This is a genomic window from Hyalangium gracile (assembly GCF_020103725.1).
Classification (GTDB): domain Bacteria; phylum Myxococcota; class Myxococcia; order Myxococcales; family Myxococcaceae; genus Hyalangium; species Hyalangium gracile.
The window spans coordinates 170,633-215,399 of sequence record NZ_JAHXBG010000020.1 but is presented as its reverse complement, the minus strand read 5'-3'; the positions used below and the strand labels follow the sequence as shown (position 1 = coordinate 215,399).

Annotated in this window: 32 protein-coding genes (1 of these 32 only partly in view); 16 read left to right on the top strand and 16 right to left on the bottom strand. The window is 69.2% G+C overall.

The window, feature by feature from the left end; translation table 11 throughout:
• Positions 1-38 precede the first annotated feature (38 nt).
• Positions 39-1,553, bottom strand: a complete 1,515-nt coding sequence (locus KY572_RS33515) for an IS1182 family transposase (protein WP_224247735.1) — start codon at positions 1,551-1,553, stop codon at positions 39-41.
• A gap of 254 nt (positions 1,554-1,807) precedes the next feature.
• On the opposite strand from KY572_RS33515, the gene KY572_RS33510 reads away from it, so the two are divergent.
• The 3 genes from KY572_RS33510 to KY572_RS33500 all read left to right on the top strand — a co-directional run bounded on the left by KY572_RS33510 (position 1,808) and on the right by KY572_RS33500 (position 9,405).
• On the top strand, positions 1,808-4,684 hold the full coding sequence (locus KY572_RS33510; RefSeq protein ID WP_224247739.1) for an Eco57I restriction-modification methylase domain-containing protein: 2,877 nt from the start codon (positions 1,808-1,810) through the stop codon (positions 4,682-4,684).
• A gap of 234 nt (positions 4,685-4,918) precedes the next feature.
• Positions 4,919-5,200, top strand: a complete 282-nt coding sequence (locus KY572_RS33505; protein ID WP_224247734.1) for a hypothetical protein — start codon at positions 4,919-4,921, stop codon at positions 5,198-5,200.
• A gap of 332 nt (positions 5,201-5,532) precedes the next feature.
• On the top strand, positions 5,533-9,405 hold the full coding sequence (locus KY572_RS33500; RefSeq protein ID WP_224247733.1) for a DEAD/DEAH box helicase: 3,873 nt from the start codon (positions 5,533-5,535) through the stop codon (positions 9,403-9,405).
• A 107-nt stretch (positions 9,406-9,512) separates the two neighbouring features.
• Here KY572_RS33500 and KY572_RS33495 read toward each other — a convergent pair whose 3' ends face one another.
• The 3 genes from KY572_RS33495 to KY572_RS33485 all read right to left on the bottom strand — a co-directional run bounded on the left by KY572_RS33495 (position 9,513) and on the right by KY572_RS33485 (position 12,850).
• Positions 9,513-10,031 carry a hypothetical protein gene (locus tag KY572_RS33495; protein WP_224247732.1) on the bottom strand — a complete coding sequence of 173 codons (519 nt, stop codon included), beginning with the start codon at positions 10,029-10,031 and terminating at the stop codon, positions 9,513-9,515.
• Positions 10,032-10,053: 22 nt separating this feature from the next.
• The gene (locus tag KY572_RS33490) at positions 10,054-11,217 is read right to left on the bottom strand and encodes a DUF1521 domain-containing protein (protein WP_224247731.1); all 1,164 of its coding nucleotides are present in this window, start codon (positions 11,215-11,217) and stop codon (positions 10,054-10,056) included.
• Between the two features lie 160 nt (positions 11,218-11,377).
• Entirely contained in the window at positions 11,378-12,850 is a 1,473-nt protein-coding gene (locus KY572_RS33485; protein ID WP_224247730.1) for a hypothetical protein, read from the bottom strand.
• A gap of 194 nt (positions 12,851-13,044) precedes the next feature.
• Between KY572_RS33485 and KY572_RS33480 the strand changes: the two genes are divergently transcribed.
• Positions 13,045-15,075 (top strand): protein kinase domain-containing protein, encoded by a 2,031-nt coding sequence (locus KY572_RS33480; protein ID WP_224247729.1) that lies wholly within the window; start codon positions 13,045-13,047, stop codon positions 15,073-15,075.
• Positions 15,076-15,090: 15 nt separating this feature from the next.
• On the opposite strand, the gene KY572_RS33475 is transcribed toward KY572_RS33480, so the two are convergent.
• The 4 genes from KY572_RS33475 to KY572_RS33460 are packed head-to-tail and all read right to left on the bottom strand — an operon-like array spanning position 15,091 to position 21,523.
• On the bottom strand, positions 15,091-16,269 hold the full coding sequence (locus tag KY572_RS33475; RefSeq protein ID WP_224247728.1) for an aromatic ring-hydroxylating dioxygenase subunit alpha: 1,179 nt from the start codon (positions 16,267-16,269) through the stop codon (positions 15,091-15,093).
• A complete protein-coding gene (locus KY572_RS33470; protein WP_224247727.1) occupies positions 16,266-17,936 on the bottom strand; it encodes a GH3 auxin-responsive promoter family protein in 1,671 nt (556 codons plus the stop codon). Before KY572_RS33470 ends, KY572_RS33475 begins: the two co-directional genes overlap by 4 nt.
• On the bottom strand, positions 17,933-18,706 hold the full coding sequence (locus KY572_RS33465) for a hypothetical protein (protein WP_224247726.1): 774 nt from the start codon (positions 18,704-18,706) through the stop codon (positions 17,933-17,935). Before KY572_RS33465 ends, KY572_RS33470 begins: the two co-directional genes overlap by 4 nt.
• A gap of 3 nt (positions 18,707-18,709) precedes the next feature.
• Complete coding sequence (locus KY572_RS33460) at positions 18,710-21,523, bottom strand: FG-GAP-like repeat-containing protein (protein ID WP_224247725.1); 2,814 nt, start codon at positions 21,521-21,523, stop codon at positions 18,710-18,712.
• Positions 21,524-21,618: 95 nt separating this feature from the next.
• On the opposite strand from KY572_RS33460, the gene KY572_RS33455 reads away from it, so the two are divergent.
• Both KY572_RS33455 and KY572_RS33450 read left to right on the top strand, forming a co-directional pair.
• Positions 21,619-22,557 (top strand): fatty acid desaturase family protein, encoded by a 939-nt coding sequence (locus KY572_RS33455; RefSeq protein ID WP_224247724.1) that lies wholly within the window; start codon positions 21,619-21,621, stop codon positions 22,555-22,557.
• The gene (locus KY572_RS33450; protein WP_224247723.1) at positions 22,558-23,190 is read left to right on the top strand and encodes a hypothetical protein; all 633 of its coding nucleotides are present in this window, start codon (positions 22,558-22,560) and stop codon (positions 23,188-23,190) included.
• Positions 23,191-23,220: 30 nt separating this feature from the next.
• Here KY572_RS33450 and KY572_RS33445 read toward each other — a convergent pair whose 3' ends face one another.
• From KY572_RS33445 to KY572_RS33435, 3 genes are all read right to left on the bottom strand, one after another.
• Positions 23,221-23,616, bottom strand: a complete 396-nt coding sequence (locus KY572_RS33445; protein ID WP_224247722.1) for an STAS/SEC14 domain-containing protein — start codon at positions 23,614-23,616, stop codon at positions 23,221-23,223.
• A 98-nt stretch (positions 23,617-23,714) separates the two neighbouring features.
• Positions 23,715-24,212, bottom strand: coding sequence for a CinA family protein (locus tag KY572_RS33440; protein WP_224247721.1), 498 nt, complete (start codon positions 24,210-24,212; stop codon positions 23,715-23,717).
• The gene (locus KY572_RS33435; RefSeq protein ID WP_224247720.1) at positions 24,209-25,309 is read right to left on the bottom strand and encodes a GRAS family protein; all 1,101 of its coding nucleotides are present in this window, start codon (positions 25,307-25,309) and stop codon (positions 24,209-24,211) included. Before KY572_RS33435 ends, KY572_RS33440 begins: the two co-directional genes overlap by 4 nt.
• Positions 25,310-25,624: 315 nt before the next feature.
• Between KY572_RS33435 and KY572_RS33430 the strand changes: the two genes are divergently transcribed.
• The 7 genes from KY572_RS33430 (at position 25,625) to KY572_RS33400 (ending at position 34,113) form a co-directional block, all read left to right on the top strand.
• Positions 25,625-26,086 carry an FKBP-type peptidyl-prolyl cis-trans isomerase gene (locus KY572_RS33430; protein WP_224247719.1) on the top strand — a complete coding sequence of 154 codons (462 nt, stop codon included), beginning with the start codon at positions 25,625-25,627 and terminating at the stop codon, positions 26,084-26,086.
• 164 nt (positions 26,087-26,250) lie between these two features.
• Positions 26,251-28,608, top strand: a complete 2,358-nt coding sequence (locus KY572_RS33425; RefSeq protein ID WP_224247718.1) for a GAF domain-containing protein — start codon at positions 26,251-26,253, stop codon at positions 28,606-28,608.
• 274 nt (positions 28,609-28,882) lie between these two features.
• Positions 28,883-29,392 carry a hypothetical protein gene (locus KY572_RS33420; protein WP_224247717.1) on the top strand — a complete coding sequence of 170 codons (510 nt, stop codon included), beginning with the start codon at positions 28,883-28,885 and terminating at the stop codon, positions 29,390-29,392.
• A gap of 64 nt (positions 29,393-29,456) precedes the next feature.
• A complete protein-coding gene (locus KY572_RS33415; RefSeq protein ID WP_224247738.1) occupies positions 29,457-30,107 on the top strand; it encodes a DUF2378 family protein in 651 nt (216 codons plus the stop codon).
• Positions 30,108-30,557: 450 nt separating this feature from the next.
• A complete protein-coding gene (locus KY572_RS33410) occupies positions 30,558-32,135 on the top strand; it encodes a class I adenylate-forming enzyme family protein (protein WP_224247716.1) in 1,578 nt (525 codons plus the stop codon).
• 86 nt (positions 32,136-32,221) lie between these two features.
• On the top strand, positions 32,222-33,745 hold the full coding sequence (locus KY572_RS33405) for an ATPase domain-containing protein (RefSeq protein WP_224247715.1): 1,524 nt from the start codon (positions 32,222-32,224) through the stop codon (positions 33,743-33,745).
• Positions 33,742-34,113 carry a response regulator gene (locus KY572_RS33400; RefSeq protein ID WP_224247714.1) on the top strand — a complete coding sequence of 124 codons (372 nt, stop codon included), beginning with the start codon at positions 33,742-33,744 and terminating at the stop codon, positions 34,111-34,113. Before KY572_RS33405 ends, KY572_RS33400 begins: the two co-directional genes overlap by 4 nt.
• 21 nt (positions 34,114-34,134) lie before the next feature.
• Here the strand turns inward: KY572_RS33400 and orn are convergent, their stop codons facing one another.
• Positions 34,135-34,683 carry an oligoribonuclease gene (gene orn, locus KY572_RS33395; protein WP_224247713.1) on the bottom strand — a complete coding sequence of 183 codons (549 nt, stop codon included), beginning with the start codon at positions 34,681-34,683 and terminating at the stop codon, positions 34,135-34,137.
• Between the two features lie 41 nt (positions 34,684-34,724).
• The gene (locus tag KY572_RS33390; RefSeq protein WP_407660043.1) at positions 34,725-35,336 is read right to left on the bottom strand and encodes a hypothetical protein; all 612 of its coding nucleotides are present in this window, start codon (positions 35,334-35,336) and stop codon (positions 34,725-34,727) included.
• 362 nt (positions 35,337-35,698) lie between these two features.
• On the opposite strand from KY572_RS33390, the gene KY572_RS33385 reads away from it, so the two are divergent.
• Both KY572_RS33385 and KY572_RS33380 read left to right on the top strand, forming a co-directional pair.
• A complete protein-coding gene (locus KY572_RS33385) occupies positions 35,699-36,979 on the top strand; it encodes a cupin domain-containing protein (protein ID WP_224247711.1) in 1,281 nt (426 codons plus the stop codon).
• A gap of 126 nt (positions 36,980-37,105) precedes the next feature.
• Positions 37,106-37,858 (top strand): enoyl-CoA hydratase, encoded by a 753-nt coding sequence (locus KY572_RS33380; protein WP_224247710.1) that lies wholly within the window; start codon positions 37,106-37,108, stop codon positions 37,856-37,858.
• A gap of 7 nt (positions 37,859-37,865) precedes the next feature.
• Here the strand turns inward: KY572_RS33380 and KY572_RS33375 are convergent, their stop codons facing one another.
• The 3 genes from KY572_RS33375 to KY572_RS33365 form a co-directional block, all read right to left on the bottom strand.
• Positions 37,866-40,175, bottom strand: coding sequence for an endonuclease (locus KY572_RS33375; RefSeq protein WP_224247709.1), 2,310 nt, complete (start codon positions 40,173-40,175; stop codon positions 37,866-37,868).
• A gap of 78 nt (positions 40,176-40,253) precedes the next feature.
• Positions 40,254-40,625, bottom strand: a complete 372-nt coding sequence (locus KY572_RS33370) for a hypothetical protein (RefSeq protein WP_224247708.1) — start codon at positions 40,623-40,625, stop codon at positions 40,254-40,256.
• A 145-nt stretch (positions 40,626-40,770) separates the two neighbouring features.
• The gene (locus KY572_RS33365; protein ID WP_224247707.1) at positions 40,771-43,521 is read right to left on the bottom strand and encodes a M1 family metallopeptidase; all 2,751 of its coding nucleotides are present in this window, start codon (positions 43,519-43,521) and stop codon (positions 40,771-40,773) included.
• 316 nt (positions 43,522-43,837) lie between these two features.
• Between KY572_RS33365 and KY572_RS33360 the strand changes: the two genes are divergently transcribed.
• Positions 43,838-44,767, top strand: partial view of a lysophospholipid acyltransferase family protein gene (locus tag KY572_RS33360; protein WP_224247706.1) — the 5' portion only. It continues 39 nt past the right edge of the window; only the first 930 of its 969 coding nucleotides appear in the window; its start codon is at positions 43,838-43,840; the stop codon falls past the right edge of the window.

Sequence of the window (44,767 nt, the reverse complement as noted above, 5' to 3'; positions counted from 1 at the left end):
AGCAACTGTAGGCTTGTCGATCCCGCTTCCATCACCACTCAGGGGGTATCACCCCCAGGGCACTCGTGCGACCTGGGAAGGACCGGTGGCTTACACAGCTTCTTGAGGTTGTGGACCGCGCACGCCAGGGAGAACTCCCCGCGCACCTTGAACAGCCCCCGCAGCGAGAAGCGCTTGAGCACTCCGTTCTTGACCTGGCCGATGACGGGCTCGGCCGTCACCTTGCGCCGCGCGTACGCTCGCTTTCCCTTCTTCGTCCGCAGCTTGCGCCCCATCCGCTCCTTGAAACTCAGGCCCTTGGGGATACGTCCTCGTGGTGCCGTCTCCGGCTCCTGGCCATGCTTGGCGCGCCCCACGGCCACGAAGGGCTCCACCCCCATCGCCTGCACCTTCTCGATGTCTTCGCGGCAGAAGTAGCCCGAGTCGGCGCTCAGTTGCTCCGGCACCAGCCCCGTGTTGGCCTGCACCTGCGACACCATCGGCTCCAACTGCCTCACGTCGTTGGGGCTCTGCCCCACCTCTTGCGCCAGGATGAACTGCGTGTCCGCATCCACCGCCACCTGCGCGTTGTAGGACTGCTGGAAGCTGCCGTCCCGAGGCATGATGCGTGACTCCGGGTCGGTGAAGTTGCGCTGAGCCTTCGGGTCCACCACCGCCTCCTCCGCCTTCTCCCCTTGGGCTTGAGCCTTCTGGCGTGCCTCTTCCTCCAACTCCTGCTGGGCCCTGCGGATCTTCTCGATGCGCTGCTCCTTCTCCACCGCCAGCGCCACCTTCTTGTCCGCCTCCAGCCGGTTGCGCGCCTGCTTCAGCTTCTCGGCTCGCGTCGCAGGGTCGGTGAGCTCCTCGGGCAGCTCATCGCCTCGGATCCCCTTCCCATAGCGAGCCTGCTCCTGCTCATCCAGCGCCGCGGCCTCCTCCAACAACCGCTTCACCTGCTCGTCCAGCTTCTGGATGGACTCCTGCATCCTCCCGTAGCTCATCGCCTTGTGCTTGCTGGCGTTGGCTTTCACCTTCGTGCCGTCCACCGACAGGTGCCCTACTTTCTTCAGTCCGGCCTCTTGCGCCACACGCAGCGTATCCACGAACAGCGCTCGGAACGCCTCCAGGTGCCTCACCCGGAAGGCACACAGCGTGTCGTGGTCCGGCCTCTCTCCGCCGCTCAGGTACCGGAACCCCAGGTCCGTCTCGCACCGCCGCTCTATCTCCCGGCTACTGCTCACCCCTCGCGAGTACGCGTACATCAGCAGCAGCGTCATCATCACCGGGTGGTAGGCCGGCTGCCCGCACTCCTTCGTGTACGCCTTCAGGATGGGGCTGAAGTCCAGCACCTCGGCCAAGTCCGCGAAGAAGCACGCCAGGTGCTTCTCTCCCAGCACCTGGCGCGTGTACTGCGGCAGCAACTGCCCCTGCTCCGGCTGCCACGGCCGGAACGGTCGCGGGGACACATAGCGCCCGCTCGCCTCCGTCGGCTGCTCCGGCCTCTCGGGCTTCTCAATGGCTTCCACCTCCAGCAGTGCCCCCTGTTCGGGCGCCTTCGTCGAGCCGGTGCTCATGCCCTCCTATCAACCACACTACGTCCTACGGGGGAAGCACTACCCGGTGGGTTCTCCGACAAGCTCCTAGTGGAGTGTCCGCGAAGTCTTTGGAGATAGTCATGAGGGGGCTGGCCTTCGCCCGTGGTCGGTGTTCAGGGCTCGCCTCGCCGAGATAGTACCCAAGCAGTTCACGATCTTGTCAGACACTCTACTAGCCGCCCAAGAAGATGTTCCGTCGACAGCGGCTGGACGTTTGGTGCTAGCTTGTGGTCATGCCTGCCCCTACAACCATTCTCGATCTCGTCGCCCGCTTTGGGGACCATGTCGAAGCCTACAAGACTGGATCCTACAACGAAACCCAGCTACGGCGTGATTTCCTTGACCCATTCTTCAAAGCCCTTGGTTGGGACATGGACAATGAGCAAGGCTACGCTGAGGCCTACCGCGATGTTGTTCATGAAGACCAAGTCAAGATCTCAGGAGCATTGAAAGCCCCCGATTACGGTTTCCGGATTGGCGGCACTCGCAAGTTCTTCGTGGAGGCCAAGAGGCCTTCCGTTCGAATCAAAGAGGACGTCTCGCCTGCTTACCAGCTTCGCCGCTATGCGTGGAGCGCAAAACTCCCACTCTCAATTCTTACGGACTTTGAAGAACTAGCCGTCTATGATTGCCGTATAAAGCCCTCTCAGGACGACCCAGCCAGCAAGGCCCGTATCTTCTACTGCCGCTTTGACGAGTATGCGGAGAAATGGGATTGGATCGAATCCATATTCTCGCGTGAGGCTATCCTAAAAGGCTCCTTCGACAAATTTGCCGACACCAATAAAACCAAGCGCGGCACTGCCGAGGTGGACGCCGACTTCTTGGGCACCATAGAAGGATGGCGTGCTGACCTCGCGAAGAACCTAGCACTGCGGAACCCGGGACTCACCCAGCGCGAACTGAACTTCGCTGTTCAGCGCATTTTGGACCGTATCGTTTTCCTCCGAATCTGCGAAGATCGCGGCATTGAAGACTACAAGCGCCTTCACAGCATTTCTGACCGTCCCGGCATCTACTCGCATCTTGTACATCTGTTTCAGCAAGCAGATGACCGATACAATTCTGGACTCTTCCACTTCAAGCCGGAAAAGGGACGCCACGAACCCCCTGACTCTCTCACCCTCAGACTCAACGTAGATGATCTTCTGCTTAAGCAGATCATTCGTGGCCTCTATTACCCAGAGAGCCCCTATGAGTTCCGTATGCTCAGCGCCGACATACTCGGCCAAGTATATGAGCAATTCCTAGGGAAGGTTATTCGCCTCACCGACAGCCACCGAGTTGTCGTGGAGGATAAGCCGGAAGTCAGGAAAGCAGGTGGCGTCTATTATACTCCCACCTATATTGTCACACACATTGTCCAGCAGACCGTCCGCAAGCTTATTGAGGGGAAATCGCCGAAACACATCGCCCACCTCCGTGTGCTTGACCCCGCTTGTGGATCAGGCTCCTTTCTCATTGGGGCCTATCAATTCCTGCTTGACTGGTATCAGCAATGGTATAGCATAAACGATCCTCAGAAGTGGTCCAAAGGAAAGGCTCCCGCCCTAATGGCTGCTCCCGGTGGTGGCTGGCATCTCACCACAACTGAGCGCAAGCGCATCCTGCTGGCCCACATCTACGGCGTTGACATCGACGCACAGGCTGTCGAGGTCACGAAACTCTCTTTGCTATTGAAGGTGCTTGAAGGAGAAACCGCACAAAGTCTTCAACGAGAACTCATCCACGAGCGCGTTCTGCCGGACCTCAGTGAAAACATCAAATGCGGCAACTCCCTTGTCTCCTCTGATTTCTACGCCCAAAGCAATATCCCTGAATTGGACTTGGATGCTCGCCTTCGCATAAACGCCTTTGACTGGGATGGCCCAGGCGGCTTTCCGCAAATTATGCGAGCCGGTGGTTTTAACGCAATAATTGGGAATCCACCATATGTCCAACTCTCAATGGAAGACTTCAGGGAAGACACGGTAAACTCCTACCTAAAACATCGATACACCCTCTCTGGCGGACGTCTAAATACTTTTGCCTTCTTTATTGAACAAGCGCGGAAACTGGTGTCACCCGAGGGCAAAATTTCCTTCATCGTCCCCAACACACTCCTAACCCAAGAAGGTTATGAGGAACTGCGCAAGCGACTCATCACCTCAACATCAATCGAATCTCTCATCCAATCACAGGGGCAAATTTTCGCTGGAGCTGTTGTCGAGACCGTCATCCTTGTCCTCGGCAGGCACTCTCAGCAGAAGAATGTCGTGCAGTTTGGATGGATCAGCAGCAATGGCTCGATCAGCAGACAATCATCGACACATCAAGCAAATCTATCGAAGAACTATAAGGCCGCTTTCATCGTTCCTGGAGACGTTAAGACCACCAAGATCAAAGAACGTATGGAAGCCAGCGCCCTTCGCATGGGGGACATGCTCAACTTCAATCAAGCCATCGCACTAAAACACGACCGCGCAGCCTGTTTAGACGCAGCCCCCAAGACATCCAAACACCGGATGGTTCTTGATGGAAGACACATCACGCGCTACGCTGCTAGCGATTCGCCGAACTACTTCAAGTTCGACCTGTCCAAGATCCACAGCTGCAAGCGCGAGGACATCTTCTTGCTGCCGGAAAAGATCTTCATGCGTCGGGTTGGGGACCGCATCATCGCCGCATTCGACGATCGCCAGCGATTTGCGCTCAACACCATCGTTGTCGTGAGCCCCAAGCCCGCATGCGACTGGAGTATCAAATATGTGCTTGGTATCTTGAACTCCAAGCTCGTAAATTTCTATTATGTATCCTTCCTGAAGTCGTCAAAAAAAGCTTTTTCCGAGATTCAGGCACGGCAAGTCGCACAGATACCTCTGCCAGCGCTTTCGTTGCAGCAGACAAAAGACCAAGGTGCTCACAATCGCATCGTCACTCTTGTCGAACACATGCTTAAGCTTCAACGCCAGCGAATCTCCGCGCAAACACCACACGAGCAGACAGCCATTGACCGTCAAATCACCTCAACAGACGCACAGATTGACCGTGAAGTTTATGCGCTTTACGGCATGACCAACGAGGAGATAGAGATGCTGGAGACTGCTGCAGAGAATTCCAAGAGTACCTAACAGTTTGAGGTTCTCGTGAGTGGGGCGCTGAGTTCGAGTTTCGCACTTAAACTCCGTCTCCTGCACCCGGAAGCCCTGCCACTTCACGAAGGCGCAAAGCAGGTCCACCGCGTCGGCGGACTCCAGCTCGCGTCGGAGCTCGGTACCAATGCGCGGCTGCGTCGGGCCGTTCACCAGGAGTGCGCTCGCGCTCAGCGGCACCTCGGGGCGTGCCGGAAGCCGAGGTGGCCCGGGATGAGAGGGACGCTCCAGCAGCGCGAGGAGCACTTCGTGGGCCTCAGCCACCGGCGCAGCCGTCTCCAGGCCCGCCTCCCGACCGAGCTGGGCAATGAGGCCATTGACGAGCGCGACTTGTCGGGCGAGGGCAACACGTCCCTCTTCGCTTCCCGTCACGGCGCGGAGGGCATGGCGCACCTGGTCGTGAACATGCCGGGCGAGCAAGACATCAGAGTCCTCGGCGTCGAGTTCCTCGCGCTGGACGAACTCGGAAGGCGTGCCCTGGAGCTGACGGGCTAGAGGAACCGTGACGAGCTGCTCGTACAGCCCAGGAACCAACTTGAGGGACATGACCGGAGTGTAGCCCGGCGCCTCATGCCATTGGCCCTCTGCCGACAGTCCGCTACCGATGCGGCCCGGAAGCGCGGAGGCGGGAGCGACACGGCGCGAACTGGTCTGCTTGTAGTACCAGTTCGGGGAGACCGCGACCGACAGGCCCCCTACTCCGGAATCCCAGAAGCTCGCGACCTCGCGGAGCCCCTGGGGCCTGGACGGCGCAGGCAGGCAGGCAGCCTCCCGGGCGTTCAGAACAGCCTGCCTGGCACCCGCGACGCGGCTAGAGTCTGCGCCCCATGTCGCTGTCCACGCTGCTCACCGCCGAGAACCTCCGCGCGACCGCCGGAAGTGCCTTCGCTCGCGGTGAAGCGTACTGGCGTGAGGGTCGTGTCCTCTCCTACGTCCTCGAGAACGGCGCACTCGATGGCCTCGTCGTCGGCACGGCGCAGTACCGCGTCCGCGTCATGGCTCCCAGCGGCACCCTCGTGGGCCACTGCACGTGTCCGGTCCGCGAAGCGGTCTGCAAGCACGCCGTCGCGCTCAGCCTCGCGTTCCTCGCTCGGAACGGCTCGGCGCTCGAGCCGACGAACGGCACCGCCACCAGCTCACGCGAAGGGCCGTTCGCCACGCGCAACGACATGGAGCGCTGGGCGGAAGCCCACCAGGTCCGGCACGCACTCGCGGTCTCCGCCGAAGTCCTCCTCTCGGACCTGCCCCTCAATGAGGCGCGGCGCCAGGGGCTGCGCCATGCACTCAATGGGCTGGCCCTCCGTGATGTCGGCTCCAGGGAAGGCGCGCTTCGCCACGGCGGCGCACGCGGGAGTGGCCTGGAGACGGCGCTCACCGAGGCGACGTGGGCCTACCTGCAGCAGGAGGCGAGCTCGGTGGAGCGGGCGCTCTCCGAGGAGGCTGCACGTCGGGAGTCCCTCCCGGATGCGGCGCTCGCTCCACTGTGGACCCGCCTGCTCGACGTCCGCCGCACGCTCCGTCCTCACGCGTCTCCGCTCTCACGCAAGCGGCGGGCCGCCGCGACCTGGAGCTTCGATGCGGTCACGTGCTCGCTCACGTGGAAGGACCGCGACCGCGTCGTCCGCGCAGGCCCGGACTACGGCACCGTCGGCGTCCTGGCCCGGCTGACGTTCCCCGGAGGCTTCGAGGGCCGGGTGGAGTGCAACTGCGGCACCCGGCAACGCGCCTGCGTCCACTCGCTCGCGCTCGTCGACACGACCCTCGATCTCCTCGACGACGCCTCCCGGGTCGCCGAGGCACGAAACGTCGCCGCGGAGCTGCTGAGCCCCAGCTGGGCCCGTGCGTTGAAGGAGCTCGAGCTGTTCGAGGTGGAGGTGACGAAGCCCCGCGCCTCCATCGAGGTGTGGTGGTGCATCGAGCACGAGCTCGGGACGCAGACCGTGTCGCCGCTCGTGAAGAAGCAGACCCGCCGAGGCACCTGGAGCCCCGGCGCGCGGATGACCGCCGCCCGCCTGCTCGAGGACCATCGCGAGCTGCTCTCCGAGACCGACCTCCAGGTCGCCGAGCACCTCGCCTCCTGGGCTCCCGCCTCACGCTCGGCCGGCACCTATCCCTCCCGGGCGTTCCTCGCGCTCGTCGGTCATCCACGCGTCGTGCTCGAGCTGCGCCCCGAGGAGCCGCTCGAGGTGAAGCGCGCCCCCCTCGGCTTCACCGCGCTCCCCGCCGACAACCACATCCGCCTCGAGCCCTCCATCGACGGAGAGCGCTTCAACCCGAAGCTCCTGGGCGCGATGCTGCGCTCGTTCTCTCCCGGAGAGCCGCTGCTGGCCGTCGACGAGCAGCGCCGCCGGTGCCTGCTCATCGACGTGAACGAGGACGCACGGCGGATCTGGAACGTGCTCGAGAAGCACGGCGACCAGTTCCCTCCCGAGAGCCACGAGCAGCTGCTCGAGCGCCTGTCCCGCCTCGAAGCGCGCCTGCCCCTCGTCGTCCCGCCCACGCTGAAGGGGCGCGAGCTCCAGACGGAGATGGTTACCGTCGTCCGCCTGCGCCTCCTGCCCGACGTGTCCCTCGAGCTCGAACTGCTCGTTCGGCCAGGCCCGGGCGCGCCGCTGTTCCATCCCGGCGTGGGCCCACGCGACGTGCTGCTCTCGCGCGACGGCGAGCGGGGCTACGTGCGCCGCCAGCTCCTGCGCGAGGAGGAGCGCGCCCGCGCGGCCATCTCCTCCCTCCCCCTGGGCGAGGCCGAGGAAGGTCCGACGTTCTGCTTCCGGATGGGGGACACGGAGTCGGCTCTGCAGCTCGTCGCCGCGCTGCGCAAGCCGCCCCAGGGGCTCGAGGTCGAGTGGGTCGATGAGAAGCCCTTCATCGTCTCATCCGTGGGTCCGGAGGCCCTGACGGTCAAGGTCGAGCGCAAGCGGGACTGGTTCGGCATCGAGGGCGAGCTGAAGGTCGAGGCGGGAAGGCTCGAGCTGGCCGTCCTCCTGGATGCGGCCCGGCGACAGAAGCGCTTCGTGCGCTTCGACAGCCATCGGTGGGTCGAGCTCAGCGACATCCTGCGACAGCGCCTGCTCGCGGTGGCCGACCACACCTTCCTCGGGAAGAACCGCGTGGAGCTCTCTCCCGGAGCAGTGCCCGCCATCACCGCCCTGCGCGACGCGGGAGCCGACGTCGAAGCCGCGCCAGCCTGGCGGCTGCTGACGGAGCGCCTCGCCGCGTCGCTCTCGCTCAAGCCGAAGCCCCCCGCCGCGCTGGGAACCACGCTGCGCGACTACCAGGTGGAGGGCCATGCGTGGCTCAGTCGCGTCGCGGCGTGGGGCGCCGGAGCGTGCCTCGCGGACGACATGGGGCTTGGCAAGACGGTGCAGGCGCTGGCCCTGCTGCTCGATCGGGCGCGGCTCGGCCCCGCCCTCGTCCTCGCGCCGACCTCGGTCGCCTTCAACTGGGTCCAGGAGATGCAGCGCTTCGCACCGAGCCTGCGCCCCGTGCTCTACGCGGAGCAGGCCGACCGCGTGAAGTGCCTCGCGAAGCTCAAGAAGAACGACGTGCTCATCGTGAGCTACGGCCTGCTCGTGCGAGACGCGGCGAGCCTCTCCGCCGTCTCGTTCGCGACGCTCATCGTCGATGAGGCGCAGGCGCTGAAGAACCCCACCACCCGCCGTGCCCGTGCCGCGCGGCAGCTCAACGCCGGCTTCCGCGCCGCGCTCTCGGGAACGCCGCTCGAGAACCACCTCGGCGAGCTGTGGAGCCTGTTCGCCGTCGTCTTCCCGGGCCTGCTCGGCAGCTGGGACCAGTTCCGCGAGCGCTTCGCCTCCCCCATCGAGCGCGGCAAGGATCCTGACGCGAGCGCCGCCCTCTCCCGGGTCATCCGCCCCTTCCTGCTGCGCCGCACGAAGCAGGAGGTCGCGCGGGAGCTGCCGGCGCGCACGGAGATCCAGGTCCCCGTGGCGCTCTCCGAGGAGGAGTGGGCGCTGTACGAGGACGCGCGGCTCGCGGCCGTCGCCGAGCTCAGCACCCAGGGCAAGGGCCTGCGCAACGAGCAGCAGCGCTTCCAGGTGCTCGCGGCGCTCACGCGGCTGCGCCTGCTCGCCTCCCATCCGCGCCTCTACGACGCGCAGTCGAGCATCTCCTCCTCCAAGATGCGCCGCCTTCTGGAGCTCCTGGAGGAGCTGCGCAGCGAGGGCCACCGGGCGCTGGTGTTCAGCCAGTTCACCTCGCACCTCGAGCTCGTCCAGGAGGAGCTCAAGCGCGCGGGCTTCACCTACCAGTACCTCGACGGAGCCACGCCCGCGGCGACACGCGCGAAGCGCATCCAGGCGTTCCAGGACGGCGAGGGCGACCTGTTCCTCATCTCGCTCAAGGCGGGCGGCACGGGCATCAACCTCACCGCCGCCGACTATGTCATCCACCTGGATCCGTGGTGGAACCCGGCGGTCGAGGATCAAGCGACGGACCGGGCCCACCGCATCGGGCAGACTCGGCCGGTGACCGTGTACCGCCTGATTGCCCGTGGGACGATCGAGGAGCAGATCCTCTCGCTCCATTCCGACAAGCGCGCGCTGGTGGCGGGAGTGCTCGAGGGAACGGATGTCGCGGCGCGGCTGACCACGAAGGACCTGCTCGACCTGCTGGCGGGGGGCGACACCCCTCGCGAGCGACTCGATGACGAGGAAGAGTCGCGCCCCCGCACGGTGCACTGAGCTCCGCGCAGGTCCGGAGGGTGACGTCTCGCGCCGCGTCACCCCGAGGATGGCCGGACACAGGCGGCCATCCCCGGGGCGTGAGCTGCGTGACCGGGCACCGCCGCTCAGGGCTTCTGGGTCTCGGCGGCCTCCGCCTCGTCCGCCATGGCCTTGAGCACCAGCAGGTTGGTGCGCGCACGCTGAGTCGAGTCACGCTCGGCCTTCGGGTCCAGCTGGAGCGCGGCGTGCATGTCGGTCAGGGCCTCGGCGACCTTGCCCTCGCGCAGGTACAGCTCGCTGCGCCCCACCAGCGCGTCCACGTTGGCGATGTTGAGCCGGAGCGCCAGCGTGTACTCCTCCATCGCCTCGGGGTAGCGCTCGGCCAGGACATACGCGGCGGCCAGGTGGCAGTGGAAGACGCTGTCGTAGGGCGACGCCGCCACCAGCCCCTTGAAGAGGGCCAGCGCCTGCTCCGCCCGCTCGTCCACCAGCATCCGGTGGCCGACCGTGGCGATCTCGTACAGCCGCTCCTGGGACAGGCCCAGGAACTGCGCCGGGGTGATGTCGCCGGTGATGAGCCGCTGGGCCAGCTCGGTCTGGCTTGGAGGCGCGGGCTCATTCGAAGTCTGCGAGGTCTCGGTCATGGGAGTGTCCGTACGTGCCGCATCAGACCATGAAGGGGAGGCGGAACGACTGGACGCTGCGGCTGAGCGAGTCCAGCTGGGAGAACGCGTTCAGCATCGTGCCGATGTCGCCGAAGCTGTTGCCCAGGTGCTGCTGGCGGCGATCCATCCAGTTGCCCTGGGTCCCCGGCGCGCAGAACGGATCGCAGCCGAAGTTGCGCTGAGGCATCAGGTCGCAGAACGACATCATGCCCTGGATCTGCTGGAACAGGCTCTGGAGGAGCGCGTTCAGCTGCTGGGCGAACGGGTTGGTCGGCGCGTTCGGGTGGGGCTCGCCCGGCAGGATGCCGTTCGGGCCACCCGGCGCGATGCCGCTCGGGCCACCCAGGGGCGAGCCCCCGTCGCTCTTCTGGAAGCCTCCGCGGTAGGCATGCCACGGCTTGTGGTGGGTCCTCCCGGCGGGCAGCTTGTCGCCGAGCTGGAACGACTCGCCGAGGTTGTAGCTGCCGATGACCTCCCTGCCCTGGAAGGACCAGTCGTCCGTCTCCCTGCCCATGACGAACACGTCGTTGTTGCCGAAGCTGTTGGCGTGCGCGTAGCCATCGCGCGTCACCGGTCCGGTCTTGCTCTTGGCCGTGTCGACGGCGGTGATCTTCACGCGGTCATTGCCGGAGATGATCTCCAGCCCCCCAGTCACAGTCGCGTTGGGCCCAGCGGGCTTGGTGGCGACGTTGATGCGCGTGCCGTCACCGAGCACGAAGGTGCTGTCGCGCTTGAAGTCCCACGTGCCGCCGTCACCCTCGGCCACGTGCGGGTCACCCCAGACACGCGTGTTCTTGCCGTCCGGGCCGGTGATCTTCCACTCGCACGGCCCGAGCACCTCGATCTTGTAGCCGCCAGGCGTGGTGACCGCACCCTCCGGGCTGGTCTTCAGGCTCCCGGGCGGGTGGCAGCAGTCCTGCCGCACCGGAGGCTTGGGGCAGCACATGCGGGGCTTGGGGCCGCACACGCCGCCGATCTGCCTCGGCGGGTGGAAGCCGTCGAGCCTCACGTTGATGTTCACGTTGATGTTCGCCTGCAGGATGGTGCGCAGCATGTTGATCTCCGCACCGCTCAGGCCACGGTTCGCCGTGGGCGCCGTGCCTGGCTGTCCCATGGTGTGGAAGCCGGAGCCCATGCCTGGGAAGTTGAATGGGATTGACGTCATGGAGCTGTCCTTTTCGTTGAGTGCCGGGTGATGTGCTGAGCGCACACAGAACCTGGAGCTCGCCGAGCACCAGGCTCTCTGCGTGAAGCCACAGTACGGACAGCCATGAGGGCGATCTGTACTACTGCCGAAGTAGCGCTCCGCGGCCGCGAGAAGCGGCTCACGACCGCTCCATCGTGAAGAACGCCTGGGCTCCCGAGGCCTGCGGCTGGATCAGGATGCTGACCCTCGCCGAGCCACGTCGTGCGCTGAGGAGCACCTCTTCGTCGAGCTGCTCGGAGCCCTGCTCGACACTCCATCCCCTCCTCTTGAACTCCTGTCGGAAGAGGTCCGCCAGCCCCTCGACCCGGGCGTGGGGCGCGCTCACGTGTCCCGTGAAGCGCGCGGGGCCCTCGTCCTGAAAGCTCATGACGAGGTGCTGCTGGACGGCCTTGGGCATGGGAAGCTCCGGGGGTAACGGACCTTGCAGGGCTCCCGTCACCGCGTCCGCGGATGCGTGGGAGACGAGGACGGTGGTCTCCGCGCCCTGGGCGAGCACCGAGACCAGATGCAGTGCCTGCGTCTCGGGATCTCGATAGCCCACATACCCCGCGCTCGGGTTGTGGTGATGGAAGAGCACCGGCAGCCCCGTCCTCCCCAGGCCCTCCCGATAGAAGCCCAGCACCTGCTCTGGCGTGTCGCGCGTCATGAACCAGCCCGCCGCGATGCTCGAGCCCTCTCCCAGGAAGTCCGCGGCCAGGGCCTGGAGCCGCTCTCCTTTATAGGAGGGCATCCCCTGCGTGGCGCGTCGCACCACCTCGAGCCTGACCTTCCCATGCTCCTTCTCGAAGAGCCCGGGCCCCAGCTCCAGGCCACCGGGCGTGCTCGTGGACCGAAACGGGCCCTCGGGGAGCGTGGCCCGCCAGGAGGAAGCGAACATGTTGGGAGGCTCTTGCGTCGTGTCTGGCGCCTGGTAGCCGACGTGCGCCATGAACAGCGAGCTCTTCTCCTCCTCGGCTCCCGCGAGGCGCCTGACCGGGAGGTAGCGGTACACGTGGTACTGGCTGCAGCCGTGTCCCGAGTCATGCTCGAACCGGAACTTGCTGAAGCAGCCTTCCCGGAGCGCACAGCCCGCCCTCTCCGTCTCGAGCCGACGCTCCGGCGCTCCACAGGGCATGCCTTCCATGGCCTCGGAGAACTCCGCGGCGTTGATCTCGCCCACCGTCCGCTCCATGTCACCGGCCTCGGTCAGCCGCACCTCGCCGAACGTCACCGCGAAGCGGGTGCACTGGGCGGAGCGAGCGGCATCCATCATCTGATCCAGCAGATCCACGGAGCGCTCGACGACGGGCACCGCTCCAGGCTCCTGAGTCCCGGGAGCGGCCAGCGTGGAAGCGTGCATGTGGTTCATGACCACGTAGGTGGCGGCGATCGTCCGATTGGTCGCGGCGAGCTCGTTGAGCGTGCGCGCCTCCAGCTCGGCGAGGGTCAAGGCTTGTGTCTCGCCATGCCGCTGTCGGCGAATGGTGGCCTGCAGCGAAAGGCCAATCCACACACAGACGAGCACCAGCGCCGTCACGAGCAACACCAGGGCGGCCGGGGCGACCCGCTGCCTCCAGGGCATCCGCTTCCATGACGTGAACAGAGGGAACATGAGCTCTCGTTCCGCGGCAGGCTCGCCGCAGTTGCGCGGTCAGCAATACGCAAGGCGGTGTTCGAGCGGCTGTACCCCTTCCGTCGTACGCATGGCGCCGTACGCCTCGAGTAGCAGTGGGCGGCGCCGGATCAGACAGGAGTGGCTGGGTACCATGGCTCACCCGCCCGCGCCCCTCACGTCTGGAGTTCCGAGTGCAGCTCAGCAAGTCCTATCAACTGATCAGGAAGCTCGCGTCGGGCGGCATGGCGGAGGTCTTCCTCGCTCGGACCGAGGGGCCTCGAGGGTTCTCCAAGACACTGGTCCTCAAGCGCATCCTTCCTCACCTGGCCGAGGACGAGCAGTTCGTGGAGATGTTCCTGGCGGAGGCTCGGCTCGTGGCCCAGCTCAACCACCCGAACGTGGTCCACATCTTCGACTTCGGCGAGTTCGAGGGCTCCTACTGCATCGCCATGGAGTACATCGACGGGCCGAACCTGCGCGTGCTGGCGCGTCAGGCGAGGAGCGCGGGCGTGAAGCTGGCTCCGGCGCTGTGCGCGAAGATCGTCTCCTACGCCTGCGAGGGGCTGGCCTACGCGCATGATCTCGTCGATCCCCAGACGGGAAGGCACCTGGGGCTCGTGCACCGGGACGTCAGCACCGACAACATCCTCGTCTCGCGGGTCGGCACGGTGAAGGTGGTGGACTTCGGGGTCGCCAAGGTCATCGGCCAGGGCCACGGCACGAGGGCGGGCATCATCAAGGGCAAGCTGCCCTACATGCCGCCCGAGCAGCTCCGGGGCCGACCGCTGGATCGGCGTGTCGATGTATATGCCCTGGGGGTGGTGCTCTACGAGCTGCTCACCAACAAGCGGCCGTTCGACGTCACGGGCGAGGCCGCGCTGATGAGCGCCATCCTCGACACTCCCGCGAAGCCCCTCCGAGAGCGCAGCCCAGGCATCCCCGCGGAGCTGGCACGCATCACCGAGCGGTGCCTGGCGAAGGAGCGGGAGGAGCGCTACGCCAGCTGCCGCCATCTCCGAGCGGATCTCGAGCGCTTCATCCTCGGCATGGGTGAGCCGGTGGGCACCGACGAGATCGCGAGCCTGATCGCGCGAGTCATGCCTCCCGACGGAGGAGCCGCGCCCGTGGGCTCGACGAGCGACATCCGGGCACCGCCGCCGCTGCTTCGTGCGGTGCCTCCTTCTCGCGCTGGACCGCGGCCGGCGAAGCCTCCCGTGCTCTTGCCCGTCATGACGCCCAGGAAGGTGGACACCGGAGAGGTGGAGCTCCCCGCTTCCCAGCTCGGGAGCGCCTTGGAGCGCAGCAGGCTCCAGGAGGAAGCCTCCGCGTCCGCGTCCCTGGAGCTCGGGGTGGCCGCCACGGTGCCACGAGAAGCACAGAAGTCTTCCCAGCGAAGAGCGGGCCTCGTGGCGATGTCACTGGGATTGCTCACGGTGCTCGTGGCGGTGAGCGCCTTCCTCATGCTCAGGCAGACGCCTTCCCTCCCCGCCAGTGCACAGCCACCAGCCCTCGCGGTGGCTCCTCCAGCACCCGAGCCCGCAGCGCCCCAGGCTCCTGTCGTCGCGCCTGAACCTCCGAGGGTGGAGGTGAAGGAGCCGCCGCGCCAGGAGGCGACGGTGGATGTCCCCTCCTCCGAGGTGACCGTCTCGGTGAGCGCCAGGGCGCCTCCCCCGACCGAGGCCACCGAGAGGAAGAAGCGATCCCCTCCCGTCGAGCGAGGCGCTGACCGTCTGGCCACGGCGGTGGAGACGGCCGCGAGCGCGCCGCCAGAGGTGCGGGAGCCGGTTGAGCAGAAGCCTCAGCTGGCGTCCGTGGTCTTCGAGAGCTCTCCACCCGCGCAGATCCGGGTCAACGGCGAGTTCAAGAAGCATGGGTCGGTGGCGATGAGCCAGCTCGCCCCCGGGCCCGTGCAGGTGGAGGTCTACGACTCCGTGAAGGGCTTCTCGAAGCGACAGTCGTTCGTGCTCGCGCCCGGGGACAATGGAGTGCTCCGGGTGTCGGTGGAGCAGGGCACGCTCGAGCTTCGGATCCGCCCCTCCGCCGCCGTGTATCTCGATGGGAGGTACAAGGGGCTGGCCTCGTCCGAACCCATCCCCGTCTACGAGGGCACGCACGAGCTGAAGCTGGAGAACAAGGACCTGGGCAAGGTGGTCATCCAGACCATCACCATCGAGCCAGGGAAGACGCTCCTGTTCGAGTACGACCTGGAGAAGGAGTCGTGAGCAGGCGCCGGAGCGTCAGATCCAGAAGACGATGTCGCGCTCCTCGTCGCCCGGTCCTGGCCCCTGGCCTCCTTCGCGGAGCCACCGGCGGTAGGCCTCGATGTCCGCGTGGAGCAGATCCGCCTCGGTGCTCTTGAAGACGCCCCCGCCCGGGCCGTTGAGCAGGCCCTCTCGCTGCACGCGCATGATCTCCACGTCCTGCAGGATGACCTGGGTCGTGTACCACTTGATGACCGGCGCCAGCGCCCGCCCCACCAGCCGCCCCGGCACCTCGAACGGCAGCCGGAAGCTGATGGCCGTGTAGACCAGACTGTCCGTCGGACCGATGGGCGTCACCTGCGAGTTGATGACGAAGCCATGCTCGCCCCACATGTAGTCCACGCGGGTGATGTTCGGGACGAAGTAATGGTCCGTGTGCACCAGCGGCAGCCCACGCGGGTTGAAGAGCCGCCCCAGGCCGCTGACGGCGTCCTGGTCCTGCTTGTAGGTGACCAGCACGCTCCCCCCCGAGCGCTTCACCGTCGCGGGCACCCGCTTGCGCACCCGGTTGCGGAACCACCCCGCGTGCACGAACACCGTGTGCGGCACGTCCATGAAGTTCTCGACGAGGTTCGTCACCCCGTTCGGGAAGCGCGTCACCATGAAGTAGACGGTCCAGTCCGGGTGTCCCCAGTACGGCACCCGGAAGGGCTCGGCCCGCGCGCTGGACGCCTCACCGCCCATGAAGACGTAGATGAGCCCGTCCTGCTCGCGCGTCTCGAAGCGCTGCAGGCGCCCCAGCTTGCACGGCTCCACCGTGAGGCCGGACTGCGCATGGCCGCGCTCGTCCAGCACCTCGCCTCGTTGTGAAGGCCCGAGCGATGGCACCTCCACCACGTTGCCGCCCGCGTCGTAGACCCAGCCGTGGTACGGGCACCCGAGCTTCCCCTCGAATGTGTCCCCCGCCGACAGCCGCGCGTTGCGGTGCAGGCAGCGGTCTCTCAGCGCCGCGGGCCGGCCCTGCTCGTCCCGGAAGAGGACGATGTTGAGGCCCAGGAGGGTCCTCGCGAGCGGCTTCTTCCCCGTGAGCTCGGGCGAGCGGCACGCCACGTACCAGTAGTCCTTGAGCGCGCCGCAACGGGCCAGGTCCGCCTCGGCCTCCAGGTCGACCGTCGGCGGCTGCGTGGGGGGCGCGAGGTGCAGCGGGTTCCTCACGAGGTGCCTCCAGAAGCGAAGTGCGCGGTCCAGCCCGGCTGGCGGTGCAGGTCCGTGGGCTTGATGTCTCCGGCGCGCTGGCCCAGGGCGATGCAGCGCGCCTCGTAGTGTCGGGCTCCGTGGGAGACGCGCACGGCTCGCACCGGCCCCAGCTGTCCCAGCTCCCGCGCGTAGCGGTAATGGAAGCCTTCGCGCAGCGCCTGCTCGATGGCCTCCGCGGCCCGGGCGAGCTGGTCGTCCGGTGCTTCCGTCTCCAGGAAGAGGCGATAGGCGGGCGGCGTCTCCCACTCCGGCGCGAGCATGACGAAGCGAGGCCGCGTGCCTCCGAACAGAGGAGGGAGCGCGGCATCCAGCACCGCGGTGACCCGGGTCGCGGCGAGCTTCTCTCCCACTAGATCGCTCACGGCATCGGCGCGACCCAGGAAGCGCAGACAGGGTGTCGCGCCCAGGAAGCCCTCCACTCGCACGAGGTCTCCCAGCCGGTAGCGCAGCAGTCCCCCGGACGTGGACAGGAGGACGACGTACTCGCGGCCCTGCTCGAGCTCATGGGCGAGCCGCGGGCGCGCCTCCGGACGCTCCGGGTCGGCGAACTCGTAGAAGTGGCTGCGCACGGCGAGCACGGGAGCCGGTGCGTCGAACATCGGCAGGGTGACGACACCCTCGGTGGCCAGCAGCCCCTTGCCTTGGACTTCCACTCCCTCGAACCGGCGGCGCGCGGGCCCCACGGCATGGGCGGCCTGGGCATCGGTCCACATGCTGAGCAGCGCGAGCCGTGGCCAGAGCGCCCTTCCGCTCAGCCCATCCTTCAGGGCCTGGTGCAGCACCCGGGCCCGCTCCGGCCGAGGCGTGAAGCGCATCCGAGAGAGGACGGCTCGGACCTCCGCCTCGGGCGCGCTGCTGGGAGGCCGGCACGTCCCTCGCTCCAGGTCCTCCGCCAGCCGCTCTCCATGCACCTCCAGCGCGTCCATGAGGAGCGTGAGGAAGCTCGGGTTCCACACGCTGATCAGCGCCAGGTCCTCGCAGGCCACGAGGAACCACAGCGTGACGTAGCGGCAGCTCTCCACCTCGGGCATCCGCGCCACGTCGCCCGGCACGGCGAACACCCGGGTGAGCAGCGGCTGGAGGAATCGCGGGAAGTACGCGCTGTCCTCCAGGCTCCCCACCGGCACTCCGCCCGGCGTCCGCCCTCGCTTCCTCCCGATGGGCGAGATGGACCAGTAGCTCGGGCCCTCACGGAGCGCCGGTCTGCGGTGGAGCAATTCGAAGAGCATGGGCGCCAGCGCGCGGTGGAACTCGTCCAGCAACGCGCGGGTGACAGGCACCCGCTTCGATGCCCCCGAAGAGCCTCCGGACGGCTCGAACCGGACCACCGGCGCCGCCGTCAGCACTCGCGGCTCGCCCGCCGCGATGCGCTCCACGTCCGCCACCACCGAGTCCGGCGTGGACACGGGCACTGCGTCCTGGAACTCTCCCGGCCGGGAGATCCGCTCGAAGCCCGGGATGCGCGCGGCCTGCTGACTGCCCGCCACGGCTCGCAGCACCCGCCCGAGACACTCCGCCTGCGCCGCCTCCGGCCGCCCCAGCGCGCGGAAGAAGCGCAGCGCCGATGGAGCCATGGCCGCTCGCAGCCCTCCGAGCAGCAGCGCGGATGGGACGACGGCGCTCATGCCCGCGCCCGCACCCCGATCAGCCTCAGTCCACGCCGCGTCACGCCCATCACCTGCTTGACGAGAATCCACCCCACCGAGCGGGCCAGGTCCCTCAGGCGGACCTCCGTGAGGCACACCAGCTCCTCGCCATCCACATGTCCCGGATTGCGCGAGGCGAAGAACGCGATGTGCGGATGCGCGGCGGCCGCGCGATCGATGGGCGCCACCCCATCCCGCACCCGGTAGTGCTGCTGGGCGAAGCGCAGGACGCCCCGCTCGGCGTCGTACTGTTCTCCGAACCATCGAGAGGCCAGCTGCCGCATGAAGGTGACGCGCTCCTGGGGCGCCTCCCAGTCATGGCGCGGGATGGTGCGCGGGAAGTTGTTCACGGACAGCAGGTACGTCTTGTATCCGCCGCTCAGCAGCAACCACAGCAGCGGGCGCAGCGGCCGGCGCAGCCTCCGCCACGCCGTGAAGCGCGCGAACTGGACCTGCAGCTCCTTCTGTCCCCAGTGGTCCGGGTGGATGACCGTGTCCCCCGAGAACACGAGCTCCACGGCCTTCCCCCCCATGCGGTCCTCCGCGACGCGCAGGGTGCTGAATCCCACCAGCTCTCCCGTGCGCCGCAGGGACAGGAGGATGACGTACTGCTTCTCCTCCAGGTCCTTCGCGAAGCGCTCCGCGGAGACACCCGCGTAGCAGAGCTGCATCAGGGCGAGCATCTGCGCACGCTGGTGCTCGGTGAGCTCCTCGCGCCGCGCGATGGCCCCCTTCAGGGCCGACAACATGTCCTATCTCCTCCCCTGCAGCGCCGTGCTGCCCGGCGGCTGGCGGACCTCGTGGTAGCGATCGGGCTCGAGCCGCACCGTCTGCACCTCTCCGCCGTACCAGTGGATGATGGCCGTCACCGGGCCCGCGTGCCGCCCCAGCCCGAAGTGCAGGCGCGGATCCGCCGACGCCGAGAAGCCTCCCATCAGCCCCACCTCCCGCACCTGCTCCACCTTGCGGCCGCCCTCCTCATAGGAGAGCACCACGCGCGTGCCCACCGCCGTCGAGTGCGTGCGGTGGCCATCCCCCACCAGCGTGAGCCCCACGAAGTGCGAGCCCTCGGGCACCGCTCCTCCCACGGCGCGCAGCGTGTTGCGGTACACCGAGGCCGGCCCGTGCTGGTTGGTGACGACCAGGTCCTGGTCCCCGTCGTTGTCCAGGTCCGCCATCAGCACGCCGCGCGAGTTGTCCGGGTCGTCCACGCCCAGCTCGCGCGCCACGTCCACGAAGTGCCCGGGCTTGGCGTCCCCCAGGTTGAGGTACGCGCGCCTCGCCTCGTTCGGGTAGATGGTGCGCCCGCGGATGTCGCCCCACTGGTCCGCGTAGGTGTGCACCTCCGGCCCGGACTGCATCAGCTTGTGGTTGATGTACCAGTAGTCCTTGCGCTCCCCGTCCGCCAGCAGCCTGTCCAGCCGGTCATCCACCATGCCGTTGGTCTGGACGATGTCCGGCCACCCGTCGTTGTCCAGGTCTCCCGCCGCCGCGCCCCAGCCGAAGCGCCGCTCGTTGAGCGCGCCGCGGAAGGTCGCCTCGTCCTTGAACTCGGGCAGGAACGGATCCGCCCCCGGCCCCACCATCCACAGCAGGCTGCCCTCGGCCTGGAGCGAGTGGTGCACGTTGGAGACGTACACATCCAGGAAGCCGTTCCGGTCGAAGTCCGCCACCGAGGCGTTCATCCCCTTGTACGTGTCCTTGCCGATCTCCCCGAAGCGCCGGCCCACGATGCGGCGGAAGCGCCGCCCCTCCTCGTTCAGGTACACCTCGTCCGGCCCGAAGTCGTTGGCGATGTAGAGGTCCGTCCACCCGTCGTGGTTGAGGTCCACGGTGCTGGTGGCCAGCGACCAGCGCGTCTCCGGCATCCCCATCGCCTGCATGTCCAGCGGCTCGAAGGTGCCATCGCCCCGCGCGCGGTAGAGGCGGTTGAGGCCCCCGTTGTCCGCCTGGTGCCAGCCGTCGTGCATGAAGCGGAACATGCGCCTGTCACCCGGGTACTCGGGCGCGGGCAGGCGGAAGAGGTTGAGCGGAGTCGGCTTCGCGTAGTCCGGCAGGTGCGTGGTGAGCGCGTTGGTGACGAGCAGGTCCAACCGCCCGTCCCTGTCATGGTCGAAGAAGGTGAGGCCCAGGCTCACCGAGTGGTCCGCGATGCCCGCCGCCTGGGTGACGTCCTCGAAGTCCGGCCGCCCCGTCTCGCTCCGCAGGTTGCGCAGCAGCCGAGACGGCCCGAACGCCACGCCGATGGCCAGGTCCTGGTCCCCATCCCCGTCGTAGTCCACGAAGGCGGCGGTGCCGGGCAGCCCCTCCTCGGCGTAACTCGTGGAGAAGCGCTCCAGCGCGGGCACCTTCACCCGCTCGAAGCGGAAGTCCCCCAGGTTGCGGTAGAGCGCGGCGCGGTACTCGTCCTTCTTGAGCGGGTGGGACAGGTAGAGGTCCAGCAGCCCGTCCCCATCGAAGTCCCCCGTCGCCACCGCGTCGCCCACGCTCAGCACCCACTTGGAGATGTGGGCCACGCGCGGATCCACCCGCGTCAGCACGTCCCCCATCTCCGAGCCCAGCCCCGTGCGCGCAGCCTCCATCCGCTCCATGCGGAAGTTCACCGGGTGCGCCTCCACGGAGGGTGCCACCACGCCGAAGTACGCTCCGGCCATGGCCGCTCCCAGCCCGCCCACCACGCCCACGCGCTCGAGCGGGCCCGGAGAGAGGAGGCCGCCCAGGTACGCACGCGGGCCGCGCCGCCAGCAGGCTCGCGCGTGGAGGAACAGGAAGCGGGCGGTGGCGCACGTGAGCGCGGCGTAGAAGAAGGTGTAGACGCTCTCCTTGAAGTGCAGCAGCAGATCCACCACCGTGATGGCCAGCGCCAGCAGCACCTGCGCCCGGCGCGTCGGTGGTGAAGTCGCCGGATCCGTCAGCATGTAGAAGACGAAGATGAAGAAGGAGGGCGCCCCCAGCGTGCCGAGGAAGAGCACCTCGGGCGGCAGGTGGTGCCTCATGACATACGCCCGCAGCCCCGTCTGCGCCGCGTAGAGGAGCAGGAAGCTCACCACCAGCCAGCCGCGCCCCACCCGGAAGAGGAAGAGCACCAGCGCGGCCATCACGATGAAGGCCGACATGGCCACCGCGCCGTTGGCCCACTGGTAGGCGGGCGCCGCGGTGATGAGCTCGCGCGACAGCAGGAGCGAGGTGGCCACGCCGAACATCGACGGATTGAAGAAGTGCCGCCCCTCGAAGGTCAGCACGTACTTGGAGCCGATGGCCAGCCACACCGGCAGCAGCAGCAGCCAGCTGTGGTGCGAGTAGTTGAGCAGCAGCGCCAGCGAGCAGCAGGAGATGTACCCGCTCAGCGGCACCACCTTCTCGCGGCGCAGCAGCCAGCCGAGCGCCGCGTCCAGCACGCTGCCGGTGACGACGATGGTCGCCATCTGCGCCGGGCTGCGGTTGAAGCCGAAGAAGGAGAAGCCCAGCACGCCATAGAGCGTCAGCAGGCCCGCGAACGGCAGGCGCGGGTCGGTCCAGCGGGGCCAGGTCCAGCCCCAGCGCTCGACGCGCGTCGGTGGGAGCATGCGCGGAGCGTGCCCCGGCAGGCCGCGCCCTGTCCAGCCATGGGGTAGACTTGCCACAAGGCCTGGCCGCCAGCTTCACCGGTGAGGCCCCCGCCATGAGCGCTCCCTCCACCGCCCTCACGCCCTTGCCGCCCCGCGCCGTGGTGCCTCGCGAGCTGCTGGGCCAGGCCCGCGTGCCCCAGCTGCTGCGCATGGCCGTCACCGAGTGGGCGCTCATCGCCCTGTGCCAGGTGGGCCTGCACGCGCTCCCGCTCGCGGCGCCGCTCTTCGTGCTGCTCATCGCCGGCCGGCTGCATGCACTGGGCGTCATCCTCCATGACGCGGTGCACCTGTCCGTGCGCCACAAGGGCGCCGAGCTCTGGCTGCTGGAGTGCCTCGCGGGCTACCCCATCGCCTCCACGTGGAACGCCATGCGCTACCACCACCTGCGCCACCACCGGCACGAGGGCACCGAGCTGGACGGCTACCACAAGCCCCCGCCCGGGCCGTGGTGGCGCGCCGCCCTGCTGTGGCTCCAGCTCATCCCCGTGGTGCCCTTCTGGGTGGTGCGCGGCCCCGTGGGCGCGCTCGCCTGGGCCGTGCCCCCGCTGCGCAACCTCTATGGCCGCCTCTTCCTCATGGATCGCTCCGGCGAGGACCTCACCCGCAGCCCGGAGGTGCTCGCCTGCGCCCGCGCCGAGCTCGCGCAGGTGCTCTTCCACCTGGGCGTGCTCGCGCTGGCCTGGCGCTGGCCCCATGCCGTGGGCCTCGGGTACCTGCTGCCGCTGATGGGCGCCTCGGCCGCCTCGGCGTACCGGCTGCTGGCCGAGCACACCCCCGCGCGCCACCAGGGCAACACCCTCCAGGGCATCCTCGCCTCCACGAGCGACCACGGGCTGGGCTGGGTCGGCCGGCTGCTGCTGGCGCCGCGCAACGTGGGCTGCCACATCGTCCACCACCTGCACCCCCAGGTGGCCACGCAGCACCTGCCCCGGCTGCGCGCGTGGTACCTCGAGCACTACCCCGAGCACTACCCTCGCCCTCGCCGCCCCTGAATGCTCTCCCCGCTCACCCGCGCCGCGCTGCTCCTCCTGCTGGGCGTCTTCGTGCTGCTCGGCTGGCTCTTCCAGAAGCGCCAGAACCGCCAGGGCACGCGCGGCGGCCGCATCTCACCGCCCAAGGTGGCCTGGCTCTTCTACGCCGTCTACTTCTGGTTCATCGTCTGCCCCGCGGTGGCGATGGATCCGGCGCTGGCGCCCGCGGCGCGCGCGGTGCTCGGCCTGTTCGGCGCCTCCATGTGGATACGGGGCGCGGCGGAGATGTACATGCTCTACGTGTCCAGGAACTGGCGCCCGCCCTACGGCATCGGCCATGACGTGCTGTGCATCGCCCTGGTGCTCGGCGCGCTGGGCTGGCACCACGCGCACTGGACGGGGCCGCTCACGGGCTCGGATGGCTGGGCGCTGGCGCTCGTGGGGCTGGTGCTCGTCAGCCTCGTCATCGAGATCATCTACGCGGCCCTCTTCTTCCACGCGGTGGAGGGTGCCACCACCGGAGAGGAGGGCGTCTGGTTCGCCGACGAGGAGCAGGCGCGCTTCCGCCGCATCAACCGGCTCACCTTCACGCTCAACGTGCCCATGTACGGCGCGCTCGCGGCGCTGCTCGCGGTCGGGCTCGCTCCCACCTGAGGCGCCAGGCGTGCCAGCGCCTCCGGGGGCCTACGGGGTGCTGCCTTCCTCGGCGGTGTCCCCGTGGATGAGCCAGTGGCGCGCCGCCGAGTCCTCCCAGAAGCGGCGCAGCACCTTGTCGGTGCCGCTCTCGCGCGCCACGCGGTTGAGCTGCAGCGCGACGATCTGACTCTCCACCAGCTCCGCCACCCGCTTCACGCCCGAGCGCAGCCCGAACTCCTGCACCTGCCGGATCATCTCCGCGGCCTCCGGAGAGGCGGGCTTGAAGGTGCGCACATCCGCCTTGATCTTGATGTCGCGGCCCGTGAGGCTCATCGTCGCGTTCTTCAGCTCGGCGACGAACTTCTGCATCTCGTCCACGCGGATGTAGCCGTCGAGGATGAAGTCCACGATGGCGTTCGTCTTGTCGATCTGGATCTGGTACACCGCAGCTCCTCCCGGCCCTCGACCGCTGATAGCTCGGGTATGGATCTTATCTCTACCCCTGTCAAAACACCTGCTCCCAATGTAGGTGCCATGACGGTTCAGGATCCAGCACCCAGCTGCTCGAGCAGCAGCTCCAGCCCCCGCAGCGAGGCGGCCTGACGGATTTCCCCCCGAACTCCCGGGAAAACGTGGCGTTCGACGACCGTGGGCGCCCCAGGCCGGGCCAGCGCCAGGAAGACGAGCCCCACGGGCTTGGTGGGGGTGCCTCCGCCCGGCCCCGCGATGCCCGTCTCGGCCAGGGCCAGCTTCACCGGGGCGCGCGCCAGCAGCCCCTCGGCCATGGCGCGGACCACCTCGGCGCTGACGGCCCCGTGCGCCACGAGCAGCTCGCGCGGCACGCCGAGCAGCTCCTCCTTGGACTCGTTGGAGTAGGGCACCAGGCCGCGCTCCAGCACGGCGGACGCGCCCGGCACCTCCGTCAGGCTCGCGGTGATGAGCCCCCCGGTGCACGCCTCCGCCACGGCCAGCCGCGCGCCCGCGGCCCGGCAGCGCTCCAGCACCGCGCGCGCCCGCTCCTCCAGCCGCGCCTGGCTCATGCCTTCCCGGGCGCTCCGGTGGCGCAGATGACGGCGACGATCGTCTCCTCCCGGTACTCCAGCCCCACGTAGCCGCGCTGGGGCCGGATGTTGATGGCCGGGTGCGTGGCCGCCCACGGGCGCGACAGCTCCTCCTCCAGCCGGAAGCCGCTGCGCGCCAGCCGCTCGAGCCAGGCGCTCACGTTCTCGTGCCGCTCGCTGCGCTGCTGCTCGTCCAGCGTGGAGACGATGTCATCCACCTCGCGCGCGAAGAACACCTTGATGGTGTTCTTCTCCTGCCGGGGGATGTCCAGCTCCTCGAGCAGCTGGAAGGTGAAGTAGAAGTGGCGCCAGCAGTTGTGGAAGCGCTCGCGCACCGACGCCCGGTGGTGGTTGGAGTTGGGCTCGCACAGCACCACGCCGGTGGGCGACCACTGGCGCAGCCGCCGGAAGAAGACGTCGCGCAGGTCCTCCCCCTCCGGCCGCCAGGCGATGTGGTGCATGGCGAAGGCGGCGTTGACGACGCGCGGCCCGGGCAGGTCGTTCAGCAGCGCCCAGTGCTCCTCGCCCAGCGTCTCGGCCGTCCGGGGAATGCCGATGAAGCGCAGCCCCACGCCCAGCCCTCGCGCCGTCGCCGTGAGCGAGTCCTCCGCCACGCGCAGCGAGTCCTCGCCCGGCTCCACCCCCACGATGGTGAGCTGCCGGGGCAGCGCGTTGGCCGCCGCCAGCGAGTTGAGCAGCGCCACCTCCTGCCGCCCGGTGCCGATGCCCACGTCCAGCAGCGTGAACGTGTCCTGCCCGCGCACCAGCCCCGCGATGAGCTCGTTGGCGATGCTGCCCGCCATGGGCACCAGCGGCAGCCGCGAGGCCAGCAGCGAGAAGAGGTTGATCTGCGCGTGCTCGTAGCGCCGCAGGTAGAGGTTGAACTCCTCCGCGGTGTTTCCGAACAGCCGCCGCGACAGCGCCGCGGCGAAGATGAGGTACTGCATGTCCTCCGGGAAGGCGTCCACGTCCAACCGGCCACGGAGGGAAGCGAGCGTCTTCCTCGCGTCGTCCGAGCGTCCTTCGATGACCTCTTCGAGCCCTTGCGTCAACAGCTCAAACTTGGGCGAATCCAAATCCGGCTCCTTCAAATCCCCCCGGATGGCGAGACGCTACTCGCGCGAGGCGCGATGACGTCAGTGTCCCGTGCCGTGGAGAGCGTTGGCAAGGCGGGGGTCAAACCGACACCCCGTGTGCGGGTGGCTCCGCCGGGAGACCTCGGAAGTAGGGTGTGCGAGCCGGACTCATGGCCACTCAGCACCGCCCACGATGCCTGCCTGCCTACCTGCCTGGTTGTCGGGTACTCCACGAAGGCGTGCGTGGCCCCTGGGCCGCGCGGTATGGAGGGGCACTCTCATTCCGCGCCGCGCTGGCGCCCTGGAGGCCCCCCCATGCTCCGCTCCCTGTGGCTGTGCTCACTCCTGCTGGTGCTCGGCTGTGGAGGAGGCGAGGAGGCGCTGGGGGACCCCGCGAAGATCAACTATTCGTCGGCGCTGGGCGTGGACCTGGCCGTCATGGAGCGCCACGAGAGCGGGCTGTATCTCCAGGACCTGAAGGTGGGCACGGGGGATGAGGCCAGCCTGGGCCGCCGGGTGACGGTGCACTACACGGGCTGGCTGCCGGATGGGACGCAGTTCGACAGCTCCCGGCAGGAGGGCCGCACCGCGTACTCCTTCACCCCGGGGGAGACTCGGGTCATCGCCGGCTGGCACGAGGGCATCCCCGGCATGAAGGTGGGAGGGGTGCGCAAGCTCGTCATCCCCTCCTCGCTGGGCTATGGCGCGCGGGGCAACGGCATCATCCCGCCCCACTCGGTGCTCATCTTCGAGGTGGAGGTACTGTCCATCCCCTGAGGCGCCGCCCCGCTCCCTGGCGGGAATCCCTTCCATCCACCGGGGGGTTGACCGGTACTCGCAGGAACCAATGAGCCTCTGCCCCACGGGCTCACGCCGGGTATGCTGTGGGGGGTCACTCCGAGTAGTGAAGGGCTGGTTGGTTGGTGAACTTCCCCGAGACGATGCGTGAAACTCCCAGGGGCGCGTCCAAGCCTGGCGCGCCCTGGAGGCGCTGGCTGGGGGGACACCCTCCGGATGCGCTGTTCTCGGCGCAGGAGTCCCCGGCGGCCTCGCGGCGGCCGGTGGAGACTGGCGACGCCTTCACGCCCAGCGTCCTGCTGGTGGACGACAACCCGGCCAACCTGCTGTCCCTGGAAGCCATCCTCGCGCCGCTCGAGGTGCGGCTGGCCAAGGCCGCCTCGGGCGAGCAGGCGCTCAGGCTCCTGCTGGCCGAGGAGTTCGCCGTCATCCTCCTGGACGTGCAGATGGTGGGAATGGATGGCTACGAGACGGCCACCCTCATCAAGCAGCGCGAGCGCACGCGCAACATCCCCATCATCTTCCTCACCGCCTACAGCCGGGACGAGGCGGACGTGCGCGCGGGCTACGCGCACGGCGCGGTGGACTTCCTGCAGAAGCCCTTCTCGCCGGACGTGCTGCGCTCGAAGGTGGCCGTCTTCATCGAGCTGTTCCGGGCGCAGCAGCAGGTGCGGCGCCAGGCCGAGCTGTTGCGTCAGCAGGAGGCCCTGGCTCGCGAGGCCGCGCACCGGGCCGCGGACTACATCGCCCGGCTGCAGACGCTCACCTCGCGGCTGGCGGAGGCCACCTCCACCGAGCAGGTGATGCGGGCCCTCTTCGAGCAGGGCCTCCACTCGCTGGGGGCCGTCGCCGGCTCCGTCTGTCTGCTGGACTCCAGCGGGGAGTGGCTCGAGGTGACGCAGGCCACGGGGTACTCCGAGGAGGTCATCAAGCGCTGGCAGCGCATGCCGCTGTCCATCCCCATGCCCCTGACGGACGCGGTCCGCGAGGAGCGGCCCTGCTGGATGGCCTCGCGCGAGGAGTGGACGGCGCGCTACCCGCACCTGGAGGCCGCGGTCACCAATCGCGCCGCCGCCGCCCTGCCGCTCCTGGTCAAGGGCCGGGTGCTGGGGGGCCTGGGGCTCTCCTTCGCCCAGGAGCGCAGCTTCACCGAGGATGACCGGGCCTTCTTCACCGCCGTGGCCCACGCCTGCGCGCAGGCCATCGACCGGGCCCAGCTCTACGAGGAGGAGCGCCTGGCCAACGAGAAGGTGCGCGCCGCCGCCGCGCGCCTCCAGGTGCTGGCCGAGGCCTCCGACGCCTTCAGCGCGGCGCACCGGGATCTGCCCGCGCTCTTCGACGCCATCGCCACCCAGGTGGTGCGCCACCTGGGCGACTCCAGCGTCCTGAGCCTGCTGTCCCCGTCGGGGGAGCAGCTGGAGCTGGCCTCCCTGCGCCACGTCGAGCCCGCCATCCAGCAGCGCGCCTTCGAGCTGCTGTCCTCCCACCCGGTGCGGCTCGGAGAAGGGCTGTCGGGCCGGGTGGCGCGGACGGGCCAGTCCCTGTTCCTCCCGGACCTCCTGCGCCAGCCGCTGGAGCCCGCGAGCCGGCCAGAGCACCAGGCCCTGCTCGAGCTCAGCCCCGCGTGCTCCTGCCTCGTCGTTCCGCTCCGGGCGCAGGGGCGCGTCATCGGCACGCTGACCACCACGCGTATCACCCCGGGGCGGTCCTTCACGCCGGAGGACCTGCGGCTGCTGGAGGAGCTCGCCAACAAGGCGGCGCTGTCCATCGAGAACGCCCGCTTCTTCCAGCAGCAGCGGCGCGACCAGGAGGAGCTGCGCCGCCGGACGGAGTTCGAGCAGCAGCTCATCGGCATCGTGTCCCATGACCTGCGCAACCCGCTGGGGGCCATCACCATGGCGGCGGGGCTGCTCCAGGCCAGCCCGGGGCTGAACGAGCGGCAGCTCAAGGCCGTGCACCGCATCGGCTCGTCCTGTGACAGGGCCACGCGCCTCATCCGAGACTTCCTGGACTTCACCCAGACGCGCCTGGGCTCCGGCCTCCCGCTGAAGCGCCGGCCCATGGATCTGCACGACATCACCCGCCACGTGGTGGACGAGGTGCTGCTGGCCCACCCCGAGCGCCAGGTGCAGGTGGAGACGCGCGGAGAAGGCCACGGCGAGTGGGATCCGGATCGCATCGCGCAGGTGCTGACCAACCTGGTGGGCAACGCGCTGGCCTACAGCCCGCCCGGCACCCCGGTGCGCGTGCGGACGGACACGGCGTCGAGCCCCGCCCTCCTCGAGGTCCACAACGAGGGCACCCCCATCTCTCCCGAGATGCTCCCCCGCCTCTTCGAGCCGCTCACGCGAGGCGAGCCCACCACGGGCCAGCACAGCCGCAGCATCGGTCTGGGCCTCTACATCGTCCGGGAGATCGTCCGTGGCCACGGCGGCACCGTCGACGTGGTGTCCACCCCGCAGGCAGGCACCACCTTCACGGTGCACCTGCCGCGCGGGTGACGTAGCGGATTGGAAGTGGGAGGCCTCCTTGTCAGGTCGGCCTCACGGCTCCAGGGTGTGAGACACTGTCGGCGCGGATGGCAGAGCAACCCGCCCTTGTCCACCTGGGCGAAGGCCCTCTTTCCTGATCGCGAGCGACATGCGAGCGTCTCGCGTGGCGCTCTCTCGCAACAGGTTGTCGGCTGAACAGAAGCAAGAGAGTGGCGGTAGACCCTTCAATCCATCCACCGCAGACCGCGCCACCTCGTCAATCCGCCCAGCTTGGAGGGGAAGGATGAACACGCTCACCTTGGTCACGGGGCCTCAAGAGAGGTCCTTCTTCACGTACGCGCGCGTGCTGGCGACGCAGATCCTCTACCTCACGCCCATCTTCTGGCTGCTGGAGCTGACGCAGAACCAGCTGTTCCGCATCGTGCAGGGCGAGTGGGGGTGGGTGTACCCGAGCTCGCCGTACCACTGGTTCTCGTTCGCCAGCCTGATGATCTGGGCGTTCGGCATCGGGGTGATGTGGACGCTGCACTACTACTGGTTCTACCCGAAGCGCCTGCCGGTGTGGCGGCGGGTGGCCTACGGCGCGGCGATCTCCTGGTGCATCGAGTGGGCGGGAGGCTTCGTGGCGGCGAAGATCGCCGGCAACCCGCTGCAGGTGTGGCCGGGCTCGCCGCTCGTCTACGTGAGCTTCGGCGCCATCTTCTTCTGGGTGAGCAACATCACCATCTACCACCTGCTCACCGTGAACGCGGTGGACCTGACGCCGGACTACGACGCTCCGGCGGACACCTGAAACTTCCCGGCCTCCCGAGACACACCTGCCCACCTTGAAGTCCCAGGAGCAAAGCGTGCGAGCCATGCCCCTCGAGCAGCCCCTGCGCAGAGAGCCTGTGGCCTTCGACCAGCTGATGGAGGGCCTGCTGCTCCACGCCATGAAGGACCGGCTGGATACGGAGGCCCGGCGCAAGCTGCTGTCCCTGGGGGTGGACGTGGACCGGCCGCTGCTCAGCGCCTACCCGCTGTCCACGCTGCTGGGCACGCTCAAGCTGTGCGCGGAGCTGCGCTTCCCGGACCTGCCGCGTGAGGAGGCCCGCTACCAGCTGGGGCTCAAGGCGCTGGAGGGGTTCGGCTCCACGAGCATGGGCAAGGCGCTGTTCGGCATGGCGCGCATGTGGGGCGCTCGCCGGATGCTCAATCACATGACGCGCGTGCTCCAGACGGGCGTCAACCATGCCAAGGCCCACGCGCGCGAGCTGCCGGGCGGCGACATGGAGGTGACGGTGGAGGTGCTGCCGGAGTTCCAGGCGGCCATCAGTCCCTTGCCGGGGCTGGACCCCCACTTCGTGCGCGGCATCATCGCGCAGCTGGTGGAGGTGTGCGGGGCGCGCCTGCCAGTCACGCTCGTGACGCCCACGGAACCGTCCGGACAGAGCTTCACCTACCGCGTGCCGCTCTCCCAGGCTCCGGCCGGGACGACGGGCCCGGTGGTCCTCGCCCGCGTTCGCTGAACCGGATCAGCCGTGGCGCACTCGCGCTCGGAGTGGTGAGACAGGGTGGAAGAGCGTCTGGGCCTCAAGCCGGCGGTCACTCCCCACTCATGGGGAGCAGGCCTCGGTCGTCAGCGGCCGCGCAACCTGCAACGAGCCGAGGACCCGAGCCCCCTGTGCCCAGTCCGCCCTCATGTCGGGCGCACTTTGTCCGAACTGGTCTGCTTGTCATACCAGTTGGGGACCGGTCCGCTCACAGGGCGCCTCCCTCGGAGCGATCGACCATATCCCTGGGACCAAGCCAATGTCGCCAATAGCAGGCCAGAGCCACGATGCCCGATGCGCTCAGCTTTGGAAGCTCAAGAAAAGTTCGCGTTCCACATCTCGGTAGGATCCATCCTGGTAGCCTACGACTCGGGCGCAGAACTACCATGACGTCCTACCGAAACCCGCTCTCAAGCTCGCCGCCTCATGACGACCCCTGACTCTCGCGGGGAACACTCCAGCAGCATCCTCCAGGTCTTCCTCTCGCACGCCCGGCGGACGCCGGAGCGGCTCGCGCTGAGCTTCGGCTCCGAGCGCTATACCTATGGAGAGCTCGCCCGCCGCGTCACCGCCTTCGCCCAGGCGCTGCTGCGTCGGCGCAAGGAGCCCGGCGAGCGGGTGGCCCTCTTCCTCGAGAACAGCCCCCAGTTCGTCATCGCCTATCTCGGCGCGCAGTACGCCGGGTGCATCGTGGTGCTGGTCAACACGCAGTACCGACAGGTGGAGCTGAGCCACATCCTCAGTGACTCCGAGGCTCGCGCCTGCGTCACCGGAGCCGCGGGCGCCGCGGAGCTGGCCCCACTGCTGTCCGGGCTGCCCTCCCTGGAGTGGCTCATCACCGTGGAGCCGCCAACCGCTCCACTGCCGCCCTCCGTCACCGTCACGGCCTTCGACGCGCTGCTCGCCGAGCCGCTCGATGCGCGGCGCTCCATGCCGGTGCCCGAGGCCAGCGCGACGGCCGTGCTCGGCTACACCTCGGGGACCACCGGGCGCTCCAAGGGCGCCATGCTGCGGCACAGCCACCTGCTCTCCAACATCCGCGCCGTCACCGAGGCCTGGCGGTGGACGGCCGAGGACCGGCTGCTGCTCGCCCTGCCCCTGTTCCACACCCACGGGCTCATGGTGGGCCTGCACGGCACGCTCTACACCGGCGCCAGCGTGGACCTGCGCCGCCGCTTCGTGGCCTCGGAGGCGCTGGAGGCGCTGCGCGAGGACTCCTCGCTCACGATGTTCTTCGGCGTGCCCACCATGTACGGGCGGCTGCTGGAGGAGTCTCGGCGCACCGGGCTCCGACCCCGCGCCCTGCGGCTGATGGTCTCCGGCTCCGCGCCGCTCAGCGCGCAGCTCTTCCAGGAAATCGAGGCCGAGTTCGGCCAGCGCATCCTCGAGCGCTACGGGATGACCGAGACCATCATGAACACCACCAACCCCTACGAGGGCGAGCGCCGCCCGGGCACGGTGGGCATGCCCTTCCCCGGCCAGCAGGCGCGCGTGGTGGACGTGCGCACCCGCCAGCCGCTGCCCGACGGAGAGGCCGGTGAAATCGAGGTCCGTGGCCCGCACGTGTTCGCCGGCTACTGGCGGCGCGAGGACGCCACGCGCGAGGCGTTCGACGCGGACGGGTGGTTCCGCACCGGGGACCTTGGCTTCCGGGACGCGGATGGCTACTTCCACATCACCGGCCGCGCGCGCGAGCTCATCATCAGCGGCGGCTTCAACGTCTACCCGCGCGAGGTGGAGGAGGTGCTCGCCACCCACCCGGGCGTGGGCGAGGTGGCGGTGCTCGGCCTGCCGGATCCGGACTTCGGCGAGCAGGTGGTGGCCGTGGTGGTGCCCACCGCCGGACAGCCCGCGCCCGATGCCCAGGCGCTGGTGGACTGGTGCAAGGACCGGCTGGCCAGCTTCAAGAAGCCCCGCCGCGTGGAGTTCGTGGACGCGCTGCCTCGCAACGCGTTGGGCAAGGTGCAGAAGCACGTGCTGCGCGAGCGACTGGTCGCCCGGTGAACGACCGTTTCCCGACACCCGGTTACGAAAGAACTCCCGAACCCACCACACGCTCCTACCTTTGGAGCTGAACCCCGGAGGGACGAGTGAGCGAGGCCCAGCTTCCTGATGAATCCGCGCGCCGCGTGCCGTCGGGGTTGCACGGGCTGGACACCTTGCTGCGCGGCGGCTGGCTGCACGGGGGCACCTACATCATCACGGGCTCGCCGGGCACGGGGAAGACCATCCTCGGCAACCAGTTCTGCTTCTCGGCCGTCGCCACGGGCGGCAAGGCCGTCTTCATCACCGTGCTGGCCGAGTCCCACGGACGGATGGTGAAGCACCTGGAGCCCATGCGCTTCTTCCAGCGCGAGTCGGTGGGCAAGTCGCTCCACTACATCAGCGGCTACGCCACCCTGAAGGCCGAGGGGCTCTCCGGCCTCAGCCGGCTCATCTTCCGCGCGGTGCGCGAGCACGAGGCCACCGTGCTGGTGGTGGACGGCCTGGCCGCGGTGGAGGAGCGCGCCGAGTCCCGCCTGGCCTTCCGCGAGTTCCTCCACTCGCTCTGCGTCCACAACTCGCTGGCCGGCTGCACCTCGCTGATGCTCACCGGCATGCAGGAGAACCCGGCCGACCCCCAGTTCGCCATGGTGGACGGCGTCGTCGTGCTGAGCGCGGAGCTGCTGGGCCTCAAGTCCGTGCGCGGCATCGAGGTGCAGAAGTTCCGCGGCGGCGCGCAGCTCTCCGGCAAGCACACCTTCGACATCACCGACGACGGGCTGTGCATCTACCCGCGCACCGAAGCCCTCTACACCGGACAGCCGGACGTGGTGCCGGATCCCCAGCAGCGGCTGCCCTTCGGCATCCCGGGGCTGGACCAGATGGTGGGCGGCGGCATGGTGGCCTACTCGTCCACGCTCGTCTTCGGCTCGCCCGGCGCCGGCAAGACGCTGCTGGGGCTGCACTTCCTGGGCGAGGGCGCGCGCAGGGGCGAGCAGTGCCTGTACTACGGCTTCACCGAGACCGGGCCCCGGCTCATCATGAAGATGTCCAAGGTCGGGCTGGACCTGGAGCCGCTGGTCGCCAAGGGCCGGCTGCGGCTGGAGGCACGGGTGGCGGTGGAGACGCTGCCGGATGCGCTGGTGCAGGACCTGCTCGGGCTGGTGGACAAGCACCGCCCCCAGCGCCTCTTCATCGACGGCATGGAGCCGTTCCTCAAGAGCGAGTCCATCGACCACCAGCGCGCCTCGCGCTTCATCACCGCGGTGACCAACGAGCTGCGCGCCCGGAAGGTCACCGTGATGATGACCCAGCAGACCAACAACCTCTTCGGCTCCGAGCTGAACGTGCGCCTGGAGGGCGTCGAGGCCATCATCGACAACGTCATCTTCCTGCGCTTCGTGGAGATGCGCTCGCAGCTCTACCGGATGCTCTCCGTCATGAAGATGCGCGAGAGCGACAATGATCCGGCCCTGCGCCTGTTCTCCATCTCCTCGCGCGGCATCCACGTGGAGGACACCTTCGAGAGCGCGGAGGCCGTGCTCACCGGCCAGGCCAGGCCCCTGGAGCCCCAGAGGAAGGGCAAGAAGGCCAGGCGCAAGAGCCTGCCGCGGCGGAGGAACCGGTCATGACACGGGTGCTCGTCGTGGATGACGAGACCGCCATCGTCGACGCGCTCGAGGACATCCTCTCCATGGAGGGCTACGAGGTGATGTCCGCCTTCAACGGCCAGGAGGGGCTGATGCGGATGAGCGAGCGCACACCCGACCTGGTGCTGCTGGACCTGATGATGCCCGTCATGAGCGGCGCGCAGCTGCTGGGGCGCATCCGGCAGGACCCGAAGCTGCGCGACATCCCCGTGGTGGTGATGAGCGCGGGCCGCATCGCCGAGGAGGAGCGCCGCAACGCCTCGGCCGTCCTGCCCAAGCCCTTCGAGCTGGACGCGCTGCTGGACACCCTGGCCCGGTACCTGCGGCCCCAGGCCGGGCAGAGCCCCTGAGGGCTGGCGCGCCGGGGCCGCTCAGCCGTGGGCGCGGAAGAACGTGTCGCGGTAGTGAGTGAGCTCGGCGATGCTGGAGCGCAGGTCCGACAGCGCCGTGTGCCCGGAGGGGCTCTTGCGCGGCTCGGGCACGTCCGGGTACCAGGCCCGGGTGAGCACCTTCAGGCTCGTCACGTCCACCATCCGGTAGTGGAGGTAGCGCTCCAGCATCGGCATGTACCGGATGAGGAAGCGCCGGTCGGTGTGGATGGAGTTGCCGCAGAGCACCCCCTCGCCCAGCGCGCAGTGGTCCGCCACCAGCGAGGTGATGTCCCGCTCCGCCACCCGCAGGGAGATGGGCGAGGCCTTCACCCGCGCCGTCAGCCCGTTGCGCGTGTGCATGTCCCGCACCACCGGCTCCATCCGCGCCAGCACCTCGTCCGGCTGCCAGATGACGCGATCCATCTCCGCGATGGGCTTGAGGTCCGGCCCGGTGATGATGATGCCAATCTCGATGATGGCGCACGTCTCGGGGTCCAGCCCCGTCATCTCGAGATCCAGCCAGACGAAGCGCGGTTCAAGTGAGTTCATGGGGCACGGACCCTACCATCAGCACGGCTCTGGCACCCGGTTCAGATCCACTCGCTGTTCTCGACGGGGACCCACTCCTCGCGGCCAGGACGGACCTCCCGCGCCCGCTCCAGCAGCTGCCGCACCTCGAGCTCGGGCAGGCTCCGGAAGTCGTCATACGCGTGCTCCACCGCGAGCAGGGCCCAGATGGGCTGGAGGCAGAGCACCTCGTCCGCCTCCAGCCGCAGCCGCTCCAGCTCCTCCGCCGCCGCCACTGGCGCCGCCAGCACCAGGTGCCGGGGCTGCTGGCGCCGCAGCCCCCGGAGCGCCGCGTACACCTGCAGGTCCCCCGCGGGGATGCCGTCCACCACGAGCACCGCCGTGCCGGCTCCCGACTCCATCCGGGGACGGGCGCCGCGCAGGTGCTGGGCCTCGAGCGCCACCTCGCCCGCCTCCGCGTCCATCCACGCCGTCATCTCCGAGGACGCGGCGGCGACGGAGCGCACCGTGTCCGCGTGCAGGAAGTACCCGTTGCCCTCCGCCACGGCGCCCAGCCGCAGCATGGGCTCGCGGGGGACGGCGACGGTCCGGGCCACCCATAGCTCCAGCGGTACGCCCAGTGCGCGGGCCACCTCATACCCCACGCGAACCCCACCACCGTTCAGTCCGAACACCCGTGTCTCGTGGCCCCGCTGAGGCAGGAGCAGGGTCGCCAGGCGGCGACCCGCGTCTGCTCGGTCTCGAAAGCGCATCTGTACCCCCGTAGGGCTGGCCCCCCCGCCCCGCTCCGCACATGCTCAAGGAAAAGCACGCTGTCAGCGCGTTGCGTCAAAGGGGCGGGCAATGGCTTCCCTGCTGGCATGCCCAGGAGCGGGACAGGCTCAGGGCCCCTCCGGCTCACCTCCCCGGAGGAGGCGTAGGCCCGTATGGAGACACTCCCGTTGGTCTGATGGACAGGCCCCCCCGGGCTTGCCAGCCCCTCGGGCGTGCACACCTTCGTAAAAGTTGTAAATCCCCAGCGCCCCCGGGTCCCGTCATGAGCCCTCCCTCCGCCGGTCCGGCCCGCGCCATCGAGATGGCGCCGCAACGCAGCGCCCCGGAATCCAACCCGCCACGTCTGTCCTCCGAGCCGCGCCCCGCCAACGTCGCCAGTCCTCCCCCCGTCCCCACCGAGGACTCGCTGGCGGAGCTGAAGGCGCGGCTGGCCTCCCACCCCTTCTGGAACAACCGCCTGCTCCAGGCCAGCCGGCGCGGCGCGCTCACACGCGAGGACTACGCCACGGTCTTCTCGCAGTACGCCCTGGTCACCCGCTCGGCGCCCCGCTTCTTCCACGCGCTGCTGACACAGTGCGACAGCGAGCCCTGGGAGGCCCGGCTGACGCAGACGCTGTGGGAGGAGTGGGGGGCCGCGCCGCCGGACAAGCAGCCCGCCGCGCTCTACCGCCGCTTCCTGAGGGATGGGCTCGGCGTGGACGTGGAGTCCATCCGCTTCCAGGACGCCACGCGCCACTTCGTGCACGAGTGCCTGGACGGGTGCCTGCGCTCGCCAGCGTACGCCGCCAGCGCCTTCCTGGCCTTCGGGCTGGAGGCGAGCCTGCCCCGGCTCTACAGCATCTTCGTGGACGGGCTGCAGCAGAGCGGCGTGAGCGAGCGGCACCTGCAGTTCTTCCACCGGAGGATGCAGGCGGACACCTCGCGCCTGAAGCTCCTGGAGGAGCTGGTGCGCGCCCACGTGGGCGAGCCGGGCTGGTTCGACACCTGCGCGCGCGCGATGGAGCGCGCGATGGAGCTGCAGAACAACCTCTTCGAGGCGCTGTTCGAGGCCACGCGACAGCGGCGGCTCCGCCCGCTGCTGGAGCACATCGAGGCGCGGCTGCCGCTGGCTCCCGAGGAGCCCGAGCCGCGCACCGTCCACCTGGCGGAGCTGTCCAACGTCGTCCCCTTCTTCCGCCAGACGCACGAGCAGCGCGGCATCGACTTCACCGTGGACCGGGTGCCCTTCCCCGCGGAGGTGCTGGAGACGAGCGTGATGCACGTGGTGGCCGGCCACCGCACCGAGCCGCGCGAGCTGGCCCACGAGGTGCTGCTCATGGTCCTGTCGGGCACGGGCCGCGTGCAGGTGCGCGGCACGACGGTGGAGGTGAAGGCCGGGGAGGCCGTCTTCGTCCCGCGCTGGGCCCTGCACCAGGCGCACGCCACGGGCGCCGAGCCGCTGACGCTGATGATGGTGACGGACCACGGCCTCACGCGCCGCGCCCACGAGGAGGAGGTGCTGCGCGCCGCGCGGCTCAAGCGCGCCACGGGCGTGGACCTGTGAGCCAGGCGGCCCCGGGAAGCCCCCCCGGAAGGCAGCGCCCTGCCCCGCCTGGAGGAGATGTAGGCGAGCAGATTCCTCCGAGTTCGCGAAGCCCGGAGGAGCGACGGGAGGGTAGGCTGCGCGGCCATGTCCGAGACCCTGTTGACGCAAGACGCCGAGGGCGTGCGAACCCTCACCTTCAACCGCCCCGAGAAGAAGAACGCCTTCACCCACGCGATGTACGAGGCCACCACGCAGGCCCTGCTCGAGGCGGGCATGGACCCGACGGTGCGCGTGGTGCTGCTCACCGGCGCCGGAGGCACCTTCACCGCGGGCAACGACATTGGCGACTTCCTGGAGCGGCCGCCGGCCGGCGAGGACAGCGCGGTGTTCCAGTTCCTGCGCGCGCTGGTGAACTACGAGAAGCCGGTGGTGGCCGCGGTGGACGGCCCGGCGGTGGGCATCGGCACGACGATGCTGCTGCACTGTGACTACGTGGTGTCCAGCGAGCGGGCCCGCTTCGTCATGCCCTTCATCAACCTGGGCGTGTGCGCGGAGGGAGCCTCCAGCCTGCTGGTGCCGCGCAACGCGGGCATGGCGCTGGCCAGCGAGCTGCTGATGTTCGGAGATCCGTTCGACGCGGCCACCGCGCAGCGCGCCGGCTTCGTCTCGCGCGTGGTGCCGGACGCCCAGCTCCTGGAGGTGGCCAACGAGCGCGCCCGGACGCTGGCCGCCAAGCCCCTGGAGGCGCTCAAGGTGACCAAGCGCCTGCTGCGCGAGCCCATCCGCGCCGAGGTGAACGCCACCCTGCGGCGCGAGGGCGCCGAGTTCATCAAGCGCCTCAACTCCGACGAGGCGCGCGAGGCCTTCCTGGCCTTCATGAACCGCCGCGGCAAGTAGCCGCCGCTCAGCCCAGCCCCTCCAGCAGGTCCACCTGCCCGGCCCACTCCGGGCGGTCGATGAAGGGGTTGCGGTTGCCCTGGCGCTCGAAGATGGCGTCGTTGCGGTGCCGCTCGTACAGCGAGGGCGGCTCCGCCTCGTGCCACCGCAGCAGCACCGCGAGCCGGCTCTCCTCGTACTCGGTGGAGGTGCGGTTGATCTCCCCCGGGTAGCGCAGCAGGAAGTAGAGCGTGGCGCGCGCCACCGCGCCCTTGCCGCGGGTGGGCTCGAACTTGTTGGCCACCCGCCGGCCGCACTCCTCGCGCTCCACCTCCTCGAAGTCCGGGAAGTCGAAGTACGGCGTGTTGCCCCGGAAGCTGTTGCAGCCGGACTCGCACGCGAACAGGTGGTGCAGGTCTCCCCGCATCGGCTCGCGCTTGGAGAACCAGGACTGGGGCACCACGTGCTCGCAGTTGTATGGCAGCGCCGCCTCCAGCAGCTCCATCCGCGCCGCCATCGCCTCGGCGCCCAGGATGCCCTCGGTGGTGAGCAGCTCGCGGAAGCGCTCGCCGCGCAGCTGGTCGATGCGCGCGTCCTCGCGGATGAACTCCTCCGGCTCGAACCCCTTGCCGGAGTAGATGCTGCGCAGCATCCCGTCCGGCTGGAGGTCCACCCACGGGTAGACCTGGCGCATGGGCGCGTAGCGCAGCAGCGTGCGGTGGGTGCCTCGCACCAGCTCGCTGAGCGCCTCGAAGTCCGGCTCCTGTCCGAGGTCCGCGTAGTAGCGCTCCTGGGCGGCGCGAGAGGCCGCCTCGTCGAAGTAGGGCCGACGCCGCGAGCGCTCCAGCTCGGCGAGCGCCTCCTCTATCTCCGGCCGCGCGTGGGCCGTCACCTCGATGATGGGGCGCCGCCTGGAGGCCGGCCGTGGGGCGGGCGCGGGGCGTGGCTCCACGGCGCCGCTCTTCCCGAGCGTGACGCCTTCCGCCAGGTCCACCTGGATGCTCAGGCGCAGCGGCAGCGTGAGCGTCGCGGCCCCATCCCCGAGGCTCACCTCCCGCGAGGGCTCTCGCGGCTCACGCGACGGCGCGCCTCCTTCCATGGACGGCTCCTCGGTACCCATCCGCTGTGTCAGCAGCCCGGAGACATCCGGCTCCGGAGCCAGCTCCGAGCCGCTCCCCCGCGCCTCCACCTTCGAGCGCCGGGCCGAGACCGTGGCGGTGCGCTTGCGCGAGCCGGTGCGCGGGCGGGCGGGGGCCTCGGGGCCGCCCATGGGCTCGAGCAGCGCCGCGCGCAGCCGGGCCGCCTCCGGGGACAGGGAGCGCGAGCGCAGGTGCCGCACGAGGCTGCTCACGCGCACGCCCTCGTTGGCCTTCCAGGCGAGCAGCGCCGGATCCATGCCCGGCTCCCAGGGCGTGCCTTCCACCGTGAGCAGGCGTCCATCCTCGGAGCGCTTCGGCACGCCCATGTGGTGGAGCGCCACCACCTCCCACTGGTCATTGTAGACGGGCGAGCCCGAGGAGCCCGGCGCGGTGTCCGTCAGGTAGTGGCAGAAGTCATCGAGCAGATCGACGACCTGGTTCTCGCGCAGGGCGAGCTGCTTCGGCTCTCCGTTGGGGTGCTGGATGATGTTCACGTACTCGCCGAGCAGCACCTTGCCCTGCGCCTCCACGAGCCGGTTGAAGCCGAAGTCGCGCAGCGGCTGGCCATCCGCCGACTGCTCCCTCACGGCCACCAGCGTGTAGTCGAGCGCCGCGTCCGTGATGAAGAGCGCCCCGGGGTCCAGCGCGAAGAGCACCGAGGGCAGCGAGGCGCCGTCGATGCCCGACTGGTAGTTGAACTCGATCTGGCTGGTGCTGGCCTCCGCCGCGCTGGAGAGCACATGGTTGTTGGTGAGCAGCAGCCGAGGCGTCACCAGGAAGCCCGTGCCGTAGCCCGTCAGCCGCCCGCGCGAGTCGTTGATGCGCACCCGCCCCACGCTGCGCGACACCTTGAGCCCGCGCTCCAGGAAGCACACGCTGGTCAAGTCGCTCCGCCCCAGCACCCGCTCGTACACCAGCTTCGCGGGCTCGGCGGTGACGGGGACGATGCTCGAGCGGACCCTCGCCGTGTCCGGGCACAGCTTGCCCTCGGCGGCCTCGATGCCGAGCCGCCGCAGCCGGGCCCGGACGCGCTCCGGGCTGTCCACCTCCAGCGGGGTGCGGTGCTCGTCCTTGAGCTGGTGCACGACCCCCTCGCGCACCCGGCGCCGGTCCCGGTAGCGGCGCTCGGCCTGAGCAATCTGCCCCTGGACACGCTCGTACCAGGGGAGCGAGGTTGCTTCCTTCCGTACTTCAGCCATGGCGCCCTCCGCGTTCGGAGCCCCTCGCGGGGCTCGCCCCACGGGTAGAGCGGCGGGGGCGCGGATGTGACGCGCGGTCTAGAAATCGATCCGGAAGAACGGCGCGTAGGGGTAGATGGAGAGCGAGGGAGCATGCTCCGGCGCCGAGTCCGCCGTCGTGGTGAGCACCGGCAGCGGCCCGGTCCGGGCCACGGGCCCTGGCAGCATGTCCAGCGACCAGCCGTCCTCTGTCCGGCGCAGGTAGCCGGCGACGGGCTGGCGGACCTCGGAGGGCTCCGTGTCCGGAGTGACGATGAGCTCCTGCTCCAGGGGTGTCAGGGCCTGGGTGCGCTCGCCCGGCGTGGCGGCGAGGCTCGGGGACGGCGCGAGGAGCGCGGCTGCGGAGGCCGCGGCCGTGATCGCAAGCGCATCCCAGAAGCGCACCGCGGCGGACGTCCTGCCTGCAGTCATGGGTCGCGACCTCCTATCTGGGAAACACACCAGGAGGCAGGGAAGGTTCCCGATGACGGGCCGCCCGCACTCTCCGCGAGAGTGCTACGCCCCATTCCCCCGGGCTCCCGAGACGACGCGAGCGCCCCGGGGGCGAGCGACCTCGCTACTGTGGCGCGGGCGCCTTCACGGGGCCCCGGGTGAGGAAGGCATCGACGCTGGCGCGCTGGGCCTCCTTCTGGGCGATGCACAGGTCCACCTGCTCCAGCACCTGGGCCAGGATGCGGGGGCCGGCGTGCGTGCGCGCGTTGCGCTCGGTGAAGAAGTCCGCCACGTCCTTGCGGTGCTCCGCGTCACACCACGCGGCGCCCACGCGCGCCAGGTTTCCGGCGACGGCCTCGGGCATCCGCGCGACGAGCGCGTCGTAGTTCTCCTTCACGAAGGTGTACACCACCTCCCGCGTGGCGGGGTCCTGCGAGGGGCTGAACATCACCCACATCACCTCGCGCGCGTCATTGGCGGGGTCCAGCACCATGGGGAGCAGCTGGCGCACCAGCTTCGGGTCCCTCACGCTGCTCAGGCCCCCGAGCAGCTGCTGGCGCACCTTGCGCTCCTTCTCCTTCTTCAGGGCCGCGTGGAACCTCGGGACGAACTCCGCCCCCGCGTGCCTGGCGGCGATGGCCAGCACCGGCTGCACCAGCTCGGGGCTCACGGCTCGCGGGTCCGCCAGCCACTTCGCGGCCAGCTTCTTCGCCTCGGCGACGAGCACCGGCTCTCCGCCCTGGCGGCCGGCCAGCTCCAGCAGCCGGGGGCGCAGCAGGCGCGTGTCCTCGTCCTCGTCCGCGCGCGGGGTGAAGCCCAGCTTCCGGGCGCGCGGCCCGTAGGTGTCGCGCAGGAAGCGCTGGAAGTCCACCTGGCGGGGCTCGGACAGCGTCTTCTCGTCCACCAGCTGCAGCAGCTCCAGCGAGGCGCTGAAGACCTGCCGATCCGGATCGCCCGCGAAGCGGGAGGCCAGGGAGAGCGCGTCTCCGGCGGGCAGTGTCCCGGCCTTGGCCAGCGCGTACGCATCCCCGAGCAGCGCCACGCGCTCGGTGCGCGTCAGCCGCCGGTCCGCCACGGACACCAGCTTGCGCAGCGTGTCTCCCGTCAGCGCGGTGCGGTAGTAGCCCGCGCCCTCGGCGTTGGGATAGAGCCAGTCCGGGCAGGACTTCGCCTCGGGCAGCGGCAGCTCGGCGCGCTCGGCCTCGAGCACGGTGCAGGCGCGGCCCGTCGTCGCTCCCACGCCGTAGCGCACGCACAGGGGCACCTTCCACGTCTGCGCCGTCTCGCCCTTGGAGCCCACCGGCAGGTAGCGTCGCTGGGAGAGCGCCACCTTGGGCACCTTGCCCGAGCAGTCCGCGGTGGCGGTGATGATGGGCGCGCCGCCCTGATCCAGGAAGGTGTTCAGCACCGTGCTCACGTCCCGCCCGGCCTCGGCCGAGAGCGCGTCCAGGAAGTCCTTCGCCGTGGCGTTGCCGCTGGCGTGGGCGCGCACGTAGCGCTGGAGCCCGCGCTGGAAGACGTCCCGGCCCAGCCACTCCTCGGCCATCATCAGCACCGCGCCGCCCTTGCCGTAGGTGATGGCGTCGAAGGCATTGCGGATGTCACCGGCGTGCTCGATGGGCTGGCGGACGCGCCGCGCCGTCACCAGGCTGTCGGCCTCCAGCGCGCGCGAGCGGGCGTACACGCGCTGCACCGGCGCGTCCCAGGTGGGCTGCCAGCCCTCGATGATGCGCGGGACGATCCAGGTGGCGAAGGACTCGTTGAGCCACAGGTCGTCCCACCACGCCAGGGTGACGAGGTTGCCGAACCACTGGTGCCCCAGCTCGTGCACCTGCGTGCCCGCGAACCCTCGCTGGCGCTGGGCGGAGTCCTCGCCTTCCTTGGCCAGCAGCCGCTCGGAGTTGAAGGTGATGAGGCCGGGGTGCTCCATGGCGCCGTTGAAGAGGGGCACCGCGAGGGTGTCCAGCTTCTCGTAGGGGTACGGCATGTCGAAGTAGTCCTCGAGGCGGGCGAGGATCTCCGGCGTCACCTTCGCGGCATAGGCGGCCTCGGCGGCGCGGCCCTTGGGGGTGACGATGCGCGTGGGCACCTTCTTGCGGCCGGAGGGCGCGGCCTGGACGAACTCGAACGGCCCCACGCCGAAGGCGATGAGGTAGCTGGGCAGCGGCTGGGTACGGGCGAAGCGGAAGGTGCGGCCACCTTCCGGGTGGGGCTCCTCGGCCAGCAGCGGGGTGTTGGTCACCGCGACGCTGCCCGCGGGGACATGGAAGGTGAGCTGCCAGGGCACCTTGAAGCCCGGCTCGTCGAAGCAGGGGAAGACGCGCCGGGCGCCGATGGGCTCGAACTGGGTGAAGACGTACCAGTCCCCGCGCTCCTCGGCCCGGAAGGCGCCTTCGACTTCACGGGTGGAGGCCACGGCCTCGTAGATGATGCGAAGGCTCGCGGGGCCCTTCGCCAGCGGGCGCGCGAGCGTGAAGCCGATGACGTCGGTGGTGCCAGCCACCACCGCCACGTCGATGGGCGCGCCGGCCTGCGTCAGGATGGCGCCCTTCACGGTGAGCGCCTTGCCGTTCAGCCAGAGTATGGAGGTGGGCTCGGCCACCTCCAGCGCCACGTCGGCCACCCCCTGGAAGATGGCGGCGCTGGGGTCCACGGTGAGCTCCACGGTGTAGCCCGTGGGGCGAACGGTGGTGGGCAGGCGCAGCGTGGGCGGAGTGGGCGGCGTTGCCGGAGCGGAGCCCTGCGCGGGAGCAGCGGCGCCTAGCGGCGCGTCATGGGCCGATGGCGCATGCGCATCACTGGGCAGATTTGCTCCGTGAGTCGAGCACGCGATTCCCGTGAAGACAGCGAGAAGCGCTGCTGCGTTTCTCCGCATGGGGGGTCTCCTATCCGGTGAGGGTCCGCCCGTGTGGCATGGCATCACAACCGGGTCAACAGGGCATCAACTCAGAGCGTCGCGGGGAGGTGTCGCCCGCTGAGTCCGCCCCCCGCGTCAGGCCCGCCCTCCTGCCGGGCAAATTCCGGCCGAACTGGTCTGCCTGTCATACCAGTTGGGGACCGGTCCGCGCGCACCCCGGCCGAACTGGTCTGCCTGTCATACCAGTTGGGGACCGGTCCAATCACAGGGTACCTCCCTGGCTCGCGTGGACCACCCTTGCCCGCCAGTCCGCTTCGGTGTGGAGTGCGCCGCCGTGTCCTCGCCCGCAACCGTGCCAGCCCCTGCGGTCCATCCCATCCGGCTGACGTCGCCCCACTTGCGCCGCATCATCGGCGAGCCGCCCGGCCCCATCACCGGCTTCCTGGCCAACCTCGTGCTGCGCTGGGTCGCTGGCCTCAGCCGCAACACCCGCGAGCGCCTCACGCGCTTCATCGGCGGACTGGCCTACACGCTGGGCATCCGGCGCCGCGTCGCGCTGGAGAACCTGGCCCTCGCCATGCCCGAGCGCACCGAGGCGGAGCGGCACGCCATCGTTCGCGGTACCTACATCACCATGGCGCGCGCGGTGCTCGAGGCCCTGGCGGATCGGGACCGGATGCCGCCGGACTGGGAGCAGGAAGAGGTGGTGGGCCGCGAGGCCTGGCTGGCGCTCCAGGCGCACCTGGCCACGGGCAAGGGCGCGCTGCTGGTGACGGCGCACTTCGGCAACTGGGAGATCCTCGGCGAGGTGCTCATCCACCGCGGCGTGCCGCTCAACGCGCTGGTGCGCCCGCTCAAGGGCGCGCTCAACATGCGCATCGCGGAGAACCGGGTGCGCGCGGGCGCCGGCCTCATCTACCCGCGCGGCGCCGTGCAGGAGACGGTGGATGCCATCAGCCGGGGCGAGAGCGTCTACATGCTGCTGGACCAGGCCATCCCGAGCAAAGGCGTCTTCGTGCCGTTCTTCGGCAAGCTGGCGTCCACCACTCCGGCCATGGCGGTGGCGGCCCAGCGCACCGGAGTGCCTGCCTGGGTGGTGATGGGCGTGAGAGACGGTCCGCGCATGCGCGTGCACATCGAGGGCCCCATCCCTCCCCCGCCGCCCGAGGAGGGCAAGGACCCCATCACCGAGCACACCGCGCTCGTCACCGCGGGGCTCGAGCGCATCATCCGTCAGTATCCGGACCAGTGGCTGTGGCTGCAT

What these genes read in the sequence shown, in the direction of transcription:
- KY572_RS33515 (WP_224247735.1), bottom strand. Translation starts at nt 1,553, where the DNA reads ATGAGCACCGGCTCGACGAAGGCGCCCGAACAGGGGGCACTGCTGGAG.
- KY572_RS33510 (WP_224247739.1), top strand. Translation starts at nt 1,808, where the DNA reads ATGCCTGCCCCTACAACCATTCTCGATCTCGTCGCCCGCTTTGGGGAC.
- KY572_RS33505 (WP_224247734.1), top strand. Translation starts at nt 4,919, where the DNA reads ATGAGAGGGACGCTCCAGCAGCGCGAGGAGCACTTCGTGGGCCTCAGC.
- KY572_RS33500 (WP_224247733.1), top strand. Translation starts at nt 5,533, where the DNA reads ATGTCGCTGTCCACGCTGCTCACCGCCGAGAACCTCCGCGCGACCGCC.
- KY572_RS33495 (WP_224247732.1), bottom strand. Translation starts at nt 10,031, where the DNA reads ATGACCGAGACCTCGCAGACTTCGAATGAGCCCGCGCCTCCAAGCCAG.
- KY572_RS33490 (WP_224247731.1), bottom strand. Translation starts at nt 11,217, where the DNA reads ATGACGTCAATCCCATTCAACTTCCCAGGCATGGGCTCCGGCTTCCAC.
- KY572_RS33485 (WP_224247730.1), bottom strand. Translation starts at nt 12,850, where the DNA reads ATGTTCCCTCTGTTCACGTCATGGAAGCGGATGCCCTGGAGGCAGCGG.
- KY572_RS33470 (WP_224247727.1), bottom strand. Translation starts at nt 17,936, where the DNA reads ATGAGCGCCGTCGTCCCATCCGCGCTGCTGCTCGGAGGGCTGCGAGCG.
- KY572_RS33465 (WP_224247726.1), bottom strand. Translation starts at nt 18,706, where the DNA reads ATGTTGTCGGCCCTGAAGGGGGCCATCGCGCGGCGCGAGGAGCTCACC.
- KY572_RS33460 (WP_224247725.1), bottom strand. Translation starts at nt 21,523, where the DNA reads ATGCTCCCACCGACGCGCGTCGAGCGCTGGGGCTGGACCTGGCCCCGC.
- KY572_RS33455 (WP_224247724.1), top strand. Translation starts at nt 21,619, where the DNA reads ATGAGCGCTCCCTCCACCGCCCTCACGCCCTTGCCGCCCCGCGCCGTG.
- KY572_RS33450 (WP_224247723.1), top strand. Translation starts at nt 22,558, where the DNA reads ATGCTCTCCCCGCTCACCCGCGCCGCGCTGCTCCTCCTGCTGGGCGTC.
- KY572_RS33440 (WP_224247721.1), bottom strand. Translation starts at nt 24,212, where the DNA reads ATGAGCCAGGCGCGGCTGGAGGAGCGGGCGCGCGCGGTGCTGGAGCGC.
- KY572_RS33430 (WP_224247719.1), top strand. Translation starts at nt 25,625, where the DNA reads ATGCTCCGCTCCCTGTGGCTGTGCTCACTCCTGCTGGTGCTCGGCTGT.
- KY572_RS33425 (WP_224247718.1), top strand. Translation starts at nt 26,251, where the DNA reads ATGCGTGAAACTCCCAGGGGCGCGTCCAAGCCTGGCGCGCCCTGGAGG.
- KY572_RS33420 (WP_224247717.1), top strand. Translation starts at nt 28,883, where the DNA reads ATGAACACGCTCACCTTGGTCACGGGGCCTCAAGAGAGGTCCTTCTTC.
- KY572_RS33415 (WP_224247738.1), top strand. Translation starts at nt 29,457, where the DNA reads ATGCCCCTCGAGCAGCCCCTGCGCAGAGAGCCTGTGGCCTTCGACCAG.
- KY572_RS33410 (WP_224247716.1), top strand. Translation starts at nt 30,558, where the DNA reads ATGACGACCCCTGACTCTCGCGGGGAACACTCCAGCAGCATCCTCCAG.
- KY572_RS33400 (WP_224247714.1), top strand. Translation starts at nt 33,742, where the DNA reads ATGACACGGGTGCTCGTCGTGGATGACGAGACCGCCATCGTCGACGCG.
- orn (WP_224247713.1), bottom strand. Translation starts at nt 34,683, where the DNA reads ATGAACTCACTTGAACCGCGCTTCGTCTGGCTGGATCTCGAGATGACG.
- KY572_RS33385 (WP_224247711.1), top strand. Translation starts at nt 35,699, where the DNA reads ATGAGCCCTCCCTCCGCCGGTCCGGCCCGCGCCATCGAGATGGCGCCG.
- KY572_RS33380 (WP_224247710.1), top strand. Translation starts at nt 37,106, where the DNA reads ATGTCCGAGACCCTGTTGACGCAAGACGCCGAGGGCGTGCGAACCCTC.
- KY572_RS33375 (WP_224247709.1), bottom strand. Translation starts at nt 40,175, where the DNA reads ATGGCTGAAGTACGGAAGGAAGCAACCTCGCTCCCCTGGTACGAGCGT.
- KY572_RS33370 (WP_224247708.1), bottom strand. Translation starts at nt 40,625, where the DNA reads ATGACTGCAGGCAGGACGTCCGCCGCGGTGCGCTTCTGGGATGCGCTT.
- KY572_RS33365 (WP_224247707.1), bottom strand. Translation starts at nt 43,521, where the DNA reads ATGCGGAGAAACGCAGCAGCGCTTCTCGCTGTCTTCACGGGAATCGCG.